The 56,383-nt window shown below is 50.1% G+C and carries 64 protein-coding genes and 1 other annotated feature (1 of these 65 cut by a window edge); of the genes, 61 read left to right on the forward strand and 3 right to left on the reverse strand.

Annotation, left to right across the window (positions count from 1 at the left end; translation table 11 throughout):
• Positions 1–349: 349 nt before the first annotated feature.
• Together RB297_RS29995 and RB297_RS30000 are read right to left on the reverse strand one after the other, a co-directional pair.
• Positions 350–1,060 (reverse strand): SRPBCC family protein, encoded by a 711-nt coding sequence (locus RB297_RS29995; protein WP_096777191.1) that lies wholly within the window; start codon positions 1,058–1,060, stop codon positions 350–352.
• Positions 1,061–1,062: 2 nt separating this feature from the next.
• Positions 1,063–1,371 (reverse strand): metalloregulator ArsR/SmtB family transcription factor, encoded by a 309-nt coding sequence (locus RB297_RS30000; protein ID WP_145041103.1) that lies wholly within the window; start codon positions 1,369–1,371, stop codon positions 1,063–1,065.
• Between the two features lie 177 nt (positions 1,372–1,548).
• On the opposite strand from RB297_RS30000, the gene RB297_RS30005 reads away from it, so the two are divergent.
• From RB297_RS30005 to pssA, 17 genes are all read left to right on the forward strand, one after another.
• Positions 1,549–2,586 carry an ABC transporter ATP-binding protein gene (locus RB297_RS30005; protein ID WP_375122054.1) on the forward strand — a complete coding sequence of 346 codons (1,038 nt, stop codon included), beginning with the start codon at positions 1,549–1,551 and terminating at the stop codon, positions 2,584–2,586.
• Positions 2,579–3,337: an ABC transporter permease gene (locus RB297_RS30010; protein ID WP_375122055.1), complete on the forward strand. Its 759-nt coding sequence runs from the start codon at positions 2,579–2,581 to the stop codon at positions 3,335–3,337. Before RB297_RS30005 ends, RB297_RS30010 begins: the two co-directional genes overlap by 8 nt.
• Positions 3,338–3,382: 45 nt before the next feature.
• Positions 3,383–3,748: a GntR family transcriptional regulator gene (locus tag RB297_RS30015; RefSeq protein ID WP_009594678.1), complete on the forward strand. Its 366-nt coding sequence runs from the start codon at positions 3,383–3,385 to the stop codon at positions 3,746–3,748.
• Positions 3,749–3,770: 22 nt separating this feature from the next.
• A complete protein-coding gene (locus RB297_RS30020; RefSeq protein ID WP_375122056.1) occupies positions 3,771–4,475 on the forward strand; it encodes an ABC transporter ATP-binding protein in 705 nt (234 codons plus the stop codon).
• On the forward strand, positions 4,472–5,218 hold the full coding sequence (locus tag RB297_RS30025) for a hypothetical protein (protein WP_096777186.1): 747 nt from the start codon (positions 4,472–4,474) through the stop codon (positions 5,216–5,218). The genes RB297_RS30020 and RB297_RS30025 overlap by 4 nt, the downstream gene beginning before the upstream one ends.
• Before the next feature lie 336 nt (positions 5,219–5,554).
• Positions 5,555–6,655: an amidohydrolase/deacetylase family metallohydrolase gene (locus RB297_RS30030; protein WP_375122065.1), complete on the forward strand. Its 1,101-nt coding sequence runs from the start codon at positions 5,555–5,557 to the stop codon at positions 6,653–6,655.
• Positions 6,633–7,736, forward strand: coding sequence for a DgaE family pyridoxal phosphate-dependent ammonia lyase (locus RB297_RS30035; protein ID WP_375122057.1), 1,104 nt, complete (start codon positions 6,633–6,635; stop codon positions 7,734–7,736). The genes RB297_RS30030 and RB297_RS30035 overlap by 23 nt, the downstream gene beginning before the upstream one ends.
• A 1-nt stretch (position 7,737) precedes the next feature.
• The gene (dagF, locus tag RB297_RS30040) at positions 7,738–8,493 is read left to right on the forward strand and encodes a 2-dehydro-3-deoxy-phosphogluconate aldolase (protein ID WP_096777183.1); all 756 of its coding nucleotides are present in this window, start codon (positions 7,738–7,740) and stop codon (positions 8,491–8,493) included.
• Positions 8,486–9,502: a sugar kinase gene (locus tag RB297_RS30045; protein WP_375122058.1), complete on the forward strand. Its 1,017-nt coding sequence runs from the start codon at positions 8,486–8,488 to the stop codon at positions 9,500–9,502. The genes dagF and RB297_RS30045 overlap by 8 nt, the downstream gene beginning before the upstream one ends.
• Positions 9,503–9,510: 8 nt before the next feature.
• The gene (locus RB297_RS30050; protein WP_015737639.1) at positions 9,511–10,227 is read left to right on the forward strand and encodes a GntR family transcriptional regulator; all 717 of its coding nucleotides are present in this window, start codon (positions 9,511–9,513) and stop codon (positions 10,225–10,227) included.
• A gap of 346 nt (positions 10,228–10,573) precedes the next feature.
• Positions 10,574–11,035 carry a CtsR family transcriptional regulator gene (locus tag RB297_RS30055; protein WP_009594675.1) on the forward strand — a complete coding sequence of 154 codons (462 nt, stop codon included), beginning with the start codon at positions 10,574–10,576 and terminating at the stop codon, positions 11,033–11,035.
• Positions 11,036–11,059: 24 nt separating this feature from the next.
• Entirely contained in the window at positions 11,060–11,584 is a 525-nt protein-coding gene (gene mcsA, locus RB297_RS30060; RefSeq protein WP_375122059.1) for a protein-arginine kinase activator protein McsA, read from the forward strand.
• Positions 11,585–11,622: 38 nt separating this feature from the next.
• On the forward strand, positions 11,623–12,687 hold the full coding sequence (gene mcsB, locus RB297_RS30065) for a protein-arginine kinase McsB (RefSeq protein ID WP_009594672.1): 1,065 nt from the start codon (positions 11,623–11,625) through the stop codon (positions 12,685–12,687).
• Positions 12,688–12,806: 119 nt separating this feature from the next.
• Entirely contained in the window at positions 12,807–15,263 is a 2,457-nt protein-coding gene (gene clpC, locus RB297_RS30070) for an ATP-dependent protease ATP-binding subunit ClpC (RefSeq protein WP_096777181.1), read from the forward strand.
• Between the two features lie 481 nt (positions 15,264–15,744).
• Positions 15,745–17,112: a DNA repair protein RadA gene (gene radA, locus RB297_RS30075; RefSeq protein ID WP_009594669.1), complete on the forward strand. Its 1,368-nt coding sequence runs from the start codon at positions 15,745–15,747 to the stop codon at positions 17,110–17,112.
• Positions 17,113–17,125: 13 nt separating this feature from the next.
• The gene (gene disA / locus RB297_RS30080; RefSeq protein ID WP_009594677.1) at positions 17,126–18,202 is read left to right on the forward strand and encodes a DNA integrity scanning diadenylate cyclase DisA; all 1,077 of its coding nucleotides are present in this window, start codon (positions 17,126–17,128) and stop codon (positions 18,200–18,202) included.
• A gap of 49 nt (positions 18,203–18,251) precedes the next feature.
• Complete coding sequence (gene pssA / locus RB297_RS30085; protein ID WP_228468840.1) at positions 18,252–18,986, forward strand: CDP-diacylglycerol--serine O-phosphatidyltransferase; 735 nt, start codon at positions 18,252–18,254, stop codon at positions 18,984–18,986.
• A 127-nt stretch (positions 18,987–19,113) separates the two neighbouring features.
• Here the strand turns inward: pssA and RB297_RS30090 are convergent, their stop codons facing one another.
• Positions 19,114–19,509 carry a nucleoside triphosphate pyrophosphohydrolase family protein gene (locus tag RB297_RS30090; RefSeq protein WP_009594665.1) on the reverse strand — a complete coding sequence of 132 codons (396 nt, stop codon included), beginning with the start codon at positions 19,507–19,509 and terminating at the stop codon, positions 19,114–19,116.
• Positions 19,510–19,789: 280 nt separating this feature from the next.
• Here RB297_RS30090 and RB297_RS30095 point away from each other — a divergent pair, with 280 nt between their 5' ends.
• From RB297_RS30095 to rplR, 44 genes are all read left to right on the forward strand, one after another.
• Positions 19,790–20,878, forward strand: a complete 1,089-nt coding sequence (locus RB297_RS30095; protein ID WP_015737636.1) for a PIN/TRAM domain-containing protein — start codon at positions 19,790–19,792, stop codon at positions 20,876–20,878.
• 76 nt (positions 20,879–20,954) lie between these two features.
• Positions 20,955–21,650 carry a 2-C-methyl-D-erythritol 4-phosphate cytidylyltransferase gene (gene ispD, locus RB297_RS30100; RefSeq protein WP_375122060.1) on the forward strand — a complete coding sequence of 232 codons (696 nt, stop codon included), beginning with the start codon at positions 20,955–20,957 and terminating at the stop codon, positions 21,648–21,650.
• Positions 21,647–22,135: a 2-C-methyl-D-erythritol 2,4-cyclodiphosphate synthase gene (gene ispF / locus RB297_RS30105; protein WP_009591976.1), complete on the forward strand. Its 489-nt coding sequence runs from the start codon at positions 21,647–21,649 to the stop codon at positions 22,133–22,135. The genes ispD and ispF overlap by 4 nt, the downstream gene beginning before the upstream one ends.
• 68 nt (positions 22,136–22,203) lie before the next feature.
• Positions 22,204–23,667, forward strand: a complete 1,464-nt coding sequence (gltX, locus tag RB297_RS30110) for a glutamate--tRNA ligase (RefSeq protein ID WP_192570476.1) — start codon at positions 22,204–22,206, stop codon at positions 23,665–23,667.
• Positions 23,668–24,356: 689 nt separating this feature from the next.
• Positions 24,357–25,046 (forward strand): serine O-acetyltransferase, encoded by a 690-nt coding sequence (gene cysE, locus RB297_RS30115; RefSeq protein ID WP_375122061.1) that lies wholly within the window; start codon positions 24,357–24,359, stop codon positions 25,044–25,046.
• Between the two features lie 154 nt (positions 25,047–25,200).
• Positions 25,201–26,607: a cysteine--tRNA ligase gene (cysS, locus tag RB297_RS30120; protein WP_096777177.1), complete on the forward strand. Its 1,407-nt coding sequence runs from the start codon at positions 25,201–25,203 to the stop codon at positions 26,605–26,607.
• Entirely contained in the window at positions 26,604–27,047 is a 444-nt protein-coding gene (locus tag RB297_RS30125) for a Mini-ribonuclease 3 (RefSeq protein WP_009591968.1), read from the forward strand. The genes cysS and RB297_RS30125 overlap by 4 nt, the downstream gene beginning before the upstream one ends.
• Before the next feature lie 92 nt (positions 27,048–27,139).
• Positions 27,140–27,892 carry a 23S rRNA (guanosine(2251)-2'-O)-methyltransferase RlmB gene (gene rlmB / locus RB297_RS30130; protein ID WP_096777192.1) on the forward strand — a complete coding sequence of 251 codons (753 nt, stop codon included), beginning with the start codon at positions 27,140–27,142 and terminating at the stop codon, positions 27,890–27,892.
• Between the two features lie 5 nt (positions 27,893–27,897).
• Complete coding sequence (locus RB297_RS30135) at positions 27,898–28,416, forward strand: NYN domain-containing protein (protein WP_036662755.1); 519 nt, start codon at positions 27,898–27,900, stop codon at positions 28,414–28,416.
• A gap of 205 nt (positions 28,417–28,621) precedes the next feature.
• Positions 28,622–29,266 (forward strand): RNA polymerase sporulation sigma factor SigH, encoded by a 645-nt coding sequence (sigH, locus tag RB297_RS30140; RefSeq protein ID WP_006212942.1) that lies wholly within the window; start codon positions 28,622–28,624, stop codon positions 29,264–29,266.
• A gap of 561 nt (positions 29,267–29,827) precedes the next feature.
• Positions 29,828–29,977: a 50S ribosomal protein L33 gene (rpmG, locus tag RB297_RS30145; RefSeq protein ID WP_006212941.1), complete on the forward strand. Its 150-nt coding sequence runs from the start codon at positions 29,828–29,830 to the stop codon at positions 29,975–29,977.
• A 24-nt stretch (positions 29,978–30,001) separates the two neighbouring features.
• Positions 30,002–30,193, forward strand: coding sequence for a preprotein translocase subunit SecE (secE, locus tag RB297_RS30150; protein WP_006212940.1), 192 nt, complete (start codon positions 30,002–30,004; stop codon positions 30,191–30,193).
• Positions 30,194–30,214: 21 nt separating this feature from the next.
• Positions 30,215–30,748 carry a transcription termination/antitermination protein NusG gene (gene nusG / locus RB297_RS30155; RefSeq protein WP_006212939.1) on the forward strand — a complete coding sequence of 178 codons (534 nt, stop codon included), beginning with the start codon at positions 30,215–30,217 and terminating at the stop codon, positions 30,746–30,748.
• A 72-nt stretch (positions 30,749–30,820) separates the two neighbouring features.
• Positions 30,821–31,246, forward strand: a complete 426-nt coding sequence (gene rplK, locus RB297_RS30160; protein WP_006212938.1) for a 50S ribosomal protein L11 — start codon at positions 30,821–30,823, stop codon at positions 31,244–31,246.
• Positions 31,247–31,326: 80 nt separating this feature from the next.
• Positions 31,327–32,019, forward strand: a complete 693-nt coding sequence (rplA, locus tag RB297_RS30165) for a 50S ribosomal protein L1 (RefSeq protein ID WP_009591966.1) — start codon at positions 31,327–31,329, stop codon at positions 32,017–32,019.
• A 69-nt stretch (positions 32,020–32,088) separates the two neighbouring features.
• Positions 32,089–32,247, forward strand: a sequence feature (ribosomal protein L10 leader region).
• A gap of 58 nt (positions 32,248–32,305) precedes the next feature.
• Complete coding sequence (gene rplJ / locus RB297_RS30170) at positions 32,306–32,809, forward strand: 50S ribosomal protein L10 (RefSeq protein ID WP_009591975.1); 504 nt, start codon at positions 32,306–32,308, stop codon at positions 32,807–32,809.
• A gap of 68 nt (positions 32,810–32,877) precedes the next feature.
• Positions 32,878–33,240, forward strand: a complete 363-nt coding sequence (gene rplL / locus RB297_RS30175) for a 50S ribosomal protein L7/L12 (RefSeq protein ID WP_009591984.1) — start codon at positions 32,878–32,880, stop codon at positions 33,238–33,240.
• Positions 33,241–33,424: 184 nt separating this feature from the next.
• Positions 33,425–34,030 (forward strand): class I SAM-dependent methyltransferase, encoded by a 606-nt coding sequence (locus tag RB297_RS30180; RefSeq protein ID WP_213581000.1) that lies wholly within the window; start codon positions 33,425–33,427, stop codon positions 34,028–34,030.
• A gap of 348 nt (positions 34,031–34,378) precedes the next feature.
• On the forward strand, positions 34,379–37,924 hold the full coding sequence (rpoB, locus tag RB297_RS30185; RefSeq protein WP_036662748.1) for a DNA-directed RNA polymerase subunit beta: 3,546 nt from the start codon (positions 34,379–34,381) through the stop codon (positions 37,922–37,924).
• Between the two features lie 93 nt (positions 37,925–38,017).
• Complete coding sequence (gene rpoC, locus RB297_RS30190; protein WP_096777174.1) at positions 38,018–41,632, forward strand: DNA-directed RNA polymerase subunit beta'; 3,615 nt, start codon at positions 38,018–38,020, stop codon at positions 41,630–41,632.
• A 168-nt stretch (positions 41,633–41,800) separates the two neighbouring features.
• Positions 41,801–42,052 (forward strand): ribosomal L7Ae/L30e/S12e/Gadd45 family protein, encoded by a 252-nt coding sequence (locus RB297_RS30195; protein WP_009591977.1) that lies wholly within the window; start codon positions 41,801–41,803, stop codon positions 42,050–42,052.
• A gap of 139 nt (positions 42,053–42,191) precedes the next feature.
• The gene (rpsL, locus tag RB297_RS30200; protein WP_006212930.1) at positions 42,192–42,611 is read left to right on the forward strand and encodes a 30S ribosomal protein S12; all 420 of its coding nucleotides are present in this window, start codon (positions 42,192–42,194) and stop codon (positions 42,609–42,611) included.
• A 53-nt stretch (positions 42,612–42,664) separates the two neighbouring features.
• Positions 42,665–43,135 (forward strand): 30S ribosomal protein S7, encoded by a 471-nt coding sequence (gene rpsG, locus RB297_RS30205; RefSeq protein ID WP_006212929.1) that lies wholly within the window; start codon positions 42,665–42,667, stop codon positions 43,133–43,135.
• Positions 43,136–43,183: 48 nt separating this feature from the next.
• Positions 43,184–45,265 (forward strand): elongation factor G, encoded by a 2,082-nt coding sequence (gene fusA, locus RB297_RS30210; RefSeq protein ID WP_009591969.1) that lies wholly within the window; start codon positions 43,184–43,186, stop codon positions 45,263–45,265.
• Between the two features lie 97 nt (positions 45,266–45,362).
• Entirely contained in the window at positions 45,363–46,553 is a 1,191-nt protein-coding gene (gene tuf, locus RB297_RS30215) for an elongation factor Tu (RefSeq protein WP_009591967.1), read from the forward strand.
• 314 nt (positions 46,554–46,867) lie between these two features.
• Positions 46,868–48,187, forward strand: coding sequence for a protoglobin domain-containing protein (locus tag RB297_RS30220; RefSeq protein ID WP_375122062.1), 1,320 nt, complete (start codon positions 46,868–46,870; stop codon positions 48,185–48,187).
• Between the two features lie 192 nt (positions 48,188–48,379).
• The gene (rpsJ, locus tag RB297_RS30225; RefSeq protein WP_009589214.1) at positions 48,380–48,688 is read left to right on the forward strand and encodes a 30S ribosomal protein S10; all 309 of its coding nucleotides are present in this window, start codon (positions 48,380–48,382) and stop codon (positions 48,686–48,688) included.
• 41 nt (positions 48,689–48,729) lie between these two features.
• Complete coding sequence (gene rplC, locus RB297_RS30230; RefSeq protein ID WP_009589211.1) at positions 48,730–49,353, forward strand: 50S ribosomal protein L3; 624 nt, start codon at positions 48,730–48,732, stop codon at positions 49,351–49,353.
• Positions 49,354–49,379: 26 nt separating this feature from the next.
• Positions 49,380–50,003: a 50S ribosomal protein L4 gene (rplD, locus tag RB297_RS30235; RefSeq protein WP_009589231.1), complete on the forward strand. Its 624-nt coding sequence runs from the start codon at positions 49,380–49,382 to the stop codon at positions 50,001–50,003.
• Positions 50,003–50,296 (forward strand): 50S ribosomal protein L23, encoded by a 294-nt coding sequence (rplW, locus tag RB297_RS30240; protein ID WP_006212919.1) that lies wholly within the window; start codon positions 50,003–50,005, stop codon positions 50,294–50,296. Before rplD ends, rplW begins: the two co-directional genes overlap by 1 nt.
• Before the next feature lie 29 nt (positions 50,297–50,325).
• Positions 50,326–51,156: a 50S ribosomal protein L2 gene (gene rplB, locus RB297_RS30245; protein ID WP_009589218.1), complete on the forward strand. Its 831-nt coding sequence runs from the start codon at positions 50,326–50,328 to the stop codon at positions 51,154–51,156.
• Between the two features lie 73 nt (positions 51,157–51,229).
• Positions 51,230–51,505, forward strand: a complete 276-nt coding sequence (gene rpsS, locus RB297_RS30250; RefSeq protein WP_006212917.1) for a 30S ribosomal protein S19 — start codon at positions 51,230–51,232, stop codon at positions 51,503–51,505.
• A gap of 36 nt (positions 51,506–51,541) precedes the next feature.
• On the forward strand, positions 51,542–51,874 hold the full coding sequence (gene rplV / locus RB297_RS30255; RefSeq protein ID WP_015737624.1) for a 50S ribosomal protein L22: 333 nt from the start codon (positions 51,542–51,544) through the stop codon (positions 51,872–51,874).
• A gap of 13 nt (positions 51,875–51,887) precedes the next feature.
• Positions 51,888–52,553 carry a 30S ribosomal protein S3 gene (gene rpsC / locus RB297_RS30260; RefSeq protein WP_006212915.1) on the forward strand — a complete coding sequence of 222 codons (666 nt, stop codon included), beginning with the start codon at positions 51,888–51,890 and terminating at the stop codon, positions 52,551–52,553.
• A 2-nt stretch (positions 52,554–52,555) separates the two neighbouring features.
• The gene (rplP, locus tag RB297_RS30265) at positions 52,556–52,990 is read left to right on the forward strand and encodes a 50S ribosomal protein L16 (protein WP_009589221.1); all 435 of its coding nucleotides are present in this window, start codon (positions 52,556–52,558) and stop codon (positions 52,988–52,990) included.
• Positions 52,980–53,177 (forward strand): 50S ribosomal protein L29, encoded by a 198-nt coding sequence (gene rpmC / locus RB297_RS30270; RefSeq protein WP_007132561.1) that lies wholly within the window; start codon positions 52,980–52,982, stop codon positions 53,175–53,177. The genes rplP and rpmC overlap by 11 nt, the downstream gene beginning before the upstream one ends.
• 44 nt (positions 53,178–53,221) lie before the next feature.
• The gene (rpsQ, locus tag RB297_RS30275; protein ID WP_009589223.1) at positions 53,222–53,488 is read left to right on the forward strand and encodes a 30S ribosomal protein S17; all 267 of its coding nucleotides are present in this window, start codon (positions 53,222–53,224) and stop codon (positions 53,486–53,488) included.
• A gap of 36 nt (positions 53,489–53,524) precedes the next feature.
• On the forward strand, positions 53,525–53,893 hold the full coding sequence (gene rplN, locus RB297_RS30280) for a 50S ribosomal protein L14 (protein WP_006212911.1): 369 nt from the start codon (positions 53,525–53,527) through the stop codon (positions 53,891–53,893).
• 77 nt (positions 53,894–53,970) lie between these two features.
• On the forward strand, positions 53,971–54,327 hold the full coding sequence (gene rplX / locus RB297_RS30285) for a 50S ribosomal protein L24 (RefSeq protein WP_006212910.1): 357 nt from the start codon (positions 53,971–53,973) through the stop codon (positions 54,325–54,327).
• 28 nt (positions 54,328–54,355) lie between these two features.
• A complete protein-coding gene (rplE, locus tag RB297_RS30290; protein ID WP_007132558.1) occupies positions 54,356–54,898 on the forward strand; it encodes a 50S ribosomal protein L5 in 543 nt (180 codons plus the stop codon).
• 46 nt (positions 54,899–54,944) lie between these two features.
• Complete coding sequence (locus tag RB297_RS30295) at positions 54,945–55,130, forward strand: type Z 30S ribosomal protein S14 (protein ID WP_013312154.1); 186 nt, start codon at positions 54,945–54,947, stop codon at positions 55,128–55,130.
• 33 nt (positions 55,131–55,163) lie between these two features.
• Positions 55,164–55,562: a 30S ribosomal protein S8 gene (rpsH, locus tag RB297_RS30300; RefSeq protein ID WP_006212908.1), complete on the forward strand. Its 399-nt coding sequence runs from the start codon at positions 55,164–55,166 to the stop codon at positions 55,560–55,562.
• 29 nt (positions 55,563–55,591) lie between these two features.
• Positions 55,592–56,134: a 50S ribosomal protein L6 gene (gene rplF, locus RB297_RS30305; RefSeq protein ID WP_071221018.1), complete on the forward strand. Its 543-nt coding sequence runs from the start codon at positions 55,592–55,594 to the stop codon at positions 56,132–56,134.
• Between the two features lie 112 nt (positions 56,135–56,246).
• Positions 56,247–56,383: the 5' end (the start) of a 50S ribosomal protein L18 gene (gene rplR, locus RB297_RS30310; protein ID WP_009589217.1), read on the forward strand. 232 nt of this gene lie beyond the right edge of the window; 137 of the gene's 369 nt are visible here — the first part of the coding sequence; it begins with the start codon at positions 56,247–56,249; its stop codon lies off the right edge, out of view.

Below are 56,383 nucleotides of genomic sequence, written 5' to 3' on the forward strand. Positions count from 1 at the left end.
AGATAATTTGGGGATGTTGCCCCTTGATACGCGATGGGTAAAACTCCAAGAAAGCGGACTGAGATGGTTACTAAGACGGGTACCGACAATGAAGCTGTACTTGACAGGGAGTTGCTTTTTTCTTTAAACAACAGATTAAAAAATCAAAAAGGCGATCCTGCAGGGATCGTCATTTTGATTTCATTTGGAACTAACAAAAGTATCATGATGAAATTGCCCTCGCTTGCCAGCAAACATCTTGTATCTTCATATACATCATGCACACTCTGTGTTCTCTCTGCGGACGGTGGCGATCCGTTCTTGGATAGCTGCCGCCCATGCATACATCTTACTGATTGAACTTCATGTTCTATGCTTCAACCACGTTCCTCTGTCCATAAGGAAGCACCGTAAGTGTAACGCTGCTAGGTTTGCCATGTCGGATAAAACCGATGACAACCTGCTCGCCAGGCTTCATCGATGTGACATGATCTTCCAGCTCATCATAACTGCGAATGACCTGGCCAGCCGCACTCGTAATGATATCGCCTTCCTCTAAGACACCGTCTGCTGGCGTGTGGGCAAACACCTCAACGACTTTGACGCCCTCTATGCCGTCACGACGGTATGTATAATGATTCATGCCGATCCAGCTGGACCAGAAAGTAGATCGGATATCTTGGCCAGTCTCCAGCACGCTCTCCATATTCCGCATGAATCGGTATGTACCAAAGGCCATGTTATCCATCATCATATACTCCCGCTCATTGGACCATAATCCTGTATACTCGATGCGGACCAAGGTGCCTTCTGTATGTGGTTCAATGGTCCAAATGGTAAGCTCCTGGTCTTCTCCCTTGAGCGTGAGTTTGCAGTAAGGCGTAAGCTCCTCAATCGTGCCATTATAGGATACACCCCAGCCGTAATCAAGAGAGACTTGACCGCCGACCTTCAGATCGATCTCACAATGGCGAGTCTCCCATCGATTGCGTTCTTGCGGATCGGTCAAGGCTTTCCATACACGATCGGGTGTTGTACGGATGACAATCTCCCGCTTAACATGGTTAAAAATAGAGTCCATTCTTATGAGTCCTCCTCAAGATATTGTTTAAGTCTGCTTAACTTATTCTCCAGAATAGAGCCAAGCTCTTGTTGAAGCTCCGCATACCCCCGCTGAAAAGTCGGGGTGTTCAATCGGTAGTAGCAATACTTGCCTTCCCTTCGCTCTAGTAATAGCTCCTCTTCCAGCAAGATAGCAAGATGCTTTTTTACGGCGGGCTGTGAGATATGAAATGCCTTCACGATCTCCAGCTGAGGGAGCTCTTGATGAGCGACCATATTTAGGATTTTCCTTCGGATGGGATCGGAAATGGCGCGGTACATATCACTCATGGTTGGAATCCCCCATCTCTCCAAAATATAACCTTTTGGTTATATGAATGAGTTAAGTATAATTTTCCAACCTCTGAAAGTCAATACGAATTTTAAACGAAAAAGGGCTTTACACAACCAAGACACTAGTGTACTATTTAACTATAACACCGATACAAAAAGGAGTGGAACAAATAGATGAGCGGAAACGATTCAAGTGAAATGGCAACAAATATAGAGAATGCTGCAACGGATTTAAAGAACGAATTACATGCTTCAGTTTCTACGGAGAGGAAGAATGCCAAGCAAGGTCCAGTCGTTCTGACCGTTGAACAGGTCACCAAGACGATTGGAAAGAAGAACATCGTCGACAAGCTATCCTTTGACATTCATCGAGGTGAAATCGTTGGTTTGCTTGGACCGAACGGCGCGGGCAAAACAACAACCATTCGAATGATTGTTGGGTTGATCGATATGAGCCAAGGCGATGTACTGGTAAAGGGACACAGCATCAAGAAGGACTTCGTTCAAGCCGTTCGTCATATCGGGGGCATCATCGAAAATCCGGAATTTTATCCGTACATGAGCGGTTATGACAACTTGAGACAGTATCAGCGAATGTCCGAGGGAGTGACGATCACAAGAATCATGGAGGTTGTCAAGCTTGTCGGGCTGCAGGACGCCATACACAAGAAGGTTCGTGCTTATTCCCTTGGTATGCGCCAACGATTAGGAATCGCGCAGGCTCTGCTCCACAATCCGTCCATCCTTATTCTCGATGAGCCGACGAACGGCCTGGATCCTGCCGGTATTCGCGAGATGCGGGATTATTTGAAACAAATCGCCAGAGATGAGGGGATTGCCATTCTCGTATCCAGCCATCTGCTGTCGGAGATGGAGCTGATGTGCAGCCGCGTGGTTGTCATCCAGGAAGGCAAGTTCGTCACTGAGCGCTCGATCGGGGGGACGGTCGCGAATGAAGAGTTAACGACGGTAAGTCTCCGCGTAAATGATACAGCCATGGCGGAACAAACGGTTCAACATCTCAAAGACATCATTCTGATCAACTCCTCAGTGGAGGAGGGGATGATTACCCTTCAACTTCACGAAGAGGATATACCCACGCTGATCCAGTCACTGTGCGATGCACGCGTACGGATTTACCGGGTGGAAGAGATGAAGTCGTCGCTTGAAGAAGAATTCTTGAAATGGACAGGAGGCAACCGCATTGCGTAGCTTTGGAAATCTCGTCTGGAACGAATGGCTCAAAATGTTTAAGAAACGCAGCTTCTTCTTGCCATATGCGCTTTTGGCTGGAATGGTGATCTTCACGGCGTTCTTGCTCTTTAAATTTTCCAATGGCGGCAGCACCGGCTATGAATTTGCCCAGATCGCTGTAACCACCAAGGGAATGGGGCAAGTGCTGACCCTGCTTGCCATTGTTGTGACGGCAGGAACCGTAGCGAAGGAACACAGCATGGGAACGATCAAATTACTGCTTATACGCGCACAGAGCCGCTCCAAAATTTTGGCATCGAAATATGTGGCCGTATTGATTTACATCTTAACACTGGTGGCCTTCATGTTTGCTGTAGCCGTGCTGACCGGCCAAATTACGTTCGGCATGGATGTCGGCTCCGTTACGCTTGGCGATGTGCTCATTGGAGCAGTGAACAACCTGGTGTATACGATCGTTTATGTAACGCTAACCTTTATGGTAGGCATTCTAACGAGATCCACCGGTCCTGCAATCGGTATCGGCATGTTCATGGTCATTATGGAAAGCATGGTGGTACAGCTGCTTGCGCGTTACTCCTGGTCTAAATACCTGCTGTTCCTGAATGTGGATCTTTCCCTGTACAGCGGTGGCGCAAGCTCCCCGGTACCAGGCATGAGCTTAACGTTCTCAATTATTGTGCTCGCTGTATATCTCCTCTTGTTTCTTGCGGCAGGCTTTGTTACGTTTAAAAAACGGGATGTCGCATAAGGAGCCTGAGTTCGAGGTAGAGCGGCGGAAAGGAGCAACCCGACAGTGAGTATCGAATTTGACAATAATCTGCCGATCTATTTACAGATCATGACGTATCTGAAGAAAGAAATCATCATCGGCAAACTTTTGCCCGGTGATAAAATCCCATCGGTTCGAGAATTAGCGAGTGAGCTTCAAATAAATCCAAACACGGTGCAGCGAACTTTTCAGGAATTGGAGCGTGAGGGTATTGTGGAGACGCGGCGGGGATTGGGCCGATACGTAACAAGCGAGGAATCGAAAATCATGGAAATCAAAAAAGAAATGGCCGGCGATCTGCTGGAACGGTTTATACGCGGCATGCAGGAGCTCGGCTTTAAAGATCAGGATATCATTACGATCGTGGAAGATGCTGTGAAGCAGCCATGATCCAAAAAGCGGAGGTGAGACCATGGTGGAAAATCTGTTACAGGTACGAAGCGTGACCAAAACGTATGCCGGTAAACGCAGAGCGCTGCATGATGTCAATCTGGATATCAGCGGAGGCAAAATCATCGGCTTGCTGGGTACCAACGGCAGCGGCAAGAGCACGCTGATGAAGATTGCGGCCGGTTTGATCCAGCCTACGGCAGGTGCCATTTACGTGAACGGCAAACCCTTGGGGCTGGAGACCAAAGCCAGCGTGTCCTTCATGCCGGACCGGCCGATGACAGAATCCTGGATGAAGGTCTCGGATGCGGTGGCGTACTTTAAGGATTTTTATGAGGATTTTAATGTAGAGAAGGCAAACAGAATGCTGGACTTCATGAATTTAAAGACCAATGATCGCATCAGCTCCCTGTCCAAAGGGATGAATGAGCGCCTGCAGTTAACGCTCGCCTTGTCCCGCGAAGCGAAGCTGTATATGCTGGATGAACCCATCGGCGGGGTGGATCCCGTAGCCCGTGGAAAAATTTTGGATGCCATCGTTGAATTCTACAACGAGGACAGCAGCATCATAGTTTCGACTCATCTTGTCCGGGACATCGAACGGATATTTGATGAAGTGATCTTCATTCGCAACGGCGAGGTTGCCATGCATGATGAAGTGGAGAACATCCGCCTAAAACACGGAAAAAGCATAGATGAGATGTTTAAAGAGGTGTATGCGGAATGATGAGACTGCTGAAATACGACTGGAAGAGAAACTCGACCACGCTGCTCGGCGCTTTTGCGATTCTTCTTATCGTGCAGATCGCGATTACGGTGACAGGTTCGATAAGAGATTGGGAGCTAGGATTGAGTTTCGGTTTAAGCATGCTGGCTTATGGCTCTGTGAGTGTTTTGCTCCTTGTGGTCACTGGCAAGAACTTCGGCTATAACATCAAGGCATATCACCGGCGTCTGCTCCCCGTCCGTTTTGTCTGGAGCGTGGTTTCCTCCCTTATTCTGGCGTGCGCGAGTTTACTGGCGCTGTGCCTACTGATGGCACTGCATTTGTGGTACTACTGGAACGTTGCCGGCATCCCATGGGAAATGATCCGTTTTTCCGATTATCCTGTTATGTATTATGTAGGTCTCGCCCTGTTGACGGCATGGAAATTCATCTTCCTGATGATTACGATATTTTTTGCCATTGCCGTGGCCAACAGCATCACGAAGAAAGGCAGCGTATGGATCGGCATTCTGGTGTTCTTTGTATTGCATAATGTCCTGTCCTGGATCAGCCAGCTGTTCTTCGGAGAAGAGGCAGCATGGGTTGGCCCGATGGCGACCATTTCCTTCGAGAATGAGGCTGATTTCACCGTATCTGCCGCGCAGTATACGTTAGCATGGGGCGCATTTGCTTTTGAGGTCATTGTGGCGGCCTTGATCCTATATGCCACGGTGTATCTCGTTGATCGGAAGGTTGAGGTTTAACTTAAAGAATATGAGGATTTAATACTATAAACGGACCAAAGAAACTGCCTATCCAAGGCAGTTTCTTTGGTATGAAGCGAGAAGGAAATCCGCTAGGAACACAGAACTAGAACCTTAGCAGTATGCCGCTATCAATCCATGGACTCCAATTTATAGGCAAGAGATAGCGGATAAAATTCGAAATATGATTTAAACATTATAACGTTATATTCACGTTCAGGATGTTCTGTGCTATGCTATAACCATGGTATTAAGATAAAGCAATGCAAATCGGCAGGTACTCAAGAGGATTTAAGGCTGGTCCGGCAAGGCTGAAGGGGTGAAACGATGAAGATTTTGGAACAGCGTTTTGTTTTGCGCAACTTACAGACGGTGCATGATGAGAAGCCTTTTGACATTGTCATGGAGAACGGGTTCATTACCGAAATAACGGATGCGAATACGGCATCGGGTGACGGTTTTGACGGTACGGGATTATATGTGTCCAGCGGTTGGATCGATATGCACGTCCATGCGGTCGCCAAGCTGGAGCCCTACGGCGATGCCATCGACGAGATCGGCGTTCAGCAAGGCGTCGCCACCATTATCGATGCAGGAAGCTGCGGCGCGGATACGATTGGAGAATTGGCAGCCGAGGTTGCCAGGGCCAAGACAAACGTGTTTGCTTTTTTGAATATTTCCCATATTGGACTTCAGCGGATCGACGAGCTTTCCAGTTTGGAATGGATCGATCCCGAGAAGGCCGCAAAAGCGGTATTGACGTATCCTGACCTGATCATCGGGCTCAAGGCAAGAATCAGCAAAAGCGTAGTGAAGGACAATGGCGTAGAGCCGCTTCGACTCGCAAGGAAACTGTCCGGGAAAACGGCCCTGCCGCTGATGGTTCATATCGGATCAGGGCCTCCTCCGATTGAGGAAGTGCTGGAGCTGCTTCAGAAGGACGACATTATCACTCATTATTTGAACGGGAAAGCCAACAATTTATTCGATTCGGGCGGAAAGCCGATTCCTGCCCTGACCGAAGCGATTGCCCGCGGCGTTCATCTGGATGTCGGCCATGGTACGGCGAGCTTCTCGTTCCTGGTGGCGGAGTATGCAAAAGCCCAAGGGATTAAGCCGGATACGATCAGCACCGATATTTATCGCGGCAATCGCATCCATGGTCCGGTGTACAGCCTGGCCAATGTCATGAGTAAGTTTCTGTATTTAGGATACGGCTTGCAGGAAGTGGTCGCTGCGGTAACGGACCATGCAGCCGCATGGCTGGGCCGTCCGGAGCTGGGCCGAATTCAAGTCGGCGACGCTGCCCACCTTACCCTGTTCGCGGTGCGGCAGGGACCGATGAGTTTGACCGATTCCGAAGGGGAGACCCGAATCGCTGACCGATATATCGAAGCCAAAGGAGTGGTAGTCAATGGATCATTCATTACATGCTAAATACGGGTTGAAACGCGTGGTGAACGCCAGCGGGCGCATGAGCATTCTTGGCGTGTCGGCACCGACGGATACCGTCATGGAAGCCATGCGGATCGGTGGACAGAGTTACGTGGAAATCGCGGATCTGGTAGATAAAGCAGGCGATTACATGGCGCGCATTCTCGGCTCCGAAGCGGCTGTTGTCGTCAATTCGGCTTCCAGCGGCATCGCTCTATCCGTGGCTGGAATCGTCACAGAGGGCAATCGCAGGCGCAGTGACCGACTGCATCAGGAGCCGATTGCGAAGAACGAGATCATTCTGTTTAAGGGGCATAATGTGCAGTATGGAGCTCCCGTCGAAACGATGGTTTATCTCGGAGGCGGCAAGGTCGTAGAGGTAGGGTACGCCAACGAAGGGCGTAAGGAGCATATCGCAGAGGCGATAAATGAACGGACCGCTGCCATTTTATACGTGAAGTCCCATCACTGCGTGCAGAAAAACATGATTTCGGTGGAAGAAGCGGCAGAAGTGGCCCAGGCACATGGAATACCGCTGATCGTGGATGCCGCTGCCGAGGAGGATATCCAGAAGTATGTGAAGTACGGAGATCTGGCTATTTACAGCGGTTCTAAGGCAATCGAAGGTCCGACCTCCGGTATAGTAGGAGGCAAGCGCCAATACGTGGAGTGGGTGAAGGCGCAGCTGCATGGCATTGGGCGGAGCATGAAGGTCGGCAAGGAAACGACGTTTGGATTGCTTCAGGCGCTGGATGAGTATATGGTGAAGGAAGATAAGAGCGAGTTGGAGAAGGCGGCACTGGAGGAAATGAAGTCCTTATCGAAATTGCCGGGCATTGAGGTTACGATCGTGCAGGACGAAGCGGGAAGAGCGATCTTCCGGGGACGCGTGAAGGTCAATGAGGAGGCGGCCGGGGTAAGCGCCAAATTCATGAACGATCAGCTGCGCGAAGGCGACATTGCGGTGTATACCCGGGATTACGGCGTACGCCAGGGGTATTTTGATATCGATCCTCGCTCGCTTTCCGGCGATGATTTGCAAGTCATTATAACGAGAATACAGCAGATTGCAGGGGGAAACTAAGATGGCAAACATGGAGAAACGTCTTTACAGAAACCGCGCGGCATTAAACGTTCTTGCAGGCAGCATTCAGAATGCGAAGGAAATATTCGAAGCTTCGGAAGGGCATGTGCTGGTCGGCGTATTGTCGAAAAATTACCCGAATGCGCAGGAAGCCGTCATCGCGATGAAGGAGTACGGGGCCGTCATCGAGGATGCGGTATCCATCGGCTTGGGCGCCGGCGATAACCGTCAAGCGGCGGTGGTCGCGGAGATCGTGAAGAGCTACCCGGGCACGCATATCAATCAGGTGTTTCCGGCGGTCGGTGCAACCCGTGCCAACCTGGGCGGCGAAGAAAGCTGGATTAACAGCCTCGTGTCCCCTTCGGGACAAGTGGGCTACGTGAACATATCTACCGGACCGGTGAGCGCTGCCGGATCGGACAAAGCCGTCGTCCCCGTAAAATCGGCAATCGCGCTTGTACGCGATATGGGCGGCAACGCACTGAAGTATTTCCCGATGCAGGGCTTGAAGCTGGAAGAGGAGTATCGTGCGGTAGCGAAGGCATGCGCGGAGGAAGGATTCGCGTTAGAGCCGACGGGCGGAATCGATAAAGAGAATTTTGAAGCCATCGTCCGCATCGCGTTCGAGGCAGGAGTACAGCAGGTCATCCCTCACGTATACTCCTCGATCATCGACTCGGCCAGCGGGGATACGATCATTAGCGACGTGCAAGAGCTGCACCTTAAGTTAAAAGCGCTGGTTGATCAATATGCCTAAGACGATCGCTGCATTTGGCGAAGTGATGATGCGTCTTCAAGTACCAGGGTATGCTTCCTTGGCACAAGAGAGCCACCTGAACTATTCCTTTTCCGGGACGGGTGTCAACATCGCGTCGGCCGTGGCAAGGTTCGGACATGCGGGGTACCTCGTCAGCACGCTTCCCGACAACCCGCTTGGCGAAGCGGCGATCTCATATCTGCGCAAGCTTGGGATCGGCACTTCGCTCATTAGCCGCGGGGGCAAATATGTCGGCATGTACTTCCTGGAGAATGGGTTTGGCGTTAGACCCGGTCGTGTGACCTATACGGATCGCCTGGGCAGCAGCTTTAATACGGCGGAGGATGCCATGTACGATTTCGATGCGATTGCCGAAAAGATCGACGTGATCCATTTTTGCGGCATCACCCTTTCCATGAACGACACCGTGCGGGGTCAGATGAAGGTCTTGGCTCGCAAGGTCAAGCAAAGCGGCGGAACGGTTGTGTTCGACTGCAACTACCGTCCTTCCTTATGGGGCGCTGACCGCTACGATTTTGCCAAGCCGCACTACGAGGAAATGCTGTCTTTGGCGGATATCGTCTTCATGAACGAGAAGGATGCCATCCATATCCTTGGCATGGAAACAACTCGGGAGGATCGGCACGAACAGCTGCAGGAGTTGATTCCGAAGGTGGCGGCGAAGTATAATATTACGGTTGCGTCGGGTACCCACCGCAAGATCAACGGGGACAATACCCATTCCCTGCAAGGCTATCTTTACACGGATGGAGCGTTTCATTTTTCCCAAACGTTGACGTTCTCCGTCCATGACCGCATCGGGGCGGGCGATGCCTATGCCAGCGGTGTGATTCATGGGATCTCGGAGGGATATGAGCCGGGCCGGACGGTTGAGTTTGCCGCAGCGGCGGCGATGCTTGCCCATACCGTAACGGGAGATACGCCGACGGCAAACGAACGCGAAGTGCTTCAGGCGATGAGTCATCATATGTCTGACGTGGAAAGGTAGGAGGAAGCATGTCGATCACGCGGAAGAACGGTCCATTATACTTGCAAATCAAGAAGATCATTAAAGATCGGATTCTGCATGGGGTATATCCACTTGGTTCCCATATTCCTTCCGAGCCGCAGCTGGAACAGGAATTTAACGTCAGCAAAATGACGGTTCGCAATGCGATCCAGGAATTGTACCAGGAAGGGTATGTAGAGAAGCGGAGCGGTGTGGGAACGATCGTAACCCGGAACACGTCCTTTTCCAAGCTGTCCAAGGGGAAGCTGTTTACCGAGATTTTGGTTGAAGAGGGCCACCAGATCCGGAAGCGCCATCTGAAGACGGAATGGGTGCACAATGAACCGGATAGCGAATTGTTCCTGAAATTCGGTGAGCGGTGCCTGCTGATCGAGCGGCTGTATTTGCTGGACGGGAGCCCGTTTATCTACTACACCCATTACGTATCGTCCCTGGTGGACATGGGGGAGGAGTTCGATTCAAGCGAACTGCCGTCCTTGTATGAACGTATCGAGGAGAGCCAAATCACGCTGGAGAATTTCCGGGACCGTTTCCTGGCGACCGTGGCTAATGAGGAGATTGCCTCACTGTTGGGCGTAAGCGCCGGGACCCCGTTACTGAAGCGGTTGAGATCCTCCTACGACCAGACGGGCAGCATCATTGAATACAGCATCGGGTATTACAATACGGAGTTACAGCATTATTTGATCAGTTATGATGCTTAAGATACAGAAAACGACAGGAAGAAGTGGCCAAGAGACCGGTTTTAATCCGGAACGTTGGCTGCTTCTTTTTTTATTCCTTCGGTTGAATTGTTCTTCGGAAAAGGGCTATAAGCGATCGAAGAAGTGGGTACAATAAGAATACAGGCATAGCGCGAACATTTGAGAAGTACCCTCTTGGCAAAATGAAAAAATGTGCTATAATGAGATCAAAGTCAAAGAAAGTCAAAGTCAACGAGAGGGTTCGCTGATTTTGATTATGGTTAATCAACGTATAAGCAAGGCTCTGTGCGGACGTGTAAGATCACTATCCGTCTTAACGTTTCAAACAGTGGAGGATGAACAGACCATGCGTAATATCTCTGATATTATCGAACAATACCTGAAGAGCATTTTGCAGGAAAGTCCGGAAGGAACCGTCGAAATTCAAAGGAACGATTTGGCGGAGCAATTTTCTTGCGTTCCTTCCCAGATCAATTACGTGATCAGCACTCGGTTCACGCTGGAGAAGGGCTTTCTTGTCGAGAGCAAGCGCGGCGGGGGCGGATACATACGCATTCAGCGTATCGAGCTTCCCCAGCATACTGCACTCCAGCAGCACCTTCATCATACCATCGGCAGCATGATTGACCAGACGGTAGCGGAAGGCTTGATCTACCAGCTGGAGGAATCCCGGTTTTTGACGAAGCGGGAGGCCAGCCTGATGCGGGCCGCCGTTTCAAGGGAATGCCTGAATGTGAAGCTTCCTTATCGGGATGAGCTGCGCGCAAGGATTATGAAGGCGATGCTGATTTCTTTATTAGGTAAGTGAGTCTGTGTAAGGAGGCATCGGAGTATGTTATGCCAAGAATGCGGTAAACGGCCGGCGACACTTCATTTCACCAAAATTGTGAACGGGGAGAAAACGGAGTTTCACTTTTGTGAAACTTGTGCCCGCGAAAAAGGGGAATTGATCCCCGGTACGTCGAATGGTTTTTCTATACACAGTTTGCTGTCAGGCCTGCTGGATCTGGATCCTTCAGGCAAGGGCCAGACCCCCGGTGCGAAAACGGCCCAGACGCTGCAATGCGAGGAATGCGGCATGACGTATTCCCAGTTCAGCAAGCTTGGCCGGTTCGGCTGCAGCGCGTGTTATAAATATTTCTCGGATCGATTGGATCCGTTGTTCAAGCGAGTCCATGGGGGAACTTCCCATGTGGGCAAAGTGCCGAAGCGTACCGGCGGCCGGATTCAGATCAAACGCCGGATCGATGAGCTTAAAAAGGAGCTTCAAATGAGGATCCTGCAGGAGGAATTTGAAGCGGCTGCCGAGATCCGGGACCAAATCCGCGAGCTGGAGCGTAACATTGCTCAGGGATAAGATCGTTACATTTTGCACTTTAGTAGGAGGAATGCGTGATGTCTAATCTCCGGTTTACCGATTCGGCGCTGAGCGAGTGGATGCGCGGGAACGGTCAGGATTCCGACATTGTCATCAGCACCCGCGTGAGGGTGGCGCGCAACCTGCAGCATCTTCCTTTCCCGCTGCTCGCAACGGATCAGCAGTCGGGAGAAGTGCTAGAGCGCCTGACCCATGTGTTAAAGGATAAGGAGGATTTGCAGGATTTCGGGCATTTGCATGTAATTAAATTAAGTGAGATTGATGAGCTGGATAAGAAGGTTCTCGTCGAGAAGCATCTGATCAGTCCCAATCTGGCTAATGAATCCCGGAACGGTGCCGTCATCCTTACCGAAGATGAATCCGTCAGCATTATGATCAATGAAGAGGATCACCTGCGCATACAGTGTCTGTATCCCGGATTTCAGGTTCGGGAGGCATGGAGCCGCGCGACGGCGCTGGATGATATTTTCGAATCCGAGATCGATTATGCTTTTGATGACAAAAGGGGTTACCTAACGAGCTGTCCGACCAATGTCGGCACCGGCCTTCGCGCTTCGGTCATGATGCATCTGCCCGCGCTCGTCATGACGCAGCAGATCAATCGGATTCTCTCGGCCGTATCGCAGGTAGGCTTGACCGTTAGAGGAATTTACGGCGAGGGCAGCGAAGCTTTAGGCAACCTGTTTCAAATCTCGAATCAGATTACGCTCGGGCAAACCGAGTCGGAGATCATCGAGAATCTTCACAGCGTGGCCCTGCAGATCATCGAGCACGAGAAGAATGCCAGGGCGCGGCTCCTCAGTGAATCCAAGCTCCGTATCACGGACCGGGTCATGCGTTCATACGGCATCCTGTCCTATGCAGCGGTCATGGATTCCAAGGAAGCGGCTCAGCGCTTGTCCGATGTTCGGCTAGGCGTGGATCTCGGCCTGCTGGAAGGGCCGGAAATTCCGGTCATGAACGAGCTGAACGTGAAGACGCAGCCGGGATTTCTCCAGAAGACCTATGGAGAGGGCATGAATCCTTCCGAACGCGATATGTACAGGGCTAAGCTCATTCGCGAGACATTGGGCAACCGTTAAGAAGTCGTTAGTTATTATTTCTCGGTTTACAGTTGGATGACGGTATAAACGTCTTAGCCGGCGATACACCGAAATCCGCGAGGTTCAATATATTAATTGAAACGTGGAGGTGCAATACTATGATGTTTGGCAGATTTACGGAACGCGCACAAAAGGTGCTTGCATTGGCTCAGGAAGAAGCGGTACGCCTGGGTCACAACAATATCGGCACAGAACATATCCTGCTTGGACTTATTCGTGAGGGAGACGGCATTGCAGCCAAAGCGCTGATCGGACTTGGACTTGGTCTTGAGAAAATCCAGGACGAAGTGGAGACATTAATCGGACGCGGACAGGAGCAGCCAACCAACATTGCTTACACGCCTAGAGCGAAAAAAGTGATTGAGCTCTCCATGGACGAAGCCCGTAAGCTTGGCCATACGTATGTGGGAACCGAGCATATTCTGCTGGGGTTGATTCGCGAGGGCGAAGGGGTTGCGGCACGCGTGCTGAACAACCTGGGCATCAGCCTGAACAAAGCCCGTCAACAGGTGCTGCAGCTGCTGGGCAGCAGCGAAGCGGTGTCTAGCCATCATGGCACGCCGCAGAACGTGAGCACGCCTACATTGGACAGTCTCGCTCGGGATCTGACCGCCATTGCCAAGGAAGGCAATCTGGATCCGGTCATTGGCCGCAGCAAAGAAATCGAGCGCGTGATTCAGGTGCTTAGCCGCCGGACCAAGAACAACCCGGTACTGATCGGTGAACCGGGAGTAGGTAAGACGGCGATCGCGGAAGGCTTGGCACAGCGCATCATTAACAATGAAATTCCGGAGACGCTGCGCGACAAACGCGTGATGACGCTGGATATGGGCTCAGTCGTAGCAGGTACGAAATACCGCGGGGAGTTTGAGGACCGCCTGAAAAAAATCATGGATGAGATTCGTCAAGCCGGCAACATCATTCTGTTCATCGATGAGCTGCATACCTTGATCGGCGCAGGCGGAGCAGAAGGAGCCATCGACGCTTCCAACATCCTTAAGCCTTCATTGGCGCGCGGAGAGCTTCAGTGCATCGGGGCTACCACGCTGGACGAATACCGCAAATACATTGAAAAAGACGCTGCACTTGAGCGCCGCTTCCAGCCGATCACGGTGGATCAACCGTCGCCGGAGGAAGCCATTCAGATCCTGTACGGTCTGCGTGACCGTTACGAAGCGCATCACCGCGTGAAAATTACCGACGAAGCGATTGAACAGGCCGTGAAGTTGTCCGACCGCTACATTACGGACCGTTTCCTGCCGGATAAAGCGATTGACCTGATTGACGAGGCCGGTTCGAAAGTTCGTCTTCATACGTATACCATACCGCCAAATCTGAAAGATCAGGAAGCGCATCTGGAGGACATCCGCAAGGAGAAAGACGCAGCCGTCCAAAGCCAGGAATTCGAGAAAGCGGCAGCGCTGCGCGATACGGAGCAGAAGCTTCGCGAGGAGCTCGAAGTCACGAAGAACCAATGGAAAGAAAAACAAGGACGTACCGATTCCGAGGTAACGCCGGAGGACATCGCCGACGTTGTCGCCAACTGGACCGGTATTCCCGTCAATAAACTGAAGGAAGAAGAGACCGAGCGTCTTCTGAATCTGGAAGAAATCCTTCACAGCCGCGTAATCGGCCAAGAGGAAGCCGTCAAAGCCGTAAGCCGTGCGGTTCGCCGGGCACGCGCAGGACTGAAGGATCCGAAGCGCCCAATGGGCTCCTTCATCTTCCTGGGTCCTACCGGGGTAGGTAAAACCGAGCTGGCACGAGCTCTTGCCGAGGCCATGTTCGGAGATGAGAATGCGGTCGTGCGAATCGACATGTCCGAGTACATGGAGAAGCATTCCACGTCGCGTCTCGTCGGAGCGCCTCCGGGATATGTCGGCTACGAGGAAGGCGGTCAGCTGACCGAGAAAGTGCGCCGCAAGCCGTATTCCGTTGTCCTCCTCGATGAAATCGAGAAGGCGCACCCTGAAGTATTCAATATCCTGCTTCAAGTGCTGGAAGACGGACGCCTGACCGATTCGAAGGGCCGCGTGGTGGATTTCCGGAATACCCTGATCATCCTGACTTCCAACGTCGGAGCGGAAGCGATCAAGAAGAACTCCACGCTTGGATTTACCGCCGTGACGGATGCAGGCCGCGATTATAACAACATGAAAGGCAAAGTGATGGATGAGCTCAAGAAGAGCTTCCGTCCGGAGTTCTTGAACCGGATCGACGAGATCATCGTGTTCCACTCTCTGGAAGAGAAACACATTGCCGAAATCGTGACGCTGATGTCCGACGAGCTGCGTAAACGCCTGAAAGAATTCGAGGTGCATTTCGAACTCACGGACAAGGCGAAGGCCTTCATAGCGAAGGAAGGATACGATCCGGCCTTCGGTGCCCGTCCGCTGCGCCGGGCTATCCAGAAGCACATCGAGGATCGCCTTTCCGAGGAGCTGCTGAAAGGCAATGTGGCCAAGGGCGACTCGCTTGTCATCGATGAAGCGAACGGCGAACTGGTTGTGAACAAGAGTGAAGGTGTAACGGCGGCATCGGCCGAAACGGAATAAGATAAATAACATCACCCCGCTGGAGTCAAATCCGGCGGGGTTTTTGATTTAAATGTTAACGGATGATGAAGGCTTTGTATGGGGCAGCTACATGGATGCTTAGAGGTTATATGGATGAATGGCATATTACGAAAACAGTTCCCTCATGTATCAACCCAGCGGAGAGGACGGAATCGTTCTGAAGAAGCGACAGCGGTCGCCTTTAAAACCGGGAAACCACTTTGATTTCGATTCCAGTTCCCTGGTTTTAACAGCGATCGCAAGAACGATCCGGCAGCGAAGGGGACGCGGTTTTTCAGCAGCAATTAACGCATGTTCACCCCCTGCTCCTTCAAATTTGAAACAAATCCATTTCATCCCGCGTAAAGTTTCCAATTAACCTTTACGTTGAATTATAAGAAATGGTAAACTTTGAGTAATGCCTGATTTTGCAGGGTTTTACGGAATCCGACAAATGATGCGCGACATAAAGGAGACTCACATGGCAAAAACTAAGACGAAATTTTTCTGTACCGAATGCGGCTATGAAGCGCCCAAATGGTTCGGAAAATGTCCGGGCTGCCAATCATGGAATTCCATGGTAGAGGAGACCGAGACGGTAATCAAGACCCAGGGGATGAATTCCCCTCTTTTTCATAGTAAAGAAAAACCCCTTTCGATCATAAATATAGAAAGCGGTAAAGAACCCAGAATCCAGACGGGCATTGCGGAATTGAACCGGGTGCTCGGGGGCGGGCTGGTCCCGGGCTCGCTCGTGCTAGTCGGCGGCGATCCCGGCATCGGGAAATCCACGCTCCTGCTTCAAGCCTCCAACCGACTGGCCCAGAACGGCATTCGCGTTCTGTACATTTCCGGTGAGGAATCCGTGCGCCAGACCAAACTGCGCGCTGACCGGCTCGGGGCGCTGTCCCCGGAGCTGTTTGTCCTCTGCGAAACCAATCTGGAATCGATCGAGGAAGCCATTGAGAACGTACAGCCTGGCTTCGTTGTCATCGACTCCATTCAGACGGTGTACTTGCCTGAGGTAACCAGCGCGCCGGGCAGCGTATCCCAGGTTCGGGAATGCACGGCCCGCTTTATGCGGCTGGCGAAGGTGAAAGGCATCGCGACCGTCCTTGTCGGACATGTGACAAAAGAAGGCGCCATTGCAGGTCCAAGGATGCTGGAGCACATGGTGGATTGTGTGCTTTATTTTGAAGGAGAGCGTCATCATACTTACCGCTTGCTTCGCGCGGTGAAGAATCGTTTCGGTTCGACGAATGAGATTGGCATTTTTGAGATGGGTGAGGATGGGCTTCGGGAAGTCGGGAATCCATCGGAGCTCTTTTTATCCGAACGGCCTTTGGGCGTAGCGGGTTCGACCGTAGTTGCAAGCATGGAGGGTACGCGCCCGGTTCTGGTAGAGCTGCAGGCGCTCATCTCCACGACGCACTTCCCGTCACCGCGCCGGATGGGCACAGGGGTGGACCATCACCGCATGAACCTGATCATTGCCGTGCTGGAGAAACGGATGGGGATGTACCTGCAAACCCAAGACGCCTACCTGAACGTAGCGGGCGGCGTGAAGCTCGATGAACCTGCGGTGGATCTGGCCATTGCGGTCAGCATCGCATCCAGCTTCCGCGACATACCGACCAAGCCGTACGACGTTATTTTTGGCGAGGTGGGGCTGACCGGCGAGGTTCGCGCCGTTTCAAGAGCGGAGCAGAGGGTAAGAGAAGCCGAGAAGCTGGGTTTTAAGCGCGTTCTCATGCCGGAGAAGAGTTTGAAGGGATGGAAGCATCCGAAAGGAATACAAATTATCGGAGTCAACACCGTTGCAGATGCATTAGCGGTTGCGTTAGATTAGGGGGCATACGAAGGTGAAAGAAACGAGCCAACTGGACAAAATGAATGATTTGCTGAAGCTGGTAGCACCGGGAACGCCGTTTCGCGACGGACTGGAGAACGTGCTGCGGGCGAAGACGGGCGCCCTGATCGTTGTAGGCTACAGCCCGGAGGTAATGGAAGTTGTCGACGGCGGCTTCTCCATTAACTGCGATTTTTCGCCAAACTATTTATACGAGCTCGCTAAGATGGACGGCGCCATCATCTTGAGTGAAGACTTAAAACGAATCTTATATGCAAATACCCAGCTGATCCCGGATTCCTCGATCTCTTCCATCGAGACAGGGATACGGCACAGAACGGCGGAGCGGGTGGCGAAGCAGACCGGCAAGCTGGTGGTGTCCATCTCGCAGCGCCGTAACATTATTACGCTGTACCAAGGCTCGCTGCGGTATGCATTGAAGGAAATCGGCGTCATCTTAACCAAGGCGAATCAGGCCATACAGACGCTGGAGCGATACCGCGTGGTGCTTAACCAATCGCTGACCAACCTCTCGGCATCCGAATTCGAAGAGCTGGTCACCATCCCGGAAGTCGTGAACGTCATACAGCGGGTCGAGATGGTGCTCCGCATCAAGAAGGAGATCAAGCGCTATATCAACGAGCTCGGCAACGAAGGCCGACTGATCAGCATGCAGATGGATGAGCTTGTGAGCAATATGGAGGAGGAGGCTTGGCTGCTGTATGCAGACTATGCCCGGGAGTACAGCGAGGAGAAGATCCGCGAGATCATTCTCGCGCTCAAGCGTTCAACGGATGAGGAGCTGCTGGACATTCACCATATCGTACGGCTTCTTGGATACCCGGCTTCCGCCGCTGCTTCGGAGGAAGAAATACTGCCGCGCGGTTACCGGATTTTGAACAAAATCCCGCGCCTTCCGAATGTGATCATCCGCAACCTGGTGGACCAGTTCCATGACTTATCCAGCATTATGACCGCTTCCATCCATGAGCTGGATGAAGTAGACGGGATCGGCGAGGTTCGGGCACGCACCATCAAAGAAGGCTTGAAACGCTTGCAGGAACAAGTATTCATTGACAGACAAATCTAAAAGCCCTACAATCGATGTTCGAACGTACATGAACGAGGTGAATATAAAAATGACGAAATCAATTCCGAACATGTTTACTTTAGGTAATCTGTTTCTCGGAATGATTGGTATCATCTTGGCGACGGAAGGTCGAACGAGTATGGCTGCCATTATGATTATCATTGCCATGCTCCTTGACGGACTGGATGGTCGGGTAGCTCGGGCCTTGAATGCCCAAAGCGAATTCGGCAAGGAACTTGACTCCTTGTCCGATGTGATTTCATTTGGCGTAGCACCGGCACTTATTATGTATACCGTAGCGTTTACGGATATTAATACCGCATTGGCTTGGACAGTGACCGCCATATTTCCGATGTGCGGCGCACTGCGGCTTGCAAGATTCAATGTTCGTCCGGGCATCCCGGGATATTTTATCGGCCTGCCGATCCCCGCAGCGGGAGGCGTGCTCGCCACCCTGGCGTTGTTCCATGAAGAGATTACAGCACCTTATATGATTTTTGCCGTACTATTGCTTTCTTACCTCATGGTTAGCTCAGTCAAGTACCCGAATTTCAAAAAGATCGGCATTCCGAAAACAGCGATTAAATTTACGCCTTTGGTCATCATTGGCGCCGTGATGGTAGCCGTGTTCTTTCCGGAGCAGACCTCCATGCTGATCTTCGTGCCTTTGGTGTTGTATGCTGGTTACGGCTTGAAGCAGAATTTCCGCAGGCTTAACCGTAAAAACCGTCGCAAAAAAGATGACCGCAATTCCGATGAAGCCTATCAGTCTTCGGACCGGTAAACGGATGCAAGGACATATATCCAAATAAAAAGCATTTATTTCCCTGCGAGGAGCAGCGAGATAAATGCTTTTTTTGTATGCATGGAGCACCTTGCCGTTAAGGTCCGTTTCGGTATGTAAGCGGCTTTTACGACAGGTTGAAGAGACCCAATGTGGAGCATTTCTGCGACTCCTTGACAACAACCTCATCCAGTTGAATGTCCAGAAGATTCGCAAGGGCAGACATATAAAATAGGTTGCGGCCAAGCTCGGTGCTTACCGCTTCGCGGCAATTCTCGCACAGATGGCCTTCGACGTGCGTGCCTGCCAATTCCCGGGCTGATTCGAGATCAGCGCCGATATCGAAGGTTTGCTTCGTGGCGTGGAGCTCGATGCATCCGCATTCTGTGATGGCCTTGGTGACGGCCCGGTTGACTGAAGCATTGCTTTGACCATTTTTAGACAGAACATCCAAGAGACTGCGGTGACGGAGCAACAATTCGGAAACTTGGTCCTGAAAAGCCTGTAAACTAGGAGCGCTCATTTATACATCCACCTCGATATTATGAATTGAGTTCATTATATTCCACTACTTCAGCCGATTTCAACCAGTTTCAGGCGTGTAAAGGCGGTCAATTCCAGTTGTGAGGTCGATGTCAGTACACGTCAAAGCCTGATGGGTGTAGGTAAAAACAGGCAGGTCATCCCATCCGGAAACTTTATAAGAAAAACTTCAATCGGCACGATTACGACTTTGTAAATTGGACCATACTGGAAATAGAAGCCAAGATTATCAGGTATAAAAAGGAGGTGTGCGGAAGCTCATGTTAAAAAAAGCTATCTTAGCATTTACGGTATTATGCGGAGCATGGGGCGGGTATACGTTATATCATACAATGGAACGGTCTTTCTCAGGGCTCTCGCCTATGTTTGGACAAGGAATATTTGCAGCGGGAAGCGGGGCCTTCGCGGTGCTTGGAGGATTATTGTTTGGCATGATCGGCGTGCTGTCGGCGGATCGGGTAACGAGATGGCTGCACAGCCTGATCTCTTCGTTCTCCCGGATCCCGATGAATGAGCTGGCCGCGGGAACGGCGGGATTGTTGAGCGGTTTGCTGCTGTCTTTATTGCTCTCACCGGGGCTATCCTTGCTCGGACAAGCAGGGCAGCTGCTGCAGGTCGGCATCACCCTGCTCGGCGGCTACATCGGTTTACGCATTGGATTGGAGAAGAAGGATGAACTGGCTTCCCTATGGATGTCGGGGAAGTGGAGCCAAACCGCCGAGCCGGAAGGCCGGCGCGTGGAGGAACATAAAATTCTGGATACAAGCGTTATTATTGATGGCAGGATCGCAGATATTTGCAAAACCGGATTTATTGAAGGAACGATTGTCATTCCCGAATTCGTCCTGGAGGAGCTTCAGCATATTGCGGACTCCTCGGATCTTCTGAAGCGAAATCGCGGCCGGCGCGGGCTTGATATCTTGAACAAAATCCAGAAGGAACTGGATGTAAAGGTGCTTATCTACGAAGGCGACTTTGAGGAGATATCCGAAGTGGACAGCAAGCTGGTGAAACTCGCCAAAGTGCTTCAAGGCAAAGTGGTCACGAATGATTTCAACTTGAACAAGGTTTGCGAGCTGCAAGGCGTGTCGGTGTTGAACATTAACGACCTGGCCAACGCGGTGAAGCCTGTGGTTCTGCCAGGGGAAGAAATTCTGGTGCAGATAATCAAGGACGGCAAAGAGCATGGTCAGGGCGTCGCATATCTGGATGACGGCACGATGATCGTAGTGGAGGGCGGACGCGAGTATATCGGCACAATGATGGAGGTGCTGGTTACCAGCGTACTGCAAACCTCGGCGGGCCGGATGATCTTCGCGAAACCAAAACTGTTGGAAAAAGCCCAGTAAAGGGGTATGATGGGGATATACATATCCGGTATTCGTCCTTTTGTGGCGTTTGGGTGAGACAGGAGTTTGGTGTGTGATGAGTAACTTCGGCGCCGTCATCGTAGCGGCGGGAAAAGGAACGAGGATGGGCACCCGGGAGAGCAAGCAGTACTTGGTTCTGGACGGTAAGCCCATTATCGTTCATACGCTTGAAGCATTCAGCCGGATACCATGGCTGCAGGAAATTGTGCTTGTAACGGGGATGGATGATGTTTCTCGCTGCCAGTCCTGGGTGCAGGAATACGGTTTGGATAAGGTGTCTGCCGTAATCCCGGGCGGAAGCGAGAGACAACAGTCCGTATATCAAGGCATCAAGCAAATCTCTTCAGAATGGGTAATGATACATGACGGCGTAAGGCCGTTCGTAACGCAAGAGGAAATTGAAGCCTGCCGCGATGCGGCGATCCGCGAAGGCGCCTCGGTACTCGGGGTTCCCGTGAAGGATACGATTAAGCAGGTGAACGGTAAGGGGCTGATTACAGGTACCCCGGACCGTCAAAGTCTGTGGGCCGTCCAGACCCCACAGGCTTTTCGTCTTTCCGACCTGCTGTCCGCGCATGAAGCTGCGGCGAAGGAGGGATTTGCCGGCACCGACGACGCCATGCTGATGGAGCGGGCAGGGCATCCGGTCACCGTGGTGGAGGGGAAATACAGCAACATCAAAATCACCACGCCGGAGGATCTGGAATATGCGGCTTTTTTACAGAAACGTAAGGGAGAGGACATGGAATGATTCGAGTAGGACAAGGGTTTGACGTACATCAGCTCGTAGAAGGAAGGCCGTGCATCATCGGAGGGGTCACGATTCCGCATGACAAAGGTCTGCTCGGGCACTCCGACGCCGACGTGCTGCTGCACGCCGTGACGGACGCGATCCTGGGGGCGCTGGGGCTTGGCGACATCGGACGCCATTTTCCCGATAACGATCCTGCCTTTAAAGACGCCGACAGCCTGAAGCTTTTGGAACAGGTATGGGTCATGGCGAAGGAACGCGGGTATAGACTTGGTAATATCGATTCCACGATTATTGCCCAGAAGCCGAAGATGGCGCCATACATTCCGCAAATGGCGGAAGTGATCGCCAAAGCGCTGGATGCCGAGGTGGATCAGGTGAACGTGAAGGCGACCACCACCGAGCAGCTCGGGTTTACCGGCAGGGGCGAAGGAATCGCCGCGCAGTCGGTTGTCTGCCTTGTAAAAGGTGTGCTATCATCTTGAAGTATGCGTTCAAAAAGGGAGTTTTTGAACTGGGAAACTTTGTAGAATAGGGAAGCGGAGGGGTTACAATGACCGGAGAAGTCCGCGTGCGCTATGCACCGAGTCCAACGGGACATTTACATATCGGCAATGCCAGAACGGCATTATTCAATTATTTATTCGCCCGCAAGAACAACGGGAAATTCATTATCCGCATCGAGGATACGGATGTGAAACGCAACGTGGAAGGCGGCGAGCAGAGCCAGCTGAAGTACTTGAAGTGGCTGGGCATGGATTGGGACGAGAGCGTGGATGTCGGGGGCGAGTACGGACCTTATCGCCAGACCGAGCGTCTTGATATTTATAAACAATATTGGCAGGACCTTCTGGATCGCGGGCTTGCTTACCGCTGCTACTGCACGGAGGAAGAGCTGGAGCAGGAGCGGGAAGAGCAGATGGCTCGGGGCGAAACGCCGCGCTATTCCGGGAAGCATCGCGATTTGACCGAAGAGCAGCGCCAGGCGCTTGAGGCCGAAGGCCGCGTGGCGAGCATCCGCTTCCGCGTGCCGGAAGACCGCGTCTACACGTTCGACGATATGGTGAAGGGCACGATTTCGTTTAACAGCAAAGAGACGGGCGACTTCGTCATCGTCAAAAAAGACGGCATTCCTACCTACAATTTCGCGGTAGCTTTGGATGATCATCTCATGAAGATCAGCCATGTGCTGCGCGGGGAGGATCATATCTCCAATACGCCGCGTCAGCTGATGATCTATGAAGCCTTCGGGTGGGAGCCCCCTCAGTTCGGGCATATGACCCTGATCGTGGGCGAGGATCACAAGAAGCTGAGCAAGCGCAACGAATCGATCATCCAGTTCATCGAGCAGTATGACCAGCTTGGTTATTTGCCTGAAGCGCTGTTCAACTTCATCTCGCTGCTGGGCTGGTCTCCGGAAGGGGAAGAGGAAGTGTTCTCCCAAGAGCAGCTGATCTCGATCTTCGATGAGCATCGCTTGTCCAAGAGCCCGGCGGTATTCGACACGAACAAGCTGGCTCATATGAACAACACGTACATTAAGAACGCGGATCCGGACCGGATCGCGGATTTGGCCATTCCGCATTTGCAGAAAGCCAGCCGTTTGCCGTCCAAGCTTACGGCCGAGCAGGAGGAATGGGCACGCGCGCTCGTGGCGCTCTATCAGGAGCAGATGACGGCGGCTTCGGATATCGTGGATCTGTCGGAAGTATTCTTCCGCACGCACCTGGAGCTGGATGCCGAGGGGATCGAAGTGATGGGCGGCGAGCAGGTGCCTGCCGTACTGTCCGCATTCCTGGCGAAGATCGAACAGTCCGATGAGTTTAACGCGCAGAAGATCGCCGCCATGATCAAGGAAGTCCAGAAGGAGACCGGGTTTAAGGGCAAACAGCTCTTCATGCCGATCCGCGTAGCCCTGACGGGACAAACCCATGGCCGCGACTTGAACCAGACGATCTGGCTGCTTGGCAGGGACCGCGTGCTTGACCGTTTGCGTTCCCAGATCAAGGGCGCATAACTCGGGCGGCATCCGCAATAAACGTTCCTTGTCAGCCCGTATATCATCAGTTATAATTACACCAAACTAGAAGTGAAATATTCTTTGATCTTAGGGTTTTATTAAATGGTGCATTTACTCATACAGGGAAGTAGCGGAGAGGACGGAATTGTGCTGGAGAAGCGAAGCGTTCGCCTTAGCCTTCCGATTTCAACCTAATTAATATCGTTAAAGAAATCGGAGGGCAACAGCGATCGGAAGCACAATCCGTCAGCGCAGCGTCTCTAGTGAGCCACGCGGTCATTTATTAAGTCTGGATCAACAACTATAAACGTTTAAAAAGCTACGATCAGGAGAAGTACGCGTAAAACAGGCACGTTCCAGAGAGGACAATCGGCAGAAGACAAGAACCACTTGAATCTGCCGGCTGAGAGTTGTCCCGTCGCCTGCAGCGGAAATGCACCTGTGAGCTGCATGGTTGAAGCGAACGCAATCGTTAGATCATGCCGGTCGTCTGCCGTTAATGACATGAAGAGAATCGGTAGAATCCGTCCCTGACGAAGGGAGGAGTCTTGTGCCGGTTCGAAGCAGAGTGGAACCGCGGTCTAGCGCCTCTGCAGCGATAAGCTGCAGGGGCGTTTTTTATTACAGGAATAACGATGGATAGCAAGTTGCATGCGCGATTGGAAGAGGGGAAAGAGGGAGCGTTCATGTTTAAACAGATGAAATCGGATATTCGGACAGTGTTCGAGAATGACCCGGCCGCCCGGGGACTTTTTGAAGTGGTATTCACCTACTCGGGACTTCACGCCCTGTGGGCGCACCGGGTGGCTCATGCATTATTTAAGCGGCGGTGGTATACGCTGGCACGGATCATATCTCAGATCAGCCGGTTCATGACAGGCATCGAGATTCATCCGGGCGCCCGTATCGGGAGTCGGCTGTTCATCGACCATGGCATGGGGGTTGTCATTGGAGAGACCTGCGAGATCGGAGACGACGTGGTGATCTACCAGGGGGTGACCCTTGGCGGAACCGGTAAGGAAAAAGGCAAGCGGCATCCGACCATCGGCAACAACGTGGTCATCGGATCCGGAGCGAAAGTGCTAGGTTCTTTTACGATTGGGGATAACTGTAACATCGGATCCAACGCGGTCGTATTAAGGCCCGTACCCCCGAACAGCACCGTTGTCGGCAATCCCGGCAAAGTCGTGAAACAGAACGGGGAGCGGGTGCGCGACCGGCTGGATCACACGAACCTGCCCGATCCGATTGTCGATACGCTCCGTTCGATGCAGAAGGAGATCGATCAGCTCCGGGCGGAGCTGGATGAGAGCAAGGGAAGCCGGCATCAAGCGGTGGTTTCCGAGGCTGTCGTGTCTTCGGCCAAGGAAGAATAGAAGAACTCCCATAACCTTGGATGCCTTGGACGATGCATAGCCTGACTTCATATAGCGATTTCGATACATCATCTTCAACATGAATCAATGCGTTACGCAGGCTTTGAAGTAAAAGACAATAAGCGATGGAACGAAAGGATTGAGATGATACAATATGGCACTGCAAATCTATAACACGCTAACCCGCATGAAAGAAACGTTTGTTGCCCAGGAACCCGGAAAGGTAAAGATCTACGTATGCGGTCCTACCGTGTACGACTATATCCATATCGGCAATGCCCGCCCGATGATTTTTTTCGACGTGGTTCGGGCGTACTTCGAGAATCAGGGCAACGACGTGAATTACGTGGTGAACTTCACGGACGTGGATGACAAAATGATTCGGAAAGCGGAGCAAACCGGGACGACCGTTCCGGAGGTTGCGGAGAAGTTCATCAGCGCCTATTACGAGGATTTGGACGGTCTCGGCATACCCAGAGCGACATTGAATCCGCGGGTAACGGACAATATGGAGAGCATCATCGAATTCATCCAGGAGCTCATTGATCGCGACTTTGCTTATGAGAACGGCGGAGACGTATTCTACCGGACCCGCAAGTTCGACGACTACGGCAAGCTGTCCCAGCAGAACCTCGATGAGCTGCAGTTCGGGATCCGGATCGAAGTGGATAAACGAAAGGAAAATCCGGAGGACTTCGTGCTGTGGAAAGCCGCGAAACCGGGAGAGATCTACTGGAGCAGTCCATGGGGCGACGGCCGCCCGGGCTGGCATATCGAGTGCTCCGCCATGGCTCGCCGCTATCTCGGGGATACCTTGGATATCCACGGCGGCGGCCAGGATCTGCAGTTCCCGCACCATGAATGCGAAGTGGCGCAGTCCGAGGCATTGACGGGCAAACCGCTCGCGAACTATTGGATGCATAATGGATATATCCGCATCAACAACGAGAAAATGTCGAAATCGCTGGGCAACGGCGTATTGGTTAAGGAACTTCGCGAACAATATACGAAAGAAGCCGTGCGCTATTTCATGTTGTCCACCCACTACCGCAACCCGCTGAATTACAGCGACGAGGTGATGGAACAGGCACAGAACAGCGTGGAACGCCTCGCGAATGCGGCGGCAAACGTCGAACATCGATTGGGCACGGCGATCGGCTCCAAGGACGATCAAGTCAGCCAGGACGTAGCCGACAAAATATCGGCCGTGCTTGTCGAATTTCACGAGAAAATGCAGGACGATTTCAACACGCCGGACGCCATCACCGCGATGTTCCAATGGGCCAGCGAGGCGAATCAGCTGCTGAAGGAAGCATCGATTCCTGCCGCGGATCTGCATGAAGTGCTGCGTGCTTTCAACGAAATGAACGGCGTGCTCCGCATCGTGAACACAGGTATGGATGAATTGCTGGATGAGGAAATTGAAGCGCTGATTGCCGAACGTGTCGAAGCCCGCAAGAATAAAAACTGGGCCCGAGCGGACGAAATCCGCGACAAGCTGGCGGACGAAGGCATCGTGCTGGAGGATACGGCGCAGGGCATGCGCTGGCGGCGTAAATGAGCGGGGATAAGCATCAGGATCCTGCAGTAGGCTGGTTTGATTTTCCGCCGTCGAAGCCGGCCCGTTTAATCCCGCCCATCGTGCTCGCTTATATCGGGGATGCCATTTATGAGGTGGCGGTGAGGCAGTTTCTGATATCACGGGCCAATCTCCGTCCCCATCACTTGCACCGTTCGGCCACGAGCTTCGTTTCGGCGAAGGCGCAGAGCCGGATATTGGCTTTTCTGGATCCGGAGCTGACGGAAGAAGAGCGCGATGTGGTGCGTCAGGGGCGCAATGCCAAATCAGGCAGCATACCGAAGAATGCCGACGTGCTGGAATATCGGCATGCAACGGCATTCGAGACGCTGGTTGGGTATTTATATTATGCGGGAGAGCAGGACCGTCTCCGTGAACTCATCGGAAAGAGCATCGAGTTTATCGAGGGGTCCGTTAAATAAACCGTGTGGCAATATAGGCATCAACATGAAACGATACAGCCGGTTTTTCCCAAGCGAGGGGGACGCCGGCTGATATGCAGGAGGAGACCTACATGATGCAAGAAGAGGAAGTAGTAGCCGGTAAGCATTCCGTCACGGAAGCGCTCAAATCCGGACGCACGATCAATAAAATATGGATTGCCGAAAACGCGCAAAAGCATCTGACCCTGCCGATCATCGCGGAAGCGAAGAAGCTGGGCATCGTCGTTCAGCATGTGGACAAACGGAAGCTGGATCAGATGGTTCCGGGAGTCCAGCATCAAGGCGTGGTTGCCCAGGCGGCACCCTACGCTTATGTGGAAGTGGACGATTTGCTGAAGGCGGCGGAGGAAAAAGGCGAGCCGCCTTTCCTGCTGCTTCTGGACGAGATCGAGGATCCGCATAATCTGGGATCGATTCTCCGAACGGCCGACTGCACGGGCGCTCACGGCGTCATATTGCCTAAGCGCAGATCCGCGCAGATAACGGCAACGGTATCCAAAACATCGGCCGGCGCGGTGGAGTATGTGCCTGTAGCCAGAGTGACCAATCTGGGCCAAACCATCGATCAGCTGAAGGAAATGGGCGTGTGGGTTGTCGGAACCGTGGTCGATGCCGTTCAGGAATTGTATGATACCGAGGTTTTCGACGGGCCGGTCGCCATCGTTATCGGCAATGAGAATAAAGGGATGGGGCGTCTGATCCGCGAGAAATGCGATGTGCTTGTGAAACTGCCGATGGCCGGAAAAATCAATTCGCTTAACGCCTCGGTTGCCGCAGGCGTCGTCATGTACGAAGTGCTTCGCCGTCGCCGCCTGCAAGGTTAGCGATGATGGCTGATTGGCGGGATGTGCTGCTGGTCGACGGTTATAACATGATCGGCGGCTGGCCGCATCTTGCGAAGCTTGCCAACAGCAGCATGCACGAAGCGCGAGACTTGCTGCTTGAGAAATTAGCGGATTACCAAGCGTATTCAGGCCTCAGAGTCGTGGTGATTTTTGACGCGTACCGGGTCCCCGGCTTGGGGAAATCCTACACGCAAGGCAAGGTGCAGGTGTTTTTTACGAAAGAGAAGGAAACCGCCGATGAGTGCATTGAGCGGCTTGTCGGCGAGTTTAGCCATCGACGGCGTAAAATTTATGTGGCGACCAGCGATTTAATCGAGCAGCACGTCATTTTTGCTAGAGGAGCACTCCGGCTGTCCGCCCGGGAATTGCTGAGCGAGGTCGAGCAGAGCGAGCGGGAAGTGAAGCAGAAGATTACGAAAGAGCATACCAAGAGCAGAAATACGCTTGACGGGAAGCTGCCGCCGGATGTGAGACAGGCGTTCGAGCGCTGGCGAAGAGAGTAACACAGTTTTACACCATGAGGGACGAAAGGTCGGCTCATTTGGAAAATGAAACAATATATGAATCTACGAAATAGTTTACATTAAATGTTATTATCGGTCTATTTTAGGTAGAACGTGGTTGACGGTCTAGTAGACATCATATATACTTGTCATATATTTCAAGCGAGTGACGGGCTACCGTGCGTTCCGGGCCGGAGGGATTCTATTGAGTGTGGACCTCAAGGAAGTCATGTTGTCAGGGTATGATGTGATAAGCGATGAAGACATTGTCGAGGCGGTCCGCGAGGGTGACAGCGGGGCGCTGGAGTATTTGATCAATAAGTACCGGAATTTTGTACGTGCTAAAGCCCGTTCCTATTTTCTGATTGGCGCCGACCGGGAGGATATCGTCCAGGAAGGCATGATCGGGCTGTACAAGGCAATTCGTGATTTTAAAGGGGATAAGCTGTCCTCGTTCAAGGCCTTTGCCGAGCTCTGCATTACCAGGCAGATCATTACGGCGATCAAGACCGCTACGAGACAGAAGCATATTCCGCTCAATTCGTATGTCTCTTTGGACAAGCCGATTTATGACGAGGATTCGGACCGTACGCTGCTGGATGTCATTTGTGGTACAGCGGTAAGCGATCCGGAGGAACTGATCATCAATCAAGAGGAGTTTGTCGGCCTGGAAGACAAGATGTCAGAGATCTTAAGCGATCTGGAACGGAAAGTCTTGATGCTTTATTTGGACGGTCGTTCCTATCAAGAAATCGCGGTAGATTTGAGGCGTCACGTGAAATCGATTGACAATGCCCTTCAGCGGGTAAAGCGAAAGCTTGAGCGTTATCTGGAGGTCAGGGATAATTAAAGCAAATGTCGGACAAGAAGCAGAAGGCTCAATCAGAGCCTTTTTTTAATTGGAGCATCGTATTTCGGGATGGCCGGTGAAGGATCTTTGCATGCTTTACCGCCATGATCTTTTGACGGCAGACGTGATAGGAAGCAATTCAGAGATGTCCATTTTCGCATTATGTGTAATATTTGGTGTTTCATCTGTTGGAAGATTGAACATACTGGATATAGGCTAAATGCTATGCAAGATGGACAAAGACTGTGAAACGCCACAGTTTTTTACAGCGGAAGGTGTACGATAAGCCGGGGACTTATTCCCTGGTTTAGCTGGCAATGGCATTTATTGCAGCCCGCAATCAGAGAGAAAAAGGCTTGAAATGGCGCTACCCTTGTGATAAAGTGTTTTAGGTAGGCCTAAATTCGCGTGTTTTATGAATGGATCGTTGTTACAGCTTTTGGAACAACGGTTTTATTCATCTCGCAGAAATAACCGGTTTTCGATGAGAATAAGGTTGTTTCTACTAGGATCAATATCGATTCTTCTGACAAAGAAGGACGTCTTCGGGAGGTGCACATCATGCGGGTAATTATCACTTTGGCTTGTACAAGCTGCAAACAAAGAAACTACACAACCACCAAAAACAAGCGAAATCACCCCGACCGCATGGAGATGAAGAAATTTTGCAAGTTCTGTAACGAGCAAACTCCTCATCGCGAAACCAGATAGTTTTCTTTTGGAGGTGTAGTCGGCGTGAAACGTGGTTTCAAGTCTCTGTTTTCCTTTTTCTCTGAAAGCTGGGCGGAACTTAAAAAAGTTCGCTGGCCCAATCGTAAAGAACTGACGAACTATACTCTCATTGTTCTCGGCACCATTGTGTTTGTCACGATTTATTTTTGGGTTGTAGACATCGGTATTTCCGCTGTGATCGAAGCGATAATTTAGAAGGGTCCCAGGTGGCTTGATATGGAAAAAAGATGGTACGTAGTTCATACCTATTCTGGGTATGAGAATAAAGTCAAAGCCAATTTGGAAAAACGTGTCGAGTCCATGGGCATGGAGGACAAAATATTCCGCGTTCTTGTTCCGATGGAAGAAGAAATCGTAAACAAAGACGGCAAGAAAAAAACCGTCATGCGTAAAGTTTACCCGGGATATGTCTTGGTCGAAATGATTCAGACCGATGATTCTTGGTATGTTGTCCGCAATACGCCAGGAGTGACCGGTTTTGTTGGTTCGACAGGGTCCGGTTCTAAACCGACGCCTTTGCTTCCGGAAGAAGTGGAACAGATTCTGAAGCATATGGGCATGGAAGAGCCGAAACCGAAGATCGAATTCGACATCAAGGAATCCGTTCGTATCAAGGTTGGTCCTTTTGCGAATTTTGTGGGCTCCGTGGAAGAGATTTTGGCTGAAAAGAGCAAGTTGAAAGTTCACGTCAACATGTTTGGACGGGAAACCCCGCTGGAGTTGGATTATACTCAAGTGGAGAAGATCTGATTCTTCAGGTTTCTTGTGGGAGGGCGTAAATACGCGTCCGTCTACCACTATTGATGCAAGGAGGTGTCAACCATGGCTAAAAAAGTTATCAAGATTGTGAAACTGCAAATTCCTGCAGGTAAAGCGAACCCGGCTCCTCCAGTAGGTCCTGCATTGGGTCAAGCGGGTGTCAACATCATGGCATTCTGTAAAGAATTCAACGCACGTACTGCTGATCAAGCTGGTCTGATCATTCCGGTTGAAATTTCGGTGTTTGAAGATCGTTCCTTTACGTTCATCACGAAAACTCCACCGGCTGCTGTTCTGCTTCGCGTGGCTGCTAAGATCGAAAAAGGATCCGGCGAGCCTAACAAGAAGAAAGTGGCTACTGTTAAGCGTGACGCTGTTCGTCAAATCGCTGAGCAAAAAATGCCTGACCTGAACGCTGCATCCGTTGAAGCTGCAATGAAGATGGTAGAAGGTACTGCCCGTAGTATGGGTATCACAATCGAAGACTAATCGTCTTTCGGTTGAAACCGGACGAGGTCCGGATTATGTGGGAGGAATTTCCGCTAACACCACAAAGGAGGAAAACAAACATGGCTAAACACGGTAAGAAATACGTTGAAGCTGCCAAGCTGATTGACAGCGAAGCAACTTATGAGCCTTTGGAAGCTGTAGAGCTTGTGAAGAAGGCTGCAACTGCCAAATTCGACGAAACTGTTGAAGCGGCTGTACGTTTGGGCGTAGACCCGCGTAAACAAGACCAGGCTGTTCGTGGTGTTGTTGTCTTGCCTCACGGCACAGGTAAAACACAACGCGTTCTGGTATTTGCAAAAGGTGAAAAAGCGAAAGAGGCTGAAGCGGCTGGCGCTGATTTTGTTGGCGATCAGGACATGATCAACAAAATCCAACAAGGCTGGTTCGAGTTCGATGTCTGCGTAGCTACACCTGATATGATGAGTGAAGTCGGTAAACTTGGCCGTCTGCTCGGTGGTAAAGGCCTGATGCCTAACCCTAAAGCTGGTACGGTTACATTCGATGTTGCCAAGGCTGTTCAAGAAATCAAAGCCGGTAAAATCGAGTACCGTCTGGACAAAGCAGGTCAAATTCACGCGCCAATCGGCAAAGTGTCTTTCGATGCAGCTCAATTGAATGAGAACCTCAAAGCTCTCATCGATGCATTGAATCGTGCGAAGCCAGCTGCCGCTAAAGGTGTATACCTGAAAGGCATCGCTGTTTCCTCGACGATGGGACCAAGCGCTCGCGTGAACACAACCGTTTACAGATAATATTACCATTGACTTTAGTCAATGAGGTTTGATATTATGTAACAGTTGTGAGTCTTCGAGACTGACCCTTAAAGTTGAATATGCTTACCGTAGACAGTAGGTGCCCTAAGCAGGCTTAATTTCCTACCGAGGTGTTATGATAGAACGTCAACAATTTGTCCGGTTGTACCGGCCAAATGATGATTCATCAGGCCTTCGTGATTCTACGGAGGCTTTTTTAGTGCCCGTAGGAAGAGCGGAGAGCTTGGTGCTCTTACGCTACTAATACAACCAGGAGGTGTAATCATTGGCAAACGCAAAAGTGATTCAAGCGAAACAAGAAGCGGTTGATGTCGTTGCTGCTAAGCTGCGCGAGAGCGTATCTACAGTAGTTGCTGACTATCGCGGACTGAACGTTGCGCAAGTAACTGAACTTCGTAAGCAGCTTCGTGAAGCTGGCGTCGAGTTCCAAGTACTGAAAAACACGCTGCTTCGCCGTGCAACTGCGGCAGCAGAGCTGACTGATCTGGACGAAGTCCTGACTGGTCCTACAGCTGTTGCTTTTGGTACCAATGACGCTGTCGCTCCAGCAAAAATCCTCAATGATTTTGCTAAGAAAAACGACGCGTTGAAATTGAAAGGCGGCGTAGTTGAAGGCCGTGTAATCGGAGAGAGCGAAATCAAAGCTCTGGCAGAACTTCCGTCCCGCGAAGGTCTCCTCTCCATGCTCCTCAGCGTGCTTCAAGCTCCAGTGCGCAACTTCGCGCTTGCAGTTAAAGCCGTTGCTGAGAAGGAAGAACAAGGCGCATAAGCCTTGTCTTGCTGAAGCTGTGTAACAACAACTATCAAATCTTAATAATAAATGGAGGTTCAACTTAAATGAGCAAAGAGCAAATCTTGGAAGCAATTAAAGGTATGTCTGTTCTGGAACTGAACGATCTCGTAAAAGCAATCGAAGAAGAATTTGGTGTAACTGCTGCAGCTCCAGTAGCTGTTGTAGGTGGCGCTGGTGCAGCTGCTGAAGCAGAGCAATCCGAATTCGACGTAATCCTGACTAGCGCAGGCGCGTCCAAAATCAACGTAATCAAAGTGGTTCGCGAAATCACAGGTCTTGGCTTGAAAGAAGCAAAAGAACTGGTTGACAACGCTCCAAAACCATTGAAAGAAAAAGTAGCTAAAGAAGAAGCTGAAGCTGTTAAAGCTAAATTGGAAGAAGCAGGCGCATCCGTAGAAGTGAAGTAATTACTTCTCTAGATGAATGTCAGCAAGAAGCAAACCCCTTGAATATTTGTTCAAGGGGTTTGTTATTGTGGCGGGGAGTTCAACGCGTACTGATTCTCCGCAGGAAAGGTTATACTGGAATAATGGAGCGCTTAAGGCCGATATGCCTTAGACGGGCAGAATTTGATTCAAGACGGAGGAAATGATGCCGAATCAACATTATTACTCAAACCAGCCGGAGATTGCTCATGATCGTAAGGAGCTAAAGACGGAACTTCGAGGGCAGTCATTTAGTTTGGTCAGCGACGCTGGCGTATTCTCCAAGGGCGGCGTGGATTATGGCAGCAAGGTGTTGATAGACGCCATGGATTTCGGGCAGGATGCCCAAGTGCTGGATGTAGGGTGCGGGTACGGCCCGATCGGTCTAACGGCGGCAAGAATGGCCACACAAGGCCATGTGACGATGATCGACATCAATAGCCGGGCTGTCGAATTGGCCAAAGAGAATGCGAAGCGCAACGGTATAAACAACGTTACGATCTTAGAAAGCGACTTGTTTGAGGCGGTGAAGGATCAGCAATTTGATGTGGTTCTGACCAATCCGCCGATTCGTGCGGGAAAAGAAACAGTGCATGCCATATTCGAGGAATCATGGAAACATCTGCGCGAGAATGGACAGTTGTGGGTTGTGATTCAGAAGAAGCAGGGTGCGCCTTCGGCCAAAGCGAAGCTGGAGAGTTTATTTGAACGGGTTGAGGAAGTAACGAAGGATAAAGGGTACCGAATATTCAAAGCGACGAAATCTTCTTAAAATAGTTCGACTAGGCTGTTGACTTGGGTATGCTGGTATGGTATTATTATAAAATGTCAGTATTAGGATGGTCTCTTTGTCTTTAGTTGGCTGAAATGTCAAGACTTATTATGCGGAAATACGCATAAAGTCGGTCATATTGACGTATAATATGTACATTTTGGGCAAATCTACAGGATATGAGATGATTATCATAACCATGGATAAGCTGCTCTTTTTTCGAAAAGGTATTCGATAAGGGCTTTTCTCTATTTATGGGAGTGTCCTCTGTATGTTCCATTATAGTGTTACAAACAGAGGTTCGCAATGAAATTTTTAAAGTGAGTAGACATGAGGGGTGAGTTTAAGTTGGCAGGACATCTTGTTCAATATGGTCGACGCACTCGGCGAAGTTATGCTCGTATTAACGAGGTACTCGAAGTTCCGAACCTGATTGAAATCCAACAAAAATCTTATGAATGGTTTTTGGAGGAAGGACTCCGCGAAATGTTCCAGGACATCTCGCCGATCCAGGATTTCACGGGCAATTTGGTGCTAGAGTTCATTGACTACAGCCTTGGAGAACCGAAATACACCGTCGATGACGCGAAAGAACGCGACGTTACTTATGCGGCGCCGCTCCGCGTGAAAGTCCGGCTCATTAACAAGGAGACCGGAGAGGTCAAGGAGCAGGAAGTGTTCATGGGAGACTTCCCGTTAATGACGGAAACCGGAACATTCATTATCAATGGTGCCGAACGGGTTATTGTCAGCCAGTTGGTTCGCTCTCCCAGCGTCTATTTCAGCACGAAAGTGGATAAAAACGGTAAGACGACGTACACTGCAACAGTTATCCCTAACCGCGGCGCTTGGCTGGAACTGGAGATGGACGCGAAGGACATTATTTATGTCCGGATCGACCGCACCCGTAAAATCCCTGTAACGGTGCTTTTACGTGCGCTTGGTTTTGGCACGGATGCCGAGATTTTGGATCTTCTGGGCAATGATGAATATATTCAAAATACGCTGGATAAAGACAACACGGACTCCACGGAAAAAGCGCTCATTGAAATCTATGAACGCCTTCGCCCGGGCGAGCCGCCAACACTGGAGAATGCGAAGAGCCTTCTCGTTGCCCGTTTCTTCGATCCGAAGCGTTATGATCTGGCTAACGTTGGTCGTTATAAGATCAACAAGAAGCTTCATATTAAGAACCGTCTCTTCAATCAACGTTTGGCAGAAAGTTTGATAGACATCGATACGGGTGAGATCGTTGCGGAAGCCGGTCAAACCGTAGACCGTCGTCTTTTGGACGAGATTATGCCTTACCTTGAGAAGAGCGTAGGCTTCAAGAATTATCATGTTGCCGGAGGCGTGATGGACAGCGAGGATATCCCGCTGCAAACGATCGACGTATTCTCTCCGATCGAGGACGGAAAAGTCGTGAAGGTCATCGCGAACGCAAACATCGATAAATCCGTGAAGCATATTACGCAGGCGGATATCATTTCCTCCATCAGCTACTTCATCAACCTGCTGCATGGAATCGGCAATACGGATGATATCGATCACCTGGGTAACCGTCGTCTGCGTTCTGTGGGCGAATTGCTCCAAAATCAGTTCCGTATCGGTTTGTCCCGGATGGAACGCGTTGTTCGCGAGAGAATGTCGATCCAGGATGCGAACGTGATAACGCCGCAGGCGCTCATCAACATCCGTCCGGTTATCGCATCGATCAAAGAGTTCTTCGGCAGCTCCCAGTTGTCCCAGTTCATGGATCAGACTAACCCGCTAGCGGAACTGACGCACAAACGTCGTCTGTCTGCACTCGGACCGGGCGGTTTGACGCGTGAGCGCGCGGGCTTTGAAGTGCGGGACGTTCACCACAGTCACTATGGCCGTATGTGTCCGATCGAGACGCCGGAGGGACCGAACATCGGTCTGATCAACTCCTTGTCGACGTTTGCGCGCATCAACGAGTATGGCTTCATCGAAGCTCCGTACCGTTGGGTGGATCCGAAGACCGGTAAAGTCACGGACCAAATCGATTACCTGACTGCAGACGAAGAGGATAACTACATCGTTGCCCAGGCAAACGCCGAGCTCAACGAAGACGGTACCTTCGCTGACGAAATGGTAATCGTCCGTTATAACAAGCAATCCGACAACATCCTTCCGATGCCGAGCGACCGTGTAGACTACATGGACGTATCGCCTAAGCAGGTCGTGTCGGTAGCGACGGCGCTCATTCCGTTCCTCGAGAACGATGACTCCAACCGCGCGCTGATGGGATCGAACATGCAGCGGCAGGCTGTTCCGCTTCTTATTCCTAAGGCTCCGCTCGTCGGAACCGGGATGGAGCATAAGTCTGCGAAAGACTCCGGTGTATGTATTGTATCCAAATACGACGGGATTATTGAACGTTCATCCGCCAACGAAATCTGGCTCCGCCGCGTGGAAAATATCGACGGACAAGAAGTCAAAGGCGATATTGTTAAATATAAATTACACAAATTTATGCGTTCGAACCAAGGAACATGCATCAATCAGCGTCCAATCGTCAAGCGCGGCGATGTGATCAAAAAAGGTGACATCCTGGCTGACGGACCATCCACCGAGATGGGCGAATTGGCGCTGGGCCGCAACGTCGTCGTTGCGTTCATGACTTGGGAAGGCTACAACTACGAGGATGCGATTCTTCTCTCCGAGAAGCTGGTCAAAGAGGATGTGTACACTTCGATCCATATCGAGGAGTACGAATCCGAGGCTCGTGACACGAAGCTCGGTCCGGAGGAAATCACGCGCGATATTCCTAACGTAGGGGAAGAAGCGCTCAAGAACCTTGACGAGCGCGGAATCATCCGCATCGGTGCCGAAATCAGCGCTGGCGACATTCTCGTTGGTAAGGTAACGCCTAAGGGCGTAACCGAGCTGACGGCAGAGGAGCGTCTCTTGCATGCGATCTTCGGTGAGAAGGCTCGCGAAGTGCGCGATACCTCGCTGCGCGTTCCTCACGGTAGTGACGGAATCATCGTGGACGTGAAGGTGTTTACGCGTGAGAACGGCGACGAATTGCCGCCGGGCGTCAACCAATTGGTTCGCGTCTACATCGCACAGAAACGTAAAATCTCCGAAGGCGACAAAATGGCCGGACGTCACGGTAACAAAGGTGTCGTTGCCCGTATTTTGCCTGAAGAAGACATGCCGTTCCTGCCGGATGGCACGCCGGTTCAAGTTGTGTTGAATCCTCTGGGGGTTCCATCACGGATGAACATCGGTCAGGTGCTTGAGGTTCACTTGGGTATGGCTGCGCTCCAGCTCGGCATTCACGTGGCTTCACCGGTATTCGACGGTGCAAGCGAGTATGACGTGTTTGATACGATGGAAGAAGCAGGCATGCAGCGCAATGGTAAAACCGTGTTGTACGACGGACGGACGGGCGAACGTTTTGAACGTGAAGTTACCGTCGGCGTCATGCACATGATCAAGCTCGCGCACATGGTTGACGATAAAATTCACGCCCGTTCCACGGGACCATACTCCCTCGTTACGCAACAGCCGCTGGGTGGTAAAGCCCAGTTCGGCGGACAGCGCTTCGGTGAGATGGAAGTATGGGCGCTTGAAGCTTACGGTGCTGCCTATACGCTGCAAGAAATTCTTACCGTCAAGTCCGATGACGTGGTCGGCCGGGTGAAAACCTACGAATCGATCGTCAAAGGCGAGAACGTTCCGGAACCGGGTGTTCCTGAATCGTTCAAGGTATTGATTAAAGAGCTTCAGTCTCTCGGTATGGACGTTAAAATCCTGAGCGAGAACGAAGAGGAAATCGAGATGAAAGAACTCGATGACGAAGACGATGCTCAAGGTGATAAACTGAGCCTTAACTTGGAAGGCGCTGAAGTCGGAGTGGAATAACGGTCAATCATTCACCCCCGTCGGCTGATTAGTCGGCGGTGGTGTTATGGTCGTACAGCACATAAATAGGACTAGGTTGAGGAGGGTTGCTCCTTGTTGGACGTTAACAATTTTGAGTACATGAAAATCGGTCTTGCTTCACCGGAAAAAATCCGTTCTTGGTCTCGCGGAGAGGTGAAGAAGCCGGAAACGATTAACTACCGTACATTGAAGCCGGAGAAAGAAGGCCTCTTCTGCGAGCGTATTTTCGGTCCTCAGAAGGACTGGGAATGTCATTGCGGTAAGTATAAGCGTGTCCGTTATAAAGGAGTAGTCTGCGATCGCTGCGGCGTTGAAGTTACGCGCGCCAAAGTCCGCCGCGAACGGATGGGCCATATCGAGCTCGCAGCTCCTGTATCGCACATTTGGTATTTCAAAGGCATTCCAAGCCGGATGGGTCTGGCTCTGGATATGTCCCCAAGATCTCTTGAGGAGATCATTTACTTCGCATCTTATGTTGTAACCGATCCAGGAGATACGCCGCTGGAGAAGAAGCAACTGCTGTCCGAGAAGGAATACCGCAGCTACCGTGAGAAGTACGGCTACGGCTTCCAAGCGGGCATGGGTGCTGAAGCGGTCAAGAAACTTCTTCAAGACATTGATATCGAGAAGGAGCTTGAATTCCTTAAGGAAGAACTGCGCACTGCACAAGGTCAGCGCCGCAACCGGGCAATCAAACGCCTGGAAGTGATTGAGGCGTTCCGCAACTCCGGCAACAATCCGGAATGGATGATCATGGATGTGCTGCCGGTCATTCCGCCGGAGCTTCGTCCGATGGTTCAACTTGATGGCGGACGCTTTGCGACTTCCGACTTGAACGATCTGTACCGCCGTGTTATTAACCGGAACAACCGTCTGAAAAGACTGCTGGATCTCGGCGCGCCGGATATCATTGTTCAAAACGAGAAGCGCATGCTGCAGGAAGCTGTCGATGCACTGATCGACAACGGCCGCCGCGGCCGTCCGGTAACAGGTCCGGGTAACCGTCCGCTTAAATCCCTCAGCCACATGCTGAAGGGTAAACAAGGACGTTTCCGTCAGAACTTGCTCGGTAAACGGGTTGACTACTCTGGTCGTTCCGTTATCGTCGTAGGTCCTTACCTGAAAATGTACCAATGCGGTCTGCCTAAGAAAATGGCGCTCGAGCTCTTCAAGCCGTTCGTGATGAAAGAACTGGTCAACAAAGGCCTGGCACATAATATCAAGAGTGCGAAACGCAAAGTAGAACGTGTAAGTCCAGAAGTATGGGATGTGCTCGAAGAAGTCATTAAAGAGCATCCGGTTCTTCTGAACCGTGCACCGACGCTTCACAGACTCGGTATTCAAGCATTTGAGCCGATTCTGGTTGAGGGCCATGCGATCCGTCTTCACCCGCTCGTATGTACGGCGTATAACGCTGACTTTGACGGTGACCAAATGGCGGTTCACGTTCCTTTGTCCGCTGAGGCCCAAGCTGAAGCGCGTCTGTTGATGCTGGCATCAGGCAACATTTTGAACCCGAAAGACGGTAAGCCGGTTGTTACGCCGTCTCAGGATATGGTACTGGGTTCCTTCTATCTGACAATGGATAACAAGGAAGAGAAAGGTACCGGCATGATTCTGGGCAGCGTGAACGAAGCGGTTTCCGCTTATCAGCGTGAAGCAGCCGGTCTGCATGCACGCGTAGCGATTCCGGTTAAAGCCCTTGGCAAAACCAGCTTCACCGACAAACAGCAGGATGCGATTTTGATTACGACGATCGGCCGGATTATCTTTAACGAGATTTTCCCTGCCAGCTTCCCGTACATCAATGAAGCGACTCGTACGAACCTGCTGCAAGGCACGCCTGAGAAGTATTTCGTATACGAGAAGGGTGCAGATATTCAAAAAGTGATCCAGGAACTGCCGGTCAGCGGAGCCGTTGGCAAGGAATACCTGGGTTCCATCATTGCACGCTGTTTCGAAACGTACCATACAACGGAAACCTCTGTGATTTTGGATAAAATCAAGCAGATCGGTTTCACATACTCTACCCGTGCAGGCGTAACCGTTGCGGTATCCGACGTTATCGTACCTGACGAGAAGAACGAAATCCTGAAAGAGTCCGACGAGAAGGTTAAAGTGGTAACGAACCAATATCGCCGCGGCTTGATCACGAACGAAGAACGTTATGACCGCGTTATCGACATCTGGTCCAAGACCAAAGACGATATTACGGATGTACTCATGAAGTCGATGGATCGCTTTAACTCCATCATGCTCATGGTGGATTCCAAGGCGCGGGGTAACAAATCGCAGATCACCCAGCTCGGTGGCATGCGGGGTCTGATGGCGAACCCGTCGGGCCGTATCATCGAACTCCCGATCAAATCGAACTTCCGTGAAGGACTGACGGTACTCGAGTACTTCCTGTCCACGCACGGTGCGCGTAAAGGTCTTGCCGATACAGCGCTTCGTACCGCTGACTCCGGTTACTTGACTCGTCGACTTGTCGACGTGGCCCAGGATGTCATCGTTCGCGAAGACGAGTGCAGCACGGATAAAGGCTTTATGGTTAGCCGTATTCAGGACGGCAAGGAAGTGATCGAGGATCTCTATGACCGTATCGAGGGACGTTATGCATTTGAAACCGTTCGTCATCCGGAAACCAAAGAGATCATCGTAAACCGCAACGAATTGATTGACTCCGACAAAGCTGAAGAAATCGTGGCAGCTGGCGTCGAGAAGCTTCAAATTCGTTCCATCTTGAGCTGCCGTGCACGTTATGGCGTCTGCAAAAAATGTTACGGTCGTAACCTGGCTACTGGTAAGCATGTTGAGATTGGTGAAGCGGTTGGTATTATCGCGGCGCAATCTATCGGCGAACCGGGGACACAGCTCACGATGCGTACATTCCACACAGGCGGCGTTGCCGGTGATGATATTACACAAGGTCTTCCGCGTATCCAGGAGCTCTTTGAAGCCCGTAATCCTAAAGGTCAAGCAACCATTAGTGAGATCGACGGTGTGGTTAAAGAGATCCGTGAAACGAAGGACCGTCGTGAAATCGAAATTCAAGGTGAAGCTGAAACCAAAGTTTACGCGGTTACCTATGGCTCCCGTCTGCGCGTAAGCGAAGGCAAGCACATCGAAGCTGGGGATGAGCTGACCGATGGTTCCATTGATCCGAAGGAGATGCTTCGCATCAAGGGTATCCGTGGCGTGCAGAACTACATCCTTCAGGAAGTTCAGCGCGTATACCGTAACCAAGGCGTAGAAATTAACGATAAACACGTTGAAGTTATGATCAGACAGATGCTGCGTAAATTCCGTATCGTGGATGCGGGAGATACCAACCTGCTGCCAGGCTCCTTCGTGGATATGCATGAATACGAGACAGCTAATAAAGACGCTATTCTTTCCGGGAAAGAACCAGCGGTTGCCAAACCGGTTCTCCTCGGTATTACGAAGGCATCTCTCGAAACTGATTCGTTCTTGTCGGCGGCCTCCTTCCAGGAGACGACTCGCGTGTTGACCGACGCTGCCATTAAAGGTAAAGTCGATCAGCTGCTTGGTCTGAAAGAGAATGTTATCATTGGTAAGCTGATCCCTGCGGGAACCGGTATGAACCGATATCGCAGTGTGAAGTTCGCGGGACAGGACGATGTGAATGACGAAAGTCAGGAACTCGAAACAGCTTCTATAGATTAAGAGACAGTCAGGTGACGGGGAGATGACGCGTCGTAAGACGATGAATCTCCCTGTTCCAATGTTTCTTTTTTCCTGATTTAATAGCTTGACATCGTTTAAGGCAGATGCTAATATAGCAAAGGTGCGTGAATAGTTTCTTTGTTCCCTGTTCTTTTGGAGGAATGACTTGTGTCTAATGATAAAGGATTACAGGATGCACACATCAAGATTGGCACCAAACAAACGATGAAGGCCGTTGAATCTGGTCTGGCCGCTGAGGTTTACGTGGCTGAAGATTGCGACCAGCGTTTGATTTCAAAAGTCGTATCCGAGTGTGATAAGAATGGCGTGCATATCAACTATGTACCCACGATGACAGAGCTTGGGGAAGCATGCGGTATTGAAGTCGGTGCAGCTATGGTAGCTGTCTTGAAATCATGATTTGAGAAATCGTTTTTGTTGGAGAAGGCGTTACTTCTCTCGGCAAAAACTTTTCATTTGTTCTTTTATGAACCGCCTGGGTCTGTGGACTTAAACGGGTTCGTAATCGAATGATAAATACGGGAAGGGGGTGGCTAGCATGCCAACAATTAACCAACTGGTTCGCAAGGGCCGTCAAGCTAAAGTTTACAAATCGAAATCTCCAGCTCTTCAAAAAGGTTTTAACGCTTTGAAACGTGAGGAGACCGACTTGAGCGCTCCGCAAAAACGCGGTGTATGCACTCGTGTAGGCACGATGACGCCGAAAAAACCGAACTCCGCACTTCGTAAATATGCTCGTGTTCGCTTGACGAACCGCATTGAGGTGACGGCTTACATTCCGGGTATCGGACATAACTTGCAAGAGCACAGTGTTGTATTGGTTCGCGGTGGACGGGTAAAAGACCTTCCGGGTGTACGTTACCATATCGTTCGCGGCGCACTTGATACCGCTGGTGTAAACAACCGGATGCAAGCTCGTTCCAAATACGGCACGAAGCGTCCGAAAGCAAAAAGCTAATTGATGCTCATGTTTTCTTAACATGACTCATGACTGAAGAAAGGGGGATATCCATGCCACGCAAAGGTCCAGTAACTAAAAGAGACGTGCTGCCAGATCCGGTGTATAACAGCAAACTGGTAACTCGTCTGATCAACCGCATCATGTTGGATGGTAAAAGAGGTGTTGCTCAAAGCATCCTTTACAATTCGTTCAACATCATCAAGGAACGTACTGGTAATGATCCGATGGAAGTGTTTGAAGCAGCTATCAAGAACATCATGCCAGTATTGGAAGTTAAAGCTCGTCGTGTCGGCGGTGCTAACTACCAGGTTCCGATCGAAGTTAAACCAGAGAGACGTACATCCCTTGGATTACGTTGGCTCGTAAACTACTCCCGCAACCGCGGTGAGAAGACGATGGAAGAGCGTTTGGCGGCTGAGATCATCGACGCTTCCAACAACACAGGCGCTTCCGTTAAGAAACGCGAAGACACGCACAAAATGGCTGAAGCGAACAAAGCGTTTGCTCACTACCGTTGGTAGGATTCAGCAACTAATTTATACTTCAAATTTTGAAGGGAGACTATTCGCATGGCGACAAGAGAGTTCTCCTTGAAAAATACACGTAATATCGGGATCATGGCGCATATTGACGCTGGTAAAACGACCACTACAGAGCGGATTTTGTTCTATACAGGCCGTACGCACAAAATCGGGGAAGTTCACGAGGGTGCAGCTACAATGGACTGGATGGAACAGGAGCAGGAGCGCGGTATCACGATTACGTCCGCTGCGACTACCGCTTCTTGGAAGGGTCATCGCGTTAATATTATCGACACCCCGGGGCACGTTGACTTCACAGTAGAAGTTGAACGTTCCCTTCGTGTATTGGATGGGGCAGTAGGTGTATTCAGTGCGAAAGAGGGCGTTGAACCTCAGTCGGAGACTGTTTGGAGACAAGCAGACCGTTACGGAGTTCCGCGGATCGCATACGTAAACAAAATGGATATTATCGGTGCCGACTACTTGAACGTAGTTAAAGATATGAGAGAGCGTCTGCAAGCGAACGCGGTAGCAATTCAGCTTCCGATCGGTGCAGAGAACGATTTCATTGGCATCATCGATATTATCGAGGAAAAAGCTTATATGTATAAGGATGACCTCGGGCAAAATATCGAAGAAACCGAAATTCCAGCAGAATTCAAGGATCAAGTGGAAGAGCTTCGCAACGAGTTGGTTGAGAAGGTAGCAGAACTTGACGAAGACTTGACAATGAAATATCTTGAAGGTGAAGAAATCACCATCGCTGAGTTGAAAGCTGCTCTGCGTAAAGGTGTTGTCGAAGTTAAGATCTTCCCGGTTATCTGCGGATCTTCTTACCGTAACAAAGGCGTTCAGTTGATGCTTGATGCCGTAATCGATTATTTGCCGGCTCCAACTGACGTTCCAGACATCAAGGGTACCCTTGAAGACGGAACCGAAGCTATTCGGCATTCTTCCGATGACGAGCCGTTCTCGGCTTTGGCATTCAAAATCGCAACAGACCCTTACGTTGGTAAGCTGACATTCTTCCGCGTATACTCCGGCGTACTGCAATCCGGTTCTTACGTACTGAATGCAACAAAAGGCAAGCGTGAGCGCATTGGTCGTATCCTTCAAATGCATGCGAACAGCCGTCAAGAAATTTCCGAAGTATTCGCCGGAGATATCGCAGCTGCCGTAGGTTTGAAAGATACGGGCACAGGTGATACACTATGTGATGAGAAAAACCCGGTTATCCTGGAGTCCATGAACTTCCCTGATCCGGTTATCGAAATCGCAGTTGAGCCTAAAACAAAAGCTGACCAAGATAAAATGGGCGTGGCTCTCGGTAAGTTGACGGAAGAGGATCCAACTCTTCGTGCGCATACCGATGAAGAAACTGGCCAAACGATCTTGGCAGGTATGGGTGAGCTTCACTTGGACATCATCATCGACCGTATGCGTCGTGAGTTCAAGGTAGAAACCAACGTGGGTAAACCACAGGTAGCTTACCGCGAAACATTCCGTGCGCCAGCTCGCGTTGAAGGTAAATTCGTTCGTCAGTCCGGTGGTCGTGGTCAATACGGTCACGTATGGGTTGAGTTCGAACCTCTGGAACCTGGTAGCGGTAACCAATTCGACAGCAAGGTTGTCGGTGGTTCTGTACCAAGAGAATACATTGGTCCTGCACAACAAGGTATCGAAGAGCAAATGAAGAACGGTGTACTTGCCGGCTTCCCGCTTGTTGACGTTAAAGCAACCATCGTCGACGGTTCGTACCATGATGTTGACTCCAATGAAATGGCGTTTAAAATCGCTGGTTCCATGGCTCTGAAAGCAGCTAAAGACAAGTGTAAGCCTGTCCTGCTCGAGCCAATCATGAAAGTTGAAGTTACCGTGCCTGAGGAATACATGGGCGACGTAATGGGTATGCTGAACTCCCGCCGTGGACGTATCGAAGGTATGGACTCCCGTGGTGGTACTCAAATTATCCGTGCGAAAGTGCCTCTTTCCGAAATGTTCGGTTACTCCACTACCCTTCGCTCCGGTACACAAGGACGCGGCGTGTTCTCCATGGAACTCTCCCACTACGAAGAAGTTCCTAAGAATATCTCCGATGAAATTGTGTCCAAGATCAAAGGCGGAGAATAATAACGTTTTACCTGCTGGATAGGAGGCGGGACCAAACATCCCGTTAACTCCGCTTCCGGCCCAACATATATAATCCCCTTAAGGAGGAATTGTTCAAATGGCAAAGGCTAAATACGAACGTACGAAACCCCATGTTAACATCGGTACTATCGGTCACGTTGACCATGGTAAAACAACTTTGACTGCTGCAATTACATCTGTATTGTCCAAAACTTACGGTGGCGCAGCAATGTCCTTCGATCAAATCGACAAAGCTCCAGAAGAGCGCGAACGCGGTATCACAATCTCTACTTCCCACGTAGAGTATGAAACTGATGCTCGTCACTACGCACACGTTGACTGCCCAGGTCACGCTGACTATGTTAAAAACATGATCACTGGTGCTGCTCAAATGGACGGAGCAATCCTGGTTGTATCCGCAGCTGACGGCCCAATGCCGCAAACTCGCGAGCACATCCTGCTGTCCCGCCAAGTAGGCGTTCCTTACATCGTTGTATTCTTGAACAAATGCGACATGGTTGAAGACGAAGAGCTCTTGGAATTGGTTGAGATGGAAGTTCGCGACCTTCTGAGCGAGTACGACTTCCCAGGCGACGACACTCCGATCACTCGTGGTTCCGCTCGTGAAGCTCTGCAAAACCCAGAAGGAGAATGGGCACAAAAAATCGTTGAAATGTTCAAAACAATCGACGAGTACATCCCATTGCCTGAGCGCGACACTGACAAGCCTTTCTTGATGCCTGTCGAGGACGTATTCTCCATCACTGGTCGTGGTACCGTTGCTACAGGTCGTGTAGAGCGTGGTACGATCAAAGTTGGTGACGAGATCGAAATCGTTGGTATCGCTGAAGAAACTAAGAAATCCGTTGTTACGGGCGTTGAAATGTTCCGTAAATTGCTGGATTCCGCACAAGCTGGTGACAACATCGGTGCATTGCTTCGTGGTGTTGAGCGTACTCAAATCGAGCGCGGTCAAGTACTTGCTAAGCCTGCTTCCGTTAAACCACACACTGAGTTCACAGCTCAAGTATACGTACTGAGCAAAGAAGAAGGCGGACGTCATAAGCCTTTCTTCACTGGCTACCGTCCACAGTTCTACTTCCGTACTACGGACGTAACTGGTGTGATCAACTTGCCAGAAGGTTCTGAAATGGTTATGCCTGGTGATAACATCACTGTAACGGTTAACCTGATCAGCCCAATCGCCATCGAAGAAGGAACTAAGTTCTCCATTCGTGAAGGCGGCCGTACCGTAGGTGCTGGTTCCGTTGCTTCCATCATTAAATAATTAAGGCTTCGAACAGCCTTGCATATAGCAACAGTGTATTGTAACGAGCAACAGTGTGATGTCCTGATAAAAGAGTCTGATCCCTTGGATCGGGCTCTTTTTCTATTTGTAGTGATACCCCTGTAATCTTTGCGGCTAAACTAAAGGCTTAAGTGTAGGATTTGTAGAAAATTAGTCAAGCTTACTGTACAGAATATGCCATATATTGAAGGATTCATTCTATTTATTTGGTTCCAGTATGATTACAATCTTTGATTGAAGTCAGTTAAGGAATTAGAAACTATCTATTGTATAGAATGGAGATCACAGCCTGTATGAAATGTCCGTTTGCATGGATGAAGAGGAGTTTGGAAGATGAAGTTCAGCCTGAAGTAGAACTGCGCAATTCAGAAGATGCCCGTTATGTGTATCAAGAACCATTAGGCGAGTTGAATGATCAAATGCGGATGATTGGCCTTACCGAGGGGGATCTTCAGCTTTTGAGGCAGCTCCGTCCGCAAATGGAGGAGAGGCTCGAGGAGATAACAGAAGCATTTTATCAATCTGTCGTGGGTGTGGATAAGTTAAGGGTGATTATCGTGGAACACAGTACGATTGAAAGATTAAAGCAGACATTAAAGGATCATCTTCTCGAAATATGGAATGGAGAAATCAATGAAGCTTATGTGGCAAAAAGGCTGCGCATTGCCGAGGTGCATAAGCGCGTGGGGCTTGAGCCTAAATGGTACTTGTCCGCTTTCCAGAACTTACAGAACGAATTCTTCAAGATGATCTATAGAGAGGTTGTAGGAGAAGAACAACAAATACGGCTAGTGTCGACGATTACCAAGTTGCTTAGCCTGGAGCAGCAGCTAGTGCTGGAAGCTTACGAGAGAGAAAACTTAAGTGAGAAGCAGTTCCAGTATGATAGGGTAAGAAAAGAGCTGAAACAGAACATTGCTGCTTTTGTTAGCGAATTATCCGGGCTGACGCTGGATATTAATGAGGCTGTAGAACGCCTGATGACCAGCAGTAGCGAGATGGCTGATACATTTGAACGCACTTCGACCACAACGCAGGGCTCGATATCGGATGCAAGGGCCGGTGAAGCAAAAATAGCAGAGTTGGAGGATCAAATGAATGCGATTGACCAAAGCGCGGCCGGGATGCAGCATGCGGTGCAAGAACTTCAGGAATCCTCCAAGCAGATTTCCGTTATAGCGGTGAATGTTCAGGAAATAGCCTCCCAGATCAAGCTGCTTTCCTTAAATGCCACCATAGAAGCAGCACGCGCCGGAGAGCATGGAAAGGGTTTTGCCGTTGTAGCCCAAGAGGTAAGCCGCCTGTCGGAGGACACGAGGACGACCGTGAACCGAATTGCAGATATCGTATCCAAGTCGAGATCCATCACGGCAGAAGTGGTAGAATCTATTAACCAGGTTCAAGGGCTAACGATGCAAGGGAAGAGGCAGTCCGAGGAATCCAGCAAGCTGTTCTCCAGCATTCTGATGTCCGTACAGTCCAGTGCAGAACGAATGATGAGCGCGGAGAAAGAAATGAAGCTGCTCTCCATGACGATTGGAAGCATCCGGGAAGCCACGTCCGAAGCTGCGGTTTCAGCCGAAAATTTCAAGGAAAGCACGGAGCGAATGTAAATACATATCAAATATGAATTAGTGCTTGCAATGCGCCTATCTTTTATATATAATAGTGAATGTTGTTCTGCGACGTTGCGATGATGTGAGAGGTTACCGACACACCCGGCCCCTTTGCCATGAGGTGGGTGGTTGGAAAATTTTCACGGAGTATGTCCGATACCAAATTGGGCGATAGAAGGAGGGAATAAAATGGCAAAGCAAAAAATTCGTATTCGCTTGAAAGCATACGACCACAGAGTTCTTGATCAATCCGCTGAGAAAATTGTTGAGACAGCAAAACGTTCGGGTGCTGGTGTATCCGGTCCGATCCCGCTTCCAACTGAGAAACAAGTAATTACCATTCTCCGTGCGGTGCACAAGTATAAGGATTCTCGGGAACAGTTCGAAATGCGTACACATAAACGCTTGATCGACATCGTGAACCCGACTCCACAAACTGTGGATGCCTTGATGCGCTTGGACCTGCCGTCCGGTGTAGATATCGAAATCAAACTGTAAGCATTGCATAACGAATTAGAGAAGAGAAAAGAGGTGTCAACATGAAAGGTATCTTAGGTAGAAAGCTCGGAATGACTCAAGTATTTACCCCTGAGGGTGTTGTAATTCCTGTAACGGTTATCGAAGCAGGTCCTTGTGTTGTTCTACAAAAGAAAGATCTGGAAAACGACGGATACGAAGCGATCCAAGTTGGTTTCTCCGATAAGAAAGAGAACAGATCTAACAAACCAGAAGCAGGCCATGCGAAAAAAGCAAACACTGCGCCTAAGCGCTACGTTCGCGAAATTCGCGGTGTTGACCTCGCGAGTGTCGAGGTCGGACAAGAGCTGAAGGCTGATGTCTTCGCAGAAGGCGAATTTGTTGACGTAACGGGTATTTCCAAAGGTAAAGGATTCCAAGGCGTAATCAAGCGTTGGGGCCAAAGCCGCGGACCAATGTCTCACGGTTCCCGTTATCACCGTAGACCGGGTTCCATGGGTTCGATCCAGGCAAACCGTGTTCCTAAAGGAAAGCGTCTGCCAGGTCACATGGGCAATGAGACAGTTACGATCCAAAAGCTCGAAGTTGTTAAAGTCGACGCAGAGCGTAACGTAATCCTTGTTAAAGGCTCCATTCCAGGACCTAAAAAAGGTTTCGTTCAAATCAAAGAAACGGTGAAGAAATAATCGCCTAAAGAAAGGAGGAACAAACAATGCCTAAAGTAGCACTTTATAATGTCAGCGGTAGCCAGGTTGGCGAAGTAGAATTGAATGAAGCTGTATTCGGCATCGAGCCGAACGCACACGTACTGCACAGCGCAGTGTTGTTGCAGCGCGCTTCCCTTCGTCGCGGTACCCACAAAGTAAAAGGACGTTCTGAAGTACGCGGCGGCGGACGTAAGCCTTGGAAACAAAAAGGTACCGGCCGTGCTCGTCAAGGTTCGATCCGTTCTCCACAATGGAAAGGCGGCGGCGTGGTATTTGGACCGACTCCGCGCAGCTACACGTTTAAACTTCCTAAGAAAGTTCGTCGTTTGGCTATCAAATCCGCTTTGTCTTCCAAAGTGATTGACAACGCAATTATCGTATTGGATCAACTGACGCTGAACACGCCGAAAACGAAAGAGTTTGCTAACATCCTTAGCAACCTGAAAGTAGGCCGTAAAGCTCTGATCGTTGCTCCAAGCTATGATGATAATGTAGCCCTTTCCGCACGCAATATTCCTGGTGTGAAATTCGTAGCGGCTGACGGCATTAATGTTCTTGACGTACTGTCGTACGATCAACTGATCATTACGAAGGAAGCAGTTCAGAAGGTAGAGGAGGTGCTCGCGTAATGAAAGACCCACGCGATATAATCAAGCGCCCGGTGATCACGGAACGTACGGCTGACTACATGGCAGAGCTGAAATATGCTTTTGAAGTGGATATCCGTGCTAACAAGACCGAGATCAAGCAAGCTGTCGAATCTATTTTTAAAGTTAAAGTATCGAACGTGAATACGATGCGTGTCCCTGCTAAACCAAAACGTTACGGCCGTTATTCCGGTTACACAACCGAATGGAAAAAGGCAATCGTGACTTTGGCACCAGACAGCAAACCGCTCGAGTTCTTTGAATCGGTTGAATAAGAATTTCTTAAGTAAGGAGGGAAAATTCAGTGCCTATTAAAAAGTATAAACCGACATCCCCGGCTCGACGCAACATGTCCGTGTCGACTTTCGAAGAAATCACCACGAATCAGCCGGAGAAATCGTTGCTGGCTCCACTGAGCAAAACAGCTGGCCGCAACAACCAAGGTAAAATTACGGTTCGTCACCATGGCGGCGGACACAAACGTAAATACCGTATCATCGACTTCAAACGGAATAAAGACGGCATTCCAGGTCGCGTTGCTACAATTGAATACGACCCGAACCGTACTTCCAACATCGCTCTGATTCACTATGTAGATGGTGAAAAGCGTTATATCATCGCTCCTAAAGGTCTGAAAGTTGGAGACCAAGTAGTATCTGGAGTAGGTGCTGACATCAAGATCGGTAACGCGCTTCCTCTGGAAAACATTCCAGTAGGTACAGTTATCCACAACATCGAATTGAAACCAGGCAAAGGCGGACAATTGGTTCGTGCTGCTGGTACAGAAGCTCAGCTTCTCGGTAAAGAAGACAAGTACGTAACGGTTCGTCTTTCTTCCGGTGAAGTTCGTCGCATCCTGAAAGTTTGCCGTGCAACCATCGGTTCTGTGGGTAACCAAGACCATGAGTTGATCAAAATCGGTAAAGCAGGCCGCAGCCGCTGGCTCGGACAACGTCCTGAAGTACGCGGTGTCGTCATGAACCCTAACGATCACCCTCACGGTGGTGGTGAAGGCCGCGCTCCAATCGGACGTAAGTCTCCTATGTCTCCATGGGGTAAACCAACCCTTGGTGCTAAGACTCGTAAAAAAGGCAAAGCTTCTGACAAATATATCGTTCGCCGCCGCACGAAGTAATGCGCGCTTAAGTGCATAACTTCGTGTCAGGCCCGAAGGTAACGAGACAATTTGATGAAGGGAGGATTTCAATATGAGCCGTAGTTTGAAAAAAGGACCTTTTATTGACGGATATCTGCTCAAAAAAGTGGAGGATATGAACGCCGCAAGCAAAAAGGCTGTGATCAAAACCTGGTCCCGCCGCTCCACTATTTTCCCGCAATTTATCGGTCACACGTTCGGTGTATACGATGGCCGTAAACATGTACCTGTATATGTAACTGAGGACATGGTAGGACACAAGTTGGGTGAGTTCGCTCCAACCCGTACTTACAAAGGTCATGAAGACGATAAGAAAACAAGAAGATAATTAACGAAGCTCTTTGTTTGAGAGGAGGTTAAACATATGGAAGCAAAAGCACATGCTAGATCGATTCGTATTGCTCCTCGTAAAGCTCAACTCGTTGTTGACTTGATCCGCGGTAAGCAAGTGGGCGAAGCGATCGCAATTCTTCGTCACACTCCGAAAGCTGCATCTCCGGTTGTTGAGAAGCTTTTGAACTCGGCTATCGCAAACGCTGAGCATAACTACTCTTTGGATGTAACTAAATTGGTTGTGACGCAAGCTTATGTCAACCAGGGACCGACTATGAAACGTTTCCGCCCTCGTGCGATGGGACGTGCAAGCCGGATCAATAAACGCACCAGCCACATTACTTTGGTGGTAGCTGAAAAATAAGGAGGGAAAACGTGTGGGCCAAAAGGTAAATCCAGTAGGACTCCGTATCGGTATTATCCGTGATTGGGAATCCAAATGGTATGCAGGCAAAGATTTCGGTGATCTTTTGCTGGAAGACGTGAAAATCCGTGAATACCTGAAAAATAAATTGAAAGACTCCGCTGTATCCCGTATCGAAATCGAGAGAGCGGCTAATCGTGTGAACGTGACGATCCACACTGCGAAGCCAGGTATGGTTATCGGTAAAGGTGGTTCCGAAGTAGAAGTACTGCGCGGACAAGTGACTAAAATCGCCGGCGGTAAAAAAGTTCACATCAACATTTCTGAAATCAAGAACCCTGAACTGGACGCAATTCTTGTTGCTGAAAGCATTGCACAACAGCTGGAACGTCGTGTATCTTTCCGTCGTGCACTGAAACAAGCGATTCAAAGAACTATGCGCTCTGGAGCGAAAGGGATTAAAACATCGGTCAGCGGACGTCTTGGCGGAGCCGAGATTGCTCGTACGGAAGGCTACAGTGAAGGAACTGTTCCACTTCATACGCTTCGTGCAGACATCGACTATGGTACAGCAGAAGCGCATACGACTTACGGCCGTATCGGCGTGAAAGTATGGATCTATCGTGGAGAGGTTCTTCCTACGGCTAAGAAACAAGCTGCTCAGGAAGGAGGCAACTAATCATGTTGGTACCAAAACGTGTAAAACACCGCAAACAACAGCGCGGCCATATGAGAGGCCAAGCGAAAGGCGGTACTGAACTGAACTTCGGCGAATTCGGTCTGCAAGCTACAGAACCAGGCTGGATCACGAACCGTCAGATCGAAGCTGCTCGTATCGCGATGACTCGTTACATCCGTCGTGGCGGTAAAGTATGGATCAAGATTTTCCCAGATAAGCCGATTACTCAAAAGCCTCTCGAAGTGCGGATGGGTAGCGGTAAAGGTAACGTTGAGAAATGGGTTGCCGTTGTAAAACCAGGCAAGATCATGTTTGAACTTGGAGGCGTGTCCGAGGAAATCGCCCGCGAAGCGATGCGTCTCGCCGCTCACAAGCTGCCTGTAAAAACGAAGTTTGTGAAACGAGAAGAAGTGGGTGGTGAAGCAAATGAAAGCTAATGAACTGCGCAACTTAACCACTGCAGAAATCGAGCAAAAAATCGCCGGATTTAAAGAGGAACTCTTTAACCTCCGTTTTCAATTGGCCACTGGCCAGCTTGATAACCCGACTCGGATCCGTGACGTTCGCAAAGAAATAGCTCGTGCTAAAACCGTTATCCGTGAAAGAGAACTTGGGATTAGTTAATGAAATGGAACGTCATGTTCTGTATTCAGGAAGGAGGCTAACAAATGAGCGAAGAACGCAATGCTCGTAAAGTGCAAATCGGTAAAGTTGTCAGCGATAAAATGGATAAAACCATTGTTGTAGCTGTTGAAACTTATAAGAAGCATGACTTGTATCACAAACGCATTAAATACACGAAAAAATTTAAAGCGCATGATGAGAACAATCAAGCTCAAATCGGAGATACCGTTAAAATCATGGAAACTCGCCCTCTCTCCAAAGACAAGCGCTGGAGACTGGTAGAAGTGGTTGAAAAAGCGGTTATCATCTAAGATATGATCAGTTTTTGATGGAAGGAGGAAATTTAAATGATTCAACCATTTACACGTTTAGCTGTTGCTGACAACTCCGGTGCGAAGGAACTGATGTGTATCCGCGTATTGGGTGGTACTGGTCGTCGTACAGCTCAAATCGGTGATTTGATCGTATGTTCCGTCAAACAAGCAACACCAGGCGGCGTTGTCAAAAAGGGTGATGTAGTAAGAGCGGTAGTCGTTCGTACGAAGCGTTCTGTACGTCGTAAAGACGGATCTTACATCTCATTTGACGAGAATGCAGCTGTTGTTGTTAAAGACGACAGAAGCCCACGCGGAACTCGTATTTTCGGACCAGTTGCTCGCGAACTTCGCGAAAGAGACTACATGAAAATCGTTTCCTTGGCTCCGGAAGTAATCTAATAACACCCCAAAAAGTGACGTAACTTTTCGGGAACCCGATAAATAGTTGAACTGGCTAGTCATAGGAGGTGTAACGAATGCCTAAAGTGAAAAAAGTTCTGGAATCCCATAGCAACAAACTGCACGTGAAAAAAGATGATACAGTTATCGTCATCAGCGGTAAAGACAAAGGCAAAAAAGGCCGTGTCATCGCAGCGTACCCTCGTGAAAATCGTGTTTTGGTTGAAGGTGTGAACATGATCAAGAAACACCAGAAGCCAAACCAAATGAACCCACAAGGCGGTATCATCGAGAAGGAAGCTCCGATCCATGTATCGAACGTTATGCACGTTGATCCGAAGAGCGGAAAAGTAACTCGTATCGGTTACAAAGTACTGGACAACGGCAAAAAAGTTCGCGTAGCTAAAAGATCCGGAGAAGTTATCGATAAATAAGACGGTTTAGAAAGGAGGTCCTTGAATCATGGCAGCAAGAATGAAAGAGCGTTTTTTGAACGAAGTAACTCCTGCTCTGATGCAGAAGTTTAGCTATAAGACAGTAATGCAAGTACCAAAAATCGAGAAGGTTGTCATCAACATGGGTGTGGGTGACGCTGTAGCCAACTCGAAAGTGCTTGATTCCGCTGTGAACGACATGCAGCTGATTGCTGGTCAAAAACCGGTTATCACCCGTGCAAAGAAATCCATCGCGGGATTCAAACTGCGTGAGAACATGCCAATCGGTGTGAAGGTAACGCTGCGCGGTGAGCGTATGTACTACTTCCTCGACAAGCTGTTCAACGTTACACTTCCACGTGTACGTGACTTCCAAGGCGTGTCCACCAAAGCATTTGACGGACGCGGTAACTATACGCTCGGTCTGAAAGAGCAGCTCATTTTCCCTGAAATTGAGTATGACAAAGTGGATAAGGTTCGCGGTATGGACATCGTTATCGTAACGACAGCCAAAACCGACGAAGAATCCCGTGAACTGCTTGCTCAACTGGGCATGCCTTTCGCGAAATAAGACGGTTGTCCTTTTCTCCGAAACTATTTAGGAGGTGTCAGGCTAAGTGGCAAAAACTTCGATGAAAGTTAAACAACAACGTACACCGAAATTCAAAGTACGGGCATATACCCGTTGTGAACGTTGTGGTCGCCCACATTCGGTACTGCAGAAGTTTAAAATTTGCAGAATTTGTTTCCGTGAATTAGCTTATAAAGGCCAGATTCCTGGCGTGAAAAAAGCAAGCTGGTAAGAAGTTTATAAACGGGAAGGAGGTTTATCCTACATGACTATGTCCGATCCAATTGCAGATATGCTAACTCGTATTCGTAACGCGAACACGGTTCGCCACGAAACAGTAGAAATGCCTGCTTCGACGATTAAAAAACAAATCGCTGACATCTTGAAGCGTGAAGGCTTCATCCGTGATGCAGAGTTTGTGGAAGACAATAAACAAGGGATCATTCGTGTATTCCTGAAATATGGTTCCAACAACGAGCGCGTAATCACAGGTCTGAAAAGAATCAGCAAACCAGGTCTTCGCGTTTACACGAAGAGCAACGAAGTACCTCGCGTACTTGGTGGTTTGGGTATTGCGATCATCTCCACGTCTAAGGGAGTTATGACCGACAAAGAAGCTCGTCAATCCAAAGCTGGCGGAGAAGTTCTCTGCTACGTATGGTAATCAACGTCACAAGATAGGAGGTGTAATGAATGTCCCGTATTGGTCGTAAACCAATTGCTATTCCTAACGGTGTGGAAGTCACACTGGATAACACTGTAATCACTGTAAAAGGACCTAAAGGTACCTTGACTCGTGAATTGCATAAAGACATGCAAATTACAGTAGAAAACAACGAGATCAATGTTGTTCGTCCTTCCGACAACAAAACACATCGCTCTCTTCACGGCACGACCCGCAGCGTTGTCTCGAATATGGTCAACGGTGTAACTGAAGGATTCTCGAAAAACCTTGAGTTGGTTGGTGTCGGATACCGTGCAAGCAAATCCGGAGATAAAATCGTTCTGAACGTGGGTTACTCCCACCCAGTTGAAATTACACCGGAGCCAGGTATTGAATTCGACGTACCGGCTAACACGAAAATCACGGTTCGCGGTATCGATAAAGAGCGCGTAGGTGCATACGCTGCTAAGATTCGTTCCGTACGTGAGCCTGAGCCTTACAAAGGTAAAGGGATTAAATACGAAGGTGAACGCATTATCCGTAAGGAAGGTAAAGCTGGTAAGAAGAAGTAAGGTTAGCTGACTGGGGATCTACCTGGTTGATAACTTGCCTCTTCTCCCATACTTACCCGATGCGTCTAAAAGTGAAGCTCTTAAGGCAAAACTGAAGGGAGGAAATGGAAGCATGATCACGAAACAAGACAAGAACAAAGCTCGTCTGAAAAGACACCTGCGTGTCCGTAAGAAAATCCAAGGCACTGCAGAACGTCCACGTCTGAACGTGTTCCGTTCTTCGAAACACATCTATGCTCAATTGATCGA

This window comes from Paenibacillus sp. CR_12, assembly GCF_041953985.1.
Taxonomy (GTDB): domain Bacteria; phylum Bacillota; class Bacilli; order Paenibacillales; family Paenibacillaceae; genus Paenibacillus_AQ; species Paenibacillus_AQ lautus_A.

Bases quoted from the DNA above. Each gene is read 5' to 3' on its own strand.
- cysS (WP_096777177.1), top strand. From the start codon at position 25,201: ATGGCACTGCAAATCTATAACACGCTAACCCGCATGAAAGAAACGTTT.
- rpsQ (WP_009589223.1), top strand. From the start codon at position 53,222: ATGAGCGAAGAACGCAATGCTCGTAAAGTGCAAATCGGTAAAGTTGTC.
- rplV (WP_015737624.1), top strand. From the start codon at position 51,542: ATGGAAGCAAAAGCACATGCTAGATCGATTCGTATTGCTCCTCGTAAA.
- RB297_RS29995 (WP_096777191.1), bottom strand. From the start codon at position 1,060: ATGGACTCTATTTTTAACCATGTTAAGCGGGAGATTGTCATCCGTACA.
- gltX (WP_192570476.1), top strand. From the start codon at position 22,204: ATGACCGGAGAAGTCCGCGTGCGCTATGCACCGAGTCCAACGGGACAT.
- RB297_RS30005 (WP_375122054.1), top strand. From the start codon at position 1,549: ATGAGCGGAAACGATTCAAGTGAAATGGCAACAAATATAGAGAATGCT.
- rpsJ (WP_009589214.1), top strand. From the start codon at position 48,380: ATGGCAAAGCAAAAAATTCGTATTCGCTTGAAAGCATACGACCACAGA.
- clpC (WP_096777181.1), top strand. From the start codon at position 12,807: ATGATGTTTGGCAGATTTACGGAACGCGCACAAAAGGTGCTTGCATTG.
- rplP (WP_009589221.1), top strand. From the start codon at position 52,556: ATGTTGGTACCAAAACGTGTAAAACACCGCAAACAACAGCGCGGCCAT.
- nusG (WP_006212939.1), top strand. From the start codon at position 30,215: ATGGAAAAAAGATGGTACGTAGTTCATACCTATTCTGGGTATGAGAAT.
- dagF (WP_096777183.1), top strand. From the start codon at position 7,738: ATGGCAAACATGGAGAAACGTCTTTACAGAAACCGCGCGGCATTAAAC.
- RB297_RS30095 (WP_015737636.1), top strand. From the start codon at position 19,790: ATGTTAAAAAAAGCTATCTTAGCATTTACGGTATTATGCGGAGCATGG.
- RB297_RS30135 (WP_036662755.1), top strand. From the start codon at position 27,898: ATGGCTGATTGGCGGGATGTGCTGCTGGTCGACGGTTATAACATGATC.
- rplD (WP_009589231.1), top strand. From the start codon at position 49,380: ATGCCTAAAGTAGCACTTTATAATGTCAGCGGTAGCCAGGTTGGCGAA.
- RB297_RS30045 (WP_375122058.1), top strand. From the start codon at position 8,486: ATGCCTAAGACGATCGCTGCATTTGGCGAAGTGATGATGCGTCTTCAA.
- rpmG (WP_006212941.1), top strand. From the start codon at position 29,828: ATGCGGGTAATTATCACTTTGGCTTGTACAAGCTGCAAACAAAGAAAC.
- rpmC (WP_007132561.1), top strand. From the start codon at position 52,980: ATGAAAGCTAATGAACTGCGCAACTTAACCACTGCAGAAATCGAGCAA.
- rplN (WP_006212911.1), top strand. From the start codon at position 53,525: ATGATTCAACCATTTACACGTTTAGCTGTTGCTGACAACTCCGGTGCG.
- RB297_RS30035 (WP_375122057.1), top strand. From the start codon at position 6,633: ATGGATCATTCATTACATGCTAAATACGGGTTGAAACGCGTGGTGAAC.
- rpsG (WP_006212929.1), top strand. From the start codon at position 42,665: ATGCCACGCAAAGGTCCAGTAACTAAAAGAGACGTGCTGCCAGATCCG.
- ispF (WP_009591976.1), top strand. From the start codon at position 21,647: ATGATTCGAGTAGGACAAGGGTTTGACGTACATCAGCTCGTAGAAGGA.
- rpsL (WP_006212930.1), top strand. From the start codon at position 42,192: ATGCCAACAATTAACCAACTGGTTCGCAAGGGCCGTCAAGCTAAAGTT.
- rplC (WP_009589211.1), top strand. From the start codon at position 48,730: ATGAAAGGTATCTTAGGTAGAAAGCTCGGAATGACTCAAGTATTTACC.
- mcsA (WP_375122059.1), top strand. From the start codon at position 11,060: ATGTTATGCCAAGAATGCGGTAAACGGCCGGCGACACTTCATTTCACC.
- RB297_RS30090 (WP_009594665.1), bottom strand. From the start codon at position 19,509: ATGAGCGCTCCTAGTTTACAGGCTTTTCAGGACCAAGTTTCCGAATTG.
- rplW (WP_006212919.1), top strand. From the start codon at position 50,003: ATGAAAGACCCACGCGATATAATCAAGCGCCCGGTGATCACGGAACGT.
- rplL (WP_009591984.1), top strand. From the start codon at position 32,878: ATGAGCAAAGAGCAAATCTTGGAAGCAATTAAAGGTATGTCTGTTCTG.
- RB297_RS30025 (WP_096777186.1), top strand. From the start codon at position 4,472: ATGATGAGACTGCTGAAATACGACTGGAAGAGAAACTCGACCACGCTG.
- rplE (WP_007132558.1), top strand. From the start codon at position 54,356: ATGGCAGCAAGAATGAAAGAGCGTTTTTTGAACGAAGTAACTCCTGCT.
- RB297_RS30050 (WP_015737639.1), top strand. From the start codon at position 9,511: ATGTCGATCACGCGGAAGAACGGTCCATTATACTTGCAAATCAAGAAG.
- RB297_RS30180 (WP_213581000.1), top strand. From the start codon at position 33,425: ATGCCGAATCAACATTATTACTCAAACCAGCCGGAGATTGCTCATGAT.
- fusA (WP_009591969.1), top strand. From the start codon at position 43,184: ATGGCGACAAGAGAGTTCTCCTTGAAAAATACACGTAATATCGGGATC.
- tuf (WP_009591967.1), top strand. From the start codon at position 45,363: ATGGCAAAGGCTAAATACGAACGTACGAAACCCCATGTTAACATCGGT.
- rplX (WP_006212910.1), top strand. From the start codon at position 53,971: ATGCCTAAAGTGAAAAAAGTTCTGGAATCCCATAGCAACAAACTGCAC.
- RB297_RS30125 (WP_009591968.1), top strand. From the start codon at position 26,604: ATGAGCGGGGATAAGCATCAGGATCCTGCAGTAGGCTGGTTTGATTTT.
- RB297_RS30000 (WP_145041103.1), bottom strand. From the start codon at position 1,371: ATGAGTGATATGTACCGCGCCATTTCCGATCCCATCCGAAGGAAAATC.
- RB297_RS30020 (WP_375122056.1), top strand. From the start codon at position 3,771: ATGGTGGAAAATCTGTTACAGGTACGAAGCGTGACCAAAACGTATGCC.
- rlmB (WP_096777192.1), top strand. From the start codon at position 27,140: ATGATGCAAGAAGAGGAAGTAGTAGCCGGTAAGCATTCCGTCACGGAA.
- RB297_RS30220 (WP_375122062.1), top strand. From the start codon at position 46,868: ATGAAATGTCCGTTTGCATGGATGAAGAGGAGTTTGGAAGATGAAGTT.
- rpsH (WP_006212908.1), top strand. From the start codon at position 55,164: ATGACTATGTCCGATCCAATTGCAGATATGCTAACTCGTATTCGTAAC.
- rplA (WP_009591966.1), top strand. From the start codon at position 31,327: ATGGCTAAACACGGTAAGAAATACGTTGAAGCTGCCAAGCTGATTGAC.
- rpsS (WP_006212917.1), top strand. From the start codon at position 51,230: ATGAGCCGTAGTTTGAAAAAAGGACCTTTTATTGACGGATATCTGCTC.
- RB297_RS30055 (WP_009594675.1), top strand. From the start codon at position 10,574: ATGCGTAATATCTCTGATATTATCGAACAATACCTGAAGAGCATTTTG.
- ispD (WP_375122060.1), top strand. From the start codon at position 20,955: ATGAGTAACTTCGGCGCCGTCATCGTAGCGGCGGGAAAAGGAACGAGG.
- cysE (WP_375122061.1), top strand. From the start codon at position 24,357: ATGTTTAAACAGATGAAATCGGATATTCGGACAGTGTTCGAGAATGAC.
- rplK (WP_006212938.1), top strand. From the start codon at position 30,821: ATGGCTAAAAAAGTTATCAAGATTGTGAAACTGCAAATTCCTGCAGGT.
- radA (WP_009594669.1), top strand. From the start codon at position 15,745: ATGGCAAAAACTAAGACGAAATTTTTCTGTACCGAATGCGGCTATGAA.
- pssA (WP_228468840.1), top strand. From the start codon at position 18,252: ATGACGAAATCAATTCCGAACATGTTTACTTTAGGTAATCTGTTTCTC.
- mcsB (WP_009594672.1), top strand. From the start codon at position 11,623: ATGTCTAATCTCCGGTTTACCGATTCGGCGCTGAGCGAGTGGATGCGC.
- rplF (WP_071221018.1), top strand. From the start codon at position 55,592: ATGTCCCGTATTGGTCGTAAACCAATTGCTATTCCTAACGGTGTGGAA.